This is a genomic window from Ferruginibacter sp., assembly GCF_028288465.1.
In the GTDB taxonomy this organism is placed as follows: Bacteria; Bacteroidota; Bacteroidia; order Chitinophagales; family Chitinophagaceae; genus Ferruginibacter.
Genome location: NZ_JAQBNR010000050.1, coordinates 1 through 57,671, shown reverse-complemented (window position 1 = coordinate 57,671; position 57,671 = coordinate 1). Strand labels below are relative to the sequence as shown.

57 protein-coding genes (1 of these 57 running past the window's edge) are annotated in these 57,671 nt (G+C 40.0%); 22 read left to right on the top strand and 35 right to left on the bottom strand.

All coding sequences use genetic code 11. The annotated features are described in order from the left end of the window. The 10 genes from JWR61_RS18880 to rpoN form a co-directional block, all read right to left on the bottom strand. On the bottom strand, nucleotides 1-654 hold the 5' portion of the coding sequence (locus JWR61_RS18880; RefSeq protein WP_301929283.1) for a hypothetical protein. Its footprint begins 48 nt before the window's first position; 654 of the gene's 702 nt are visible here — the first part of the coding sequence; it begins with the start codon at nucleotides 652-654; its stop codon lies off the left edge, out of view. Beyond that, on the bottom strand, nucleotides 644-1,450 hold the full coding sequence (locus tag JWR61_RS18875; protein ID WP_301929282.1) for an urease accessory protein UreD: 807 nt from the start codon (nucleotides 1,448-1,450) through the stop codon (nucleotides 644-646). The genes JWR61_RS18880 and JWR61_RS18875 overlap by 11 nt, the downstream gene beginning before the upstream one ends. Further along, entirely contained in the window at nucleotides 1,447-2,085 is a 639-nt protein-coding gene (ureG, locus tag JWR61_RS18870) for an urease accessory protein UreG (RefSeq protein ID WP_301929281.1), read from the bottom strand. The genes JWR61_RS18875 and ureG overlap by 4 nt, the downstream gene beginning before the upstream one ends. A 120-nt stretch (nucleotides 2,086-2,205) precedes the next feature. Further along, nucleotides 2,206-2,892 (bottom strand): urease accessory protein UreF, encoded by a 687-nt coding sequence (locus tag JWR61_RS18865; protein ID WP_301929280.1) that lies wholly within the window; start codon nucleotides 2,890-2,892, stop codon nucleotides 2,206-2,208. Beyond that, nucleotides 2,889-3,392 carry an urease accessory protein UreE gene (locus JWR61_RS18860; RefSeq protein ID WP_301929279.1) on the bottom strand — a complete coding sequence of 168 codons (504 nt, stop codon included), beginning with the start codon at nucleotides 3,390-3,392 and terminating at the stop codon, nucleotides 2,889-2,891. The genes JWR61_RS18865 and JWR61_RS18860 overlap by 4 nt, the downstream gene beginning before the upstream one ends. A 110-nt stretch (nucleotides 3,393-3,502) precedes the next feature. Further along, nucleotides 3,503-5,224: an urease subunit alpha gene (ureC, locus tag JWR61_RS18855; protein WP_301929278.1), complete on the bottom strand. Its 1,722-nt coding sequence runs from the start codon at nucleotides 5,222-5,224 to the stop codon at nucleotides 3,503-3,505. Next, nucleotides 5,221-5,595 carry an urease subunit beta gene (gene ureB / locus JWR61_RS18850; protein WP_301929277.1) on the bottom strand — a complete coding sequence of 125 codons (375 nt, stop codon included), beginning with the start codon at nucleotides 5,593-5,595 and terminating at the stop codon, nucleotides 5,221-5,223. Before ureB ends, ureC begins: the two co-directional genes overlap by 4 nt. A gap of 68 nt (nucleotides 5,596-5,663) precedes the next feature. Next, a complete protein-coding gene (gene ureA / locus JWR61_RS18845) occupies nucleotides 5,664-5,999 on the bottom strand; it encodes an urease subunit gamma (RefSeq protein WP_301929276.1) in 336 nt (111 codons plus the stop codon). Between the two features lie 522 nt (nucleotides 6,000-6,521). Next, nucleotides 6,522-7,205, bottom strand: a complete 684-nt coding sequence (locus tag JWR61_RS18840) for a hypothetical protein (protein ID WP_301929275.1) — start codon at nucleotides 7,203-7,205, stop codon at nucleotides 6,522-6,524. Between the two features lie 34 nt (nucleotides 7,206-7,239). Continuing rightward, complete coding sequence (rpoN, locus tag JWR61_RS18835; RefSeq protein WP_290339586.1) at nucleotides 7,240-8,727, bottom strand: RNA polymerase factor sigma-54; 1,488 nt, start codon at nucleotides 8,725-8,727, stop codon at nucleotides 7,240-7,242. A 236-nt stretch (nucleotides 8,728-8,963) separates the two neighbouring features. On the opposite strand from rpoN, the gene JWR61_RS18830 reads away from it, so the two are divergent. Then, nucleotides 8,964-9,257, top strand: a complete 294-nt coding sequence (locus JWR61_RS18830) for a hypothetical protein (RefSeq protein ID WP_301929274.1) — start codon at nucleotides 8,964-8,966, stop codon at nucleotides 9,255-9,257. 47 nt (nucleotides 9,258-9,304) lie between these two features. Here JWR61_RS18830 and JWR61_RS18825 read toward each other — a convergent pair whose 3' ends face one another. From JWR61_RS18825 to JWR61_RS18800, 6 genes are all read right to left on the bottom strand, one after another. Beyond that, nucleotides 9,305-10,525, bottom strand: coding sequence for a DegT/DnrJ/EryC1/StrS aminotransferase family protein (locus tag JWR61_RS18825; protein WP_301929273.1), 1,221 nt, complete (start codon nucleotides 10,523-10,525; stop codon nucleotides 9,305-9,307). Nucleotides 10,526-10,650: 125 nt separating this feature from the next. Continuing rightward, nucleotides 10,651-11,850: a glycoside hydrolase family 10 protein gene (locus JWR61_RS18820; protein ID WP_301929272.1), complete on the bottom strand. Its 1,200-nt coding sequence runs from the start codon at nucleotides 11,848-11,850 to the stop codon at nucleotides 10,651-10,653. An 8-nt stretch (nucleotides 11,851-11,858) separates the two neighbouring features. Further along, nucleotides 11,859-12,311, bottom strand: coding sequence for a MarR family winged helix-turn-helix transcriptional regulator (locus JWR61_RS18815; protein ID WP_290339590.1), 453 nt, complete (start codon nucleotides 12,309-12,311; stop codon nucleotides 11,859-11,861). Further along, nucleotides 12,308-13,345, bottom strand: coding sequence for an AI-2E family transporter (locus JWR61_RS18810; RefSeq protein ID WP_301929271.1), 1,038 nt, complete (start codon nucleotides 13,343-13,345; stop codon nucleotides 12,308-12,310). Before JWR61_RS18810 ends, JWR61_RS18815 begins: the two co-directional genes overlap by 4 nt. Nucleotides 13,346-13,439: 94 nt before the next feature. Beyond that, complete coding sequence (locus JWR61_RS18805; protein ID WP_301929270.1) at nucleotides 13,440-14,471, bottom strand: radical SAM/SPASM domain-containing protein; 1,032 nt, start codon at nucleotides 14,469-14,471, stop codon at nucleotides 13,440-13,442. A gap of 99 nt (nucleotides 14,472-14,570) precedes the next feature. Then, the gene (locus JWR61_RS18800; RefSeq protein WP_301929269.1) at nucleotides 14,571-15,443 is read right to left on the bottom strand and encodes a lytic transglycosylase domain-containing protein; all 873 of its coding nucleotides are present in this window, start codon (nucleotides 15,441-15,443) and stop codon (nucleotides 14,571-14,573) included. A 194-nt stretch (nucleotides 15,444-15,637) separates the two neighbouring features. Here JWR61_RS18800 and JWR61_RS18795 point away from each other — a divergent pair, with 194 nt between their 5' ends. Next, on the top strand, nucleotides 15,638-16,408 hold the full coding sequence (locus tag JWR61_RS18795; RefSeq protein ID WP_301929268.1) for a glycoside hydrolase family 25 protein: 771 nt from the start codon (nucleotides 15,638-15,640) through the stop codon (nucleotides 16,406-16,408). Between the two features lie 168 nt (nucleotides 16,409-16,576). Next, entirely contained in the window at nucleotides 16,577-16,810 is a 234-nt protein-coding gene (locus JWR61_RS18790) for a hypothetical protein (RefSeq protein ID WP_290339595.1), read from the top strand. Between the two features lie 68 nt (nucleotides 16,811-16,878). Here the strand turns inward: JWR61_RS18790 and JWR61_RS18785 are convergent, their stop codons facing one another. Next, nucleotides 16,879-17,304: a DUF4440 domain-containing protein gene (locus tag JWR61_RS18785; RefSeq protein ID WP_301929267.1), complete on the bottom strand. Its 426-nt coding sequence runs from the start codon at nucleotides 17,302-17,304 to the stop codon at nucleotides 16,879-16,881. Between the two features lie 96 nt (nucleotides 17,305-17,400). Further along, nucleotides 17,401-17,790 carry a MerC domain-containing protein gene (locus JWR61_RS18780; protein ID WP_301929266.1) on the bottom strand — a complete coding sequence of 130 codons (390 nt, stop codon included), beginning with the start codon at nucleotides 17,788-17,790 and terminating at the stop codon, nucleotides 17,401-17,403. Between the two features lie 121 nt (nucleotides 17,791-17,911). Here JWR61_RS18780 and JWR61_RS18775 point away from each other — a divergent pair, with 121 nt between their 5' ends. Together JWR61_RS18775 and JWR61_RS18770 are read left to right on the top strand one after the other, a co-directional pair. After that, nucleotides 17,912-18,625 (top strand): SCO family protein, encoded by a 714-nt coding sequence (locus tag JWR61_RS18775; protein WP_301929265.1) that lies wholly within the window; start codon nucleotides 17,912-17,914, stop codon nucleotides 18,623-18,625. A gap of 68 nt (nucleotides 18,626-18,693) precedes the next feature. Next, complete coding sequence (locus tag JWR61_RS18770; RefSeq protein WP_301929264.1) at nucleotides 18,694-19,110, top strand: Fur family transcriptional regulator; 417 nt, start codon at nucleotides 18,694-18,696, stop codon at nucleotides 19,108-19,110. A 12-nt stretch (nucleotides 19,111-19,122) separates the two neighbouring features. On the opposite strand, the gene JWR61_RS18765 is transcribed toward JWR61_RS18770, so the two are convergent. After that, on the bottom strand, nucleotides 19,123-20,841 hold the full coding sequence (locus JWR61_RS18765) for a M3 family oligoendopeptidase (protein ID WP_301929263.1): 1,719 nt from the start codon (nucleotides 20,839-20,841) through the stop codon (nucleotides 19,123-19,125). Between the two features lie 100 nt (nucleotides 20,842-20,941). Then, a complete protein-coding gene (locus JWR61_RS18760) occupies nucleotides 20,942-21,454 on the bottom strand; it encodes a DUF5606 domain-containing protein (protein ID WP_301929262.1) in 513 nt (170 codons plus the stop codon). Nucleotides 21,455-21,652: 198 nt separating this feature from the next. Here JWR61_RS18760 and JWR61_RS18755 point away from each other — a divergent pair, with 198 nt between their 5' ends. The 5 genes from JWR61_RS18755 to JWR61_RS18735 all read left to right on the top strand — a co-directional run bounded on the left by JWR61_RS18755 (nucleotide 21,653) and on the right by JWR61_RS18735 (nucleotide 26,404). Then, the gene (locus tag JWR61_RS18755; protein WP_301929261.1) at nucleotides 21,653-24,502 is read left to right on the top strand and encodes an outer membrane beta-barrel protein; all 2,850 of its coding nucleotides are present in this window, start codon (nucleotides 21,653-21,655) and stop codon (nucleotides 24,500-24,502) included. Nucleotides 24,503-24,532: 30 nt separating this feature from the next. After that, entirely contained in the window at nucleotides 24,533-25,138 is a 606-nt protein-coding gene (locus JWR61_RS18750; protein WP_301929260.1) for an RNA polymerase sigma factor, read from the top strand. Next, nucleotides 25,128-25,466, top strand: a complete 339-nt coding sequence (locus tag JWR61_RS18745) for a hypothetical protein (protein ID WP_301929259.1) — start codon at nucleotides 25,128-25,130, stop codon at nucleotides 25,464-25,466. The genes JWR61_RS18750 and JWR61_RS18745 overlap by 11 nt, the downstream gene beginning before the upstream one ends. A 4-nt stretch (nucleotides 25,467-25,470) precedes the next feature. Further along, nucleotides 25,471-25,947 (top strand): Spy/CpxP family protein refolding chaperone, encoded by a 477-nt coding sequence (locus JWR61_RS18740; RefSeq protein ID WP_301929258.1) that lies wholly within the window; start codon nucleotides 25,471-25,473, stop codon nucleotides 25,945-25,947. 67 nt (nucleotides 25,948-26,014) lie between these two features. Further along, entirely contained in the window at nucleotides 26,015-26,404 is a 390-nt protein-coding gene (locus JWR61_RS18735; RefSeq protein WP_301929257.1) for a hypothetical protein, read from the top strand. A 114-nt stretch (nucleotides 26,405-26,518) separates the two neighbouring features. On the opposite strand, the gene JWR61_RS18730 is transcribed toward JWR61_RS18735, so the two are convergent. From JWR61_RS18730 to JWR61_RS18710, 5 genes are all read right to left on the bottom strand, one after another. Then, nucleotides 26,519-27,187 (bottom strand): DsbA family protein, encoded by a 669-nt coding sequence (locus JWR61_RS18730; protein WP_301929256.1) that lies wholly within the window; start codon nucleotides 27,185-27,187, stop codon nucleotides 26,519-26,521. Between the two features lie 48 nt (nucleotides 27,188-27,235). Next, nucleotides 27,236-28,063, bottom strand: coding sequence for a formyltetrahydrofolate deformylase (gene purU / locus JWR61_RS18725; protein ID WP_301929255.1), 828 nt, complete (start codon nucleotides 28,061-28,063; stop codon nucleotides 27,236-27,238). A gap of 100 nt (nucleotides 28,064-28,163) precedes the next feature. Further along, nucleotides 28,164-31,016 (bottom strand): DNA polymerase I, encoded by a 2,853-nt coding sequence (polA, locus tag JWR61_RS18720; protein ID WP_301929254.1) that lies wholly within the window; start codon nucleotides 31,014-31,016, stop codon nucleotides 28,164-28,166. A gap of 393 nt (nucleotides 31,017-31,409) precedes the next feature. Then, nucleotides 31,410-32,141 carry an esterase family protein gene (locus tag JWR61_RS18715; protein WP_290339611.1) on the bottom strand — a complete coding sequence of 244 codons (732 nt, stop codon included), beginning with the start codon at nucleotides 32,139-32,141 and terminating at the stop codon, nucleotides 31,410-31,412. Nucleotides 32,142-32,215: 74 nt separating this feature from the next. After that, nucleotides 32,216-32,959 (bottom strand): ParA family protein, encoded by a 744-nt coding sequence (locus tag JWR61_RS18710; protein WP_301929253.1) that lies wholly within the window; start codon nucleotides 32,957-32,959, stop codon nucleotides 32,216-32,218. 426 nt (nucleotides 32,960-33,385) lie between these two features. On the opposite strand from JWR61_RS18710, the gene JWR61_RS18705 reads away from it, so the two are divergent. The 5 genes from JWR61_RS18705 to JWR61_RS18685 all read left to right on the top strand — a co-directional run bounded on the left by JWR61_RS18705 (nucleotide 33,386) and on the right by JWR61_RS18685 (nucleotide 37,146). Continuing rightward, the gene (locus tag JWR61_RS18705) at nucleotides 33,386-34,285 is read left to right on the top strand and encodes a T9SS type A sorting domain-containing protein (protein ID WP_301929252.1); all 900 of its coding nucleotides are present in this window, start codon (nucleotides 33,386-33,388) and stop codon (nucleotides 34,283-34,285) included. A 3-nt stretch (nucleotides 34,286-34,288) separates the two neighbouring features. After that, nucleotides 34,289-34,885, top strand: a complete 597-nt coding sequence (locus JWR61_RS18700) for a hypothetical protein (protein ID WP_301929251.1) — start codon at nucleotides 34,289-34,291, stop codon at nucleotides 34,883-34,885. Between the two features lie 11 nt (nucleotides 34,886-34,896). Further along, nucleotides 34,897-35,418: a phage tail protein gene (locus tag JWR61_RS18695; protein ID WP_301929250.1), complete on the top strand. Its 522-nt coding sequence runs from the start codon at nucleotides 34,897-34,899 to the stop codon at nucleotides 35,416-35,418. A 131-nt stretch (nucleotides 35,419-35,549) separates the two neighbouring features. Further along, on the top strand, nucleotides 35,550-36,131 hold the full coding sequence (locus JWR61_RS18690) for a leucine-rich repeat domain-containing protein (RefSeq protein WP_301929249.1): 582 nt from the start codon (nucleotides 35,550-35,552) through the stop codon (nucleotides 36,129-36,131). Nucleotides 36,132-36,168: 37 nt separating this feature from the next. Further along, nucleotides 36,169-37,146, top strand: coding sequence for a hypothetical protein (locus tag JWR61_RS18685; protein WP_301929248.1), 978 nt, complete (start codon nucleotides 36,169-36,171; stop codon nucleotides 37,144-37,146). Here JWR61_RS18685 and JWR61_RS28300 read toward each other — a convergent pair. From JWR61_RS28300 to JWR61_RS18660, 6 genes are all read right to left on the bottom strand, one after another. After that, nucleotides 37,139-37,294 (bottom strand): hypothetical protein, encoded by a 156-nt coding sequence (locus JWR61_RS28300; protein WP_367881815.1) that lies wholly within the window; start codon nucleotides 37,292-37,294, stop codon nucleotides 37,139-37,141. The two genes, JWR61_RS18685 and JWR61_RS28300, sit on opposite strands and share 8 nt — an antisense overlap. Then, nucleotides 37,287-37,598, bottom strand: coding sequence for an adenylyl-sulfate kinase (locus JWR61_RS18680; RefSeq protein WP_301929247.1), 312 nt, complete (start codon nucleotides 37,596-37,598; stop codon nucleotides 37,287-37,289). Before JWR61_RS18680 ends, JWR61_RS28300 begins: the two co-directional genes overlap by 8 nt. 121 nt (nucleotides 37,599-37,719) lie before the next feature. Then, nucleotides 37,720-38,214: a hypothetical protein gene (locus JWR61_RS18675; RefSeq protein WP_301929246.1), complete on the bottom strand. Its 495-nt coding sequence runs from the start codon at nucleotides 38,212-38,214 to the stop codon at nucleotides 37,720-37,722. A gap of 2 nt (nucleotides 38,215-38,216) precedes the next feature. Beyond that, on the bottom strand, nucleotides 38,217-38,930 hold the full coding sequence (locus tag JWR61_RS18670; protein WP_301929245.1) for an aspartyl/asparaginyl beta-hydroxylase domain-containing protein: 714 nt from the start codon (nucleotides 38,928-38,930) through the stop codon (nucleotides 38,217-38,219). Nucleotides 38,931-39,002: 72 nt separating this feature from the next. Continuing rightward, nucleotides 39,003-41,042, bottom strand: coding sequence for an excinuclease ABC subunit UvrB (gene uvrB / locus JWR61_RS18665; protein ID WP_301929244.1), 2,040 nt, complete (start codon nucleotides 41,040-41,042; stop codon nucleotides 39,003-39,005). A gap of 56 nt (nucleotides 41,043-41,098) precedes the next feature. Then, nucleotides 41,099-41,440, bottom strand: coding sequence for a hypothetical protein (locus JWR61_RS18660; RefSeq protein ID WP_290339624.1), 342 nt, complete (start codon nucleotides 41,438-41,440; stop codon nucleotides 41,099-41,101). 363 nt (nucleotides 41,441-41,803) lie between these two features. On the opposite strand from JWR61_RS18660, the gene typA reads away from it, so the two are divergent. Together typA and JWR61_RS18650 are read left to right on the top strand one after the other, a co-directional pair. Further along, nucleotides 41,804-43,615 (top strand): translational GTPase TypA, encoded by a 1,812-nt coding sequence (gene typA, locus JWR61_RS18655; protein WP_290339625.1) that lies wholly within the window; start codon nucleotides 41,804-41,806, stop codon nucleotides 43,613-43,615. Nucleotides 43,616-44,296: 681 nt separating this feature from the next. After that, nucleotides 44,297-44,770, top strand: coding sequence for an Lrp/AsnC ligand binding domain-containing protein (locus JWR61_RS18650; RefSeq protein WP_290339626.1), 474 nt, complete (start codon nucleotides 44,297-44,299; stop codon nucleotides 44,768-44,770). Nucleotides 44,771-44,798: 28 nt separating this feature from the next. Here the strand turns inward: JWR61_RS18650 and JWR61_RS18645 are convergent, their stop codons facing one another. Continuing rightward, nucleotides 44,799-45,905, bottom strand: a complete 1,107-nt coding sequence (locus JWR61_RS18645) for an ABC transporter permease (RefSeq protein WP_301929243.1) — start codon at nucleotides 45,903-45,905, stop codon at nucleotides 44,799-44,801. Nucleotides 45,906-45,924: 19 nt separating this feature from the next. Continuing rightward, nucleotides 45,925-47,136: a glycosyltransferase gene (locus tag JWR61_RS18640; protein WP_301929242.1), complete on the bottom strand. Its 1,212-nt coding sequence runs from the start codon at nucleotides 47,134-47,136 to the stop codon at nucleotides 45,925-45,927. A 96-nt stretch (nucleotides 47,137-47,232) separates the two neighbouring features. Between JWR61_RS18640 and JWR61_RS18635 the strand changes: the two genes are divergently transcribed. Continuing rightward, nucleotides 47,233-47,685, top strand: coding sequence for a MarR family winged helix-turn-helix transcriptional regulator (locus JWR61_RS18635; protein ID WP_290339630.1), 453 nt, complete (start codon nucleotides 47,233-47,235; stop codon nucleotides 47,683-47,685). 80 nt (nucleotides 47,686-47,765) lie between these two features. Beyond that, nucleotides 47,766-49,559, top strand: a complete 1,794-nt coding sequence (locus JWR61_RS18630; protein ID WP_301929241.1) for an acyl-CoA dehydrogenase family protein — start codon at nucleotides 47,766-47,768, stop codon at nucleotides 49,557-49,559. A 59-nt stretch (nucleotides 49,560-49,618) separates the two neighbouring features. Here the strand turns inward: JWR61_RS18630 and JWR61_RS18625 are convergent, their stop codons facing one another. Beyond that, a complete protein-coding gene (locus JWR61_RS18625; RefSeq protein ID WP_301929240.1) occupies nucleotides 49,619-50,134 on the bottom strand; it encodes a hypothetical protein in 516 nt (171 codons plus the stop codon). 184 nt (nucleotides 50,135-50,318) lie between these two features. Here JWR61_RS18625 and JWR61_RS18620 point away from each other — a divergent pair, with 184 nt between their 5' ends. Then, nucleotides 50,319-52,064 (top strand): N-acetylmuramoyl-L-alanine amidase, encoded by a 1,746-nt coding sequence (locus JWR61_RS18620; RefSeq protein WP_301929239.1) that lies wholly within the window; start codon nucleotides 50,319-50,321, stop codon nucleotides 52,062-52,064. Between the two features lie 96 nt (nucleotides 52,065-52,160). Then, entirely contained in the window at nucleotides 52,161-53,204 is a 1,044-nt protein-coding gene (locus JWR61_RS18615; RefSeq protein ID WP_301929238.1) for a 2-oxoacid:ferredoxin oxidoreductase subunit beta, read from the top strand. Nucleotides 53,205-53,280: 76 nt separating this feature from the next. Here the strand turns inward: JWR61_RS18615 and JWR61_RS18610 are convergent, their stop codons facing one another. Continuing rightward, nucleotides 53,281-54,270 (bottom strand): aspartate-semialdehyde dehydrogenase, encoded by a 990-nt coding sequence (locus tag JWR61_RS18610; RefSeq protein ID WP_301929237.1) that lies wholly within the window; start codon nucleotides 54,268-54,270, stop codon nucleotides 53,281-53,283. Between the two features lie 468 nt (nucleotides 54,271-54,738). Between JWR61_RS18610 and JWR61_RS18605 the strand changes: the two genes are divergently transcribed. Beyond that, a complete protein-coding gene (locus JWR61_RS18605; RefSeq protein ID WP_301929236.1) occupies nucleotides 54,739-57,366 on the top strand; it encodes a lamin tail domain-containing protein in 2,628 nt (875 codons plus the stop codon). Nucleotides 57,367-57,671 lie beyond the last annotated feature (305 nt).

Below are 57,671 nucleotides of genomic sequence, written 5' to 3'. Positions count from 1 at the left end.
ACCTCCGAGAGCATGCACATAACGCTCCAGCCTTTCTGTTTTTACAAAAGCTATGCCCATAAAACCCAGTATCACCATTGCTATCATGGTAATTAATGTCACTGCTGTATAAGTTGCTATCAACAAAATCATGCCACCCCAGCTGTTTTTTGCGGCAGGAAAATAGAGTAGCGGAATCATCGGTTCGCAGGGGCCTAACATAAAAATGATAAACATTACCCAAGGCGTTATTTTATGCCGGTCTTGCGGTGCAACGGCCTCACCGTGGTGGTGTTGATATACATAAATTTCACCGTCGTTCTGCAGGTCAAAATGTTTATGAGGTTTGTTTTTATATGCCCGGTATAAGCCCCAGGTTCCATAAATAAACCCAAACACCAACATCACCCAGCCTGCAATGCCGCCACGAATATTTTCCATCCAGCTTAGTTTTGATAAACTCCAGCCAATGGCGGCGCCGCCCAAACCCAGCAGCACAGAGCTCCAGACATGACCGCATCCGCAAACAACAGTCCAGCCAATGGTTTTCGCAAACGACCAGCCCCTTGATTTGGAGAGCGCAATAAAAGGCAAATAGTGGTCAGGTCCCGAAACGGTGTGCAGGCAGGCAACAGAAATAGCAGCAAATATAAGTACCTGCATTTCAGATTGCATACGGAATAATTGTATGGTGAGCGTTTAGCGGAAGAAGACTTGCAATCATTTTTAAGCAATCAAATAATTGCTCTGCCTTTTGACCAAGGATGCGTATAATGAGGCCGTTTACGGGTGCAGCCGTGATGCCAAAACTTGTATCTTTTTGCGCAGTTAATATTTCGGTTAGCTGTGCCATTATTTTTTTTATATCTGCCTCTTCATTTAAATATATCAAACTGGCCTGGTGTGTAAAACCCTGCAACTGGCCGATCGTAGTTACATCAATCCATGCTGGCTGCATTAATAGATTTTCCTTTATTACCAGGCGATCATTCATAAAAATTTCAGTAACGGTGTGGTATTTCGCAAACAGAAAAACTTCGCCATTTAGTTTGCGACCACAGGTTAATATCTCTCCAAAAACCAGGTTACAATGATTGGTTAAAAATATTTTATTGTGTGATGAAAAGCCGGACTGTTCATGCGGTACGCAAGGATGCGGAATAAAATAAAACGATGCACCTGCAGCAAGCCGGACTTCCATTTGCTGACAGGCCTGTTCTGCCATTGTAAACAAGCGCTGGTAAGATTGTGTATGCAATTGCAGCGAACATTTTTGCTCCAGTTCAATATTAACCTGGTATTCGTCTCCATCCAGTATGCCCGGCGATGAACTCATCAGCATTAAACTCAGCGTATTGCCATTTCTGTCTTCGGTAATATTGGCCACTTTAAATGGCGTAGTGCAATAGCAGTTTTTAAGACGGGTGCTGTTGTTGATATAACTGGTCTGTATCTTCAGTTCTGCCTTCATCTGTACAAAGCAGGTTCGTCAACAGTTTCCAGCAAAGCATACCTTTTTATCCAGCCAATTACACTGTTCAAGCCTTGCAGGCTCATGAGGTTGGTAAAAATAAAGGGATTGCCGTTGCGCATTTTGCGGGCATCTCTTTCCATTACCTGCAGGTCGGCATTTACATAAGGGGCAAGGTCAATTTTATTGATCACCAATAAATCACTCCTGGTAATACCGGGACCACCCTTGCGGGGTATTTTATCGCCTTCCGCCACATCAATTACAAAAATGGTAACGTCCGCAAGGTCGGGACTAAAGGTGGCAGATAAATTATCGCCGCCGCTCTCAATAAAAATAATTTGTACATCCGGAAAGCGTTGCGCCATTTCTTCTACGGCTTCCAGGTTCATGCTCGCATCTTCCCTTATCGCTGTGTGCGGGCATCCGCCCGTTTCAACACCAATAATTCTTTCGGCAGGCAGCAAACTGTTGTGTGTTAAAAACTCCGCATCCTCTTTTGTATAAATATCATTGGTGATAACAGCCAGGCTGTAGTCTTTGCTCATGGCCCTGCTCAGGCGTTCTATCAATGCTGTTTTGCCAGAACCCACCGGCCCGGCTACACCAATTTTTATGTAATTTCTTTCCGTCATTTTAAATTTTTTGAAGCCAGCAGTTGTCTTTCAAATGAGCATCGTTGTGTCACTCCCTTTTACTATTACAGCTTTTTTCACCGCTTTCTCACAATCAACACATCAATAAATGATCAGGCATTAAGACATGTATAACCTTGAATACAATTGCTCGTGCTGCATGCAGGCAATATCAAAGCCAGTACAGCACAAACCTATTAAATCTTTATCAGGTTCCATCGAATCCGTTGCCAATTGCCTTATCAAAGGCTGAAGTGAAAACAACAATTCCTGCCCGTCCTGTTGCCCTAAGGGGATTAGTTTAACACTGTTTGTTACAAATCCTGCTGCTGCATTGTAATAAAAACCGGTGAGCGCATCTTTTTTGTCAATACCCAATGCAGATGCATACATACCGAAAGCAATACAATAATGCCCGGCGGCCTGTTGTAATTGAATGGCCTTTTGATATTGTGCTGTAAAACTATTTTCACAAACCGGTTGAAATATCTTTATTAAACGAATGCCCAGCTTCTGGCTAGCCTGCCGCATTTCAGCTGGTAATTTTACCGCATTGCATTCGTTATCGAGTGCGATTATTCTTGTAAAATCATTTTGTTTTGCAGCATCAAAAGCAAGTGAAACAAATGTAGCATCCGTGTATTGTAAATTGCGGGCAAGCATTTCTGTGATAAATGTTTTTGCTGTAGCAGTATTCTTTACAATCCCCTGCTGTACATACGTTTCTAAGCCCGCAGAGTGGGCGTAGCCGCCAATGGGCAAAGTGGGATCTGATAATTGTAGCAGACTTAACAGCGCAGTATTCATTCAGGATCGGTAGTTAATTTCATGATCCTGTTAAACAAACAATTGCTGCTGCTTCCATGCGGGGCAACCGTAGTTTTCAGCGGAGATATTAATTTTCGTCTTGCTTTTTCAACAGCATATCCGCTGCTGGTCAACAGCTGAAAAAGGGGCTCTTCAAACGCCACCAAAATTTCGTCATCCTGATAAAACAAGGGCAAATGTTTGTTGCCAATTTCATAGCAAACCGCAGCTACTTCATGCATTGATCTTGGCCGGATAACAATGGCATCGCATTCATTGATATCAACGGCTATCAGTCCAAAATCATCTTCATAAACAATATCACCCACGCCAAGTTGGGGATTTTCATTTAAAAATTTCATGCTCAGTTCCCGCCCCAAAACAGTTTTTTTATGCAGTATGCGCTTATTGGTTTCGTACCAATCCAGCAATACATAATCAATGTTCCTGTTGTTGATGGCGAATAATTCCAGGTTCCCTATTTTTTCTTTTACCAGCATTTTAATATTTAAATTTACTAATTAGCTGATGGGCTAATGTTTTATTTGATAAACGAAATTTTTTCACGTGCAGTTGCGCAGAAAATAAATCGTGCAATTGAAATGCCGCTTTAAAATAAAAAATACCGTTGCGTCAAGGGCAGTTCAGTCAGCGGAGCGCAGGTTATTTTTTCTCCGTCCACTTTCACCTCATAGTTTTCAGGGTTCACTTCAATCAGCGGTGTTGCATCATTATTTATCAAATCTTTTTTAGAAATGGTACGGCAATTTTTTACAGGCAACACCATCTTTTGTAAACCATAACCCTGTACAACATTTTTTTCCAAAGAAAGTTTGGATACGAAGGTTGCACAAGTTGTGTACAAGGCTTTTCCATATGCTCCAAACATGTGCCGGTACATTACAGGCTGCGGTGTTGGAATGGATGCATTAGGATCGCCCATTTTTGCTGCAATGATCATTCCACCCTTTATAATCATTTCCGGTTTTGCGCCAAATAAAGCAGGTTTCCACAACACGATATCCGCCAGCTTACCTGCTTCTATCGAACCAATATAATCCGAAATGCCATGGGTTATGGCTGGGTTAATGGTATACTTGGCAACAAATCTTTTTACCCTGAAATTGTCGTTGTTGTTTTTTTCATCTTCCGCCAGCGGCCCCCGCTGCACTTTCATTTTATGTGCTGTTTGCCAGGTCCTGGTAATTACTTCAGCTACCCGGCCCATTGCCTGGCTGTCGCTGCTCATCATGCTAAATACGCCCATATCGTGCAAAATATCTTCGGCTGCAATAGTCTCTGGCCTTATACGGCTGTCAGCAAATGCCACATCTTCCGGCACATTTTTATCCAGGTGATGGCATACCATCAGCATGTCTAAATGTTCATCAATTGTATTGATGGTATAAGGCCGCGTTGGGTTGGTTGATGAAGGCAATACATTTGGGTACATCGCTGCTTTGATAATATCCGGCGCATGACCGCCACCTGCACCCTCGGTATGAAAAGTATGTATTACTCTGCCGTTGATAGCGTTTATGGTATCTTCCAAAAAACCGCCTTCATTCAGTGTGTCGGTATGTATGGCTACCTGCACATCATGCTTATCCGCAATTTGCAGCGAGGCATCAATTACAGCAGCAGTGCTGCCCCAGTCCTCATGAATTTTTAACCCCAACGCACCGGCTTCAATCTGTTCTTCCAGCGGCGCCAGAGAGGCGCAGTTTCCTTTGCCAAAAAAACCCAGGTTCATAGGAAATGCTTCGGCAGACTCCAGCATTTTTTGAATATTCCATGCACCGGGCGTAACCGTAGTGGCATTGGTACCATCGGCGGGTCCGGTACCACCACCAATCATTGTAGTGATACCACTAAACAAGGCATGGTCAATTTGCTGCGGACAAATAAAATGGATATGTGTATCAACACCGCCGGCTGTAGCAATTAACCCGGCACCGCCGTGTACTTCGGTGCTGGCACCAATAATCATATTGGGTGTAATGCCTTCCATTGTATCGGGGTTGCCTGCTTTGCCTATGCCCACTATTTTTCCATCTTTAATGCCAATGTCTGCTTTTACGATACCCCAATGGTCAATGATTATTACGCTTGTAATAACAAAATCCAGCACGCCTTCTTTTCGGGTAGCGGTGGCTGATTGTGCCATTCCATCGCGGATGGTTTTGCCGCCGCCAAACTTTGCTTCATCACCATATACGGTAAAATCTTTTTCAATCTCAATTAACAATGCAGTATCGCCCAGCCGGATTTTATCACCGGTTGTAGGACCGTACATGTTGGCATATTTTCTTCTGCTGATATGTAAACTCATGCCTTGTTATTTTTAAAGTGACGGGACTGTACCAATTCCATGGCGTGTTCTTTTGCTGAAGCAGAACTGGTTTCGCCATTTGCCAGGTTGTTAAAACCAACCAATTTTTTAGCGCCACCGAATGCTACCAGTTCCACTTCTTTTTCTTCTCCGGGTTCAAAGCGAACCGCAGTGCCGGCTGCAATATTTAAACGCATACCAAAAGCTTTTTCGCGGTTAAACTCCATTTGTTTATTGACTTCAAAAAAATGAAAATGGGAGCCGACCTGTACCGGCCTGTCTCCGCTGTTTACAACTGTTACCCGGGCTGTTGCTCTGCCGGTATTGCATTCGATATCACCTTCAGCCAAAATGTATTCTCCTGGTATCATAAAAGAAGTTTAAGTGAAATAGTATTTTTCGAAAAATAGATGTGGGTATTTTCTATTTCAATCCAAATTTAAAGACCTTCATTTGAAGGGATAGTAGTTGCCGCTTTGATTGGATCATGTACTGTTACCAGTTTGGTGCCATCCGGAAAAGTAGCTTCTATCTGTATCTCATGTATCATTTCCGGAATGCCTTCCATTACATCGGCTGATGTAAGAATAGTACAGCCGTACTGCATGAGTTCGGCTACCGTTTTGCCATCTCTCGCGGCTTCCTGCAAATGACTGCTGATAAGCGCAATGGCTTCGGGATAGTTTAGTTTAAGCCCTCTTGCTTTTCTCTTTTCTGCCAGTTCTCCGGCTAAAAAAAGCAACAGCTTTTCACACTCTCTCGGGGATAAATGCATGGCTAAAATAATTATTTGATTAGTTCAACCGGCATGCAATCGTAGTAATCGTTTTTGAAAGATGTTAAGATAAGAAAAAACAAAATACCACCGCTTTTGTTTTTTTATTGTGATGGCAATAAAGTTTTTGTTTAAACGATTTATATCTTGAAACCAAGCAATCAACAGATTGTTAACCTGAAAAACCACTGACTATTGAAACCTCTTTTCTGTAAGTCCTTTTTAAAAGGCAGTTTATCCGTTTGTACCATTTATTCAGCAAATTTATCCCGGCATTCATGTTCCATTAAATGGAAATTTTGATTGGTCAATTTTGTTTTAGCAGGCATAATCATTTATCAACAGCTTATTAATAAAGTATGCGTAAGCAAAGCATGAGCATTATCTTTTATAGCAGGCATTATATTGATATAACTTTTTAAAATTCTTAATACTAAGGCGTAAAATTCTACAGTTTACCTTTTTATTGTTAGGCACGACAGAAGAGCAAAGACCCCGAAATTGGACGGGGTCTTCTTCTTTTTACAGATGCATAGCGCCACCTACCAGCTGACAAATGAAGCCGACCAGCAAGCCTGTATAAATTTCTTTTGGAGTATGATCGCTGACAATTAACCTTGCGGTACAAACGAGCCCTGCGATTAAAAATGCAGCGCTTAAAGGCCAGGTCATTAACATGGTATTTTGCTGCATTATTACATAACAAATACCAATGAGCCCACCCATGCCAATGGCATGCATGCTTATTTTAAAATAAATATTGGCAATTAAGGCGGCAGCTGAAGAAATAAAAACACCAAACATAAACGCCACCAATATCCTCGGTATTTCTGGTTGTTCTCTTAAGGAGTACTGCGCCCAAAAGAAAAATATCATGGAGGTTATGTAAAGCAATATCCGGTCCTGCTGGGTATAGAAAAAAACAGTATCAATAAAACCCAGCGCTTTCAGCAACAAAACAGTGATTAACGGATAGGCCACCGCGTTAATAGTAACCATCAGCAATATTCTTGCTTTATAAGGAACACTAAATCCGGAAAAATACGAAGGGTGAACAAACGCTAAAAACCAGCCTACATAAATCGGAAGAAACAATGGATGAAAAACAACCGAGATAATATGTGCGAGCAATCTTATAATAAATGGCTGGTTGTTTTTTGCAGCCGGCTCAACATTGTCCCGAAAAGACAATTCAGTATTCAGCATTTGATATTTTTTGTTATCCTGGTTCGGGGATGATTTATAATTCTTTTCTCAGCCTTGCCACCGGCACATTTAATTGCTCACGGTATTTGGCTACTGTCCTTCTTGCGATATTGTAACCCTTTTCCTGCAACAGTTCAGTTAAACGTTCGTCGCTCAGCGGGCGCTTTTTGCTTTCACCTTCAATTAAATCGCTTAATATTTTTTTAACCTCTCTTGTACTTACTTCTTCGCCACTGTCGGTTTGTAAACTTTCACTAAAAAAGAATTTTAACCGGTAGGTACCAAATTCTGTTTGTACAAATTTACTGTTGGCAACGCGACTAATGGTACTGATATCAAGATTGGTTTTTTCTGCAATGTCCTTCAGGATCATTGGCCGCAGTTCTGTTTCATCGCCGGTTATAAAAAAGTCATACTGGTAATTCATGATAGCATCCATCGAACTCAGCAGCGTGTGCTGTCTTTGTTTTATGGCATCAATAAACCATTTGGCTGCATCAATTTTTTGTTTGATAAACAATACCGCCTCTTTTTGCCTTTTATCTTTTTTTGAACCCTTGTCGTAATCCTTCAGCATATCCCGGTATCCTTCGCTGATTCGGAGATCCGGCGCATTTCTGCTATTGAGCGTAAGCTCTAATTTGCCAGCATTGTTGATTATAAAAAAGTCGGGAATTACGTAACCTTCCCCCTTGCTGCTTTCACCGATATTGCCTCCCGGCTTGGGATTTAATTTTATTATCTGGTTGATGATCTCTCTCAGCTGATCATCCGTAATATTTAAACCTCGCTGAATTTTCTCGTAGTGTTTCTTTGTAAATTCTTCAAAGTATTTATCCAGTACTTTGATAGCCATTTCTACATGTTTACCCTGGTGCACATTTCTTTCCAGCTGTATCAGCAGGCACTCCTGCAGGTTGCGGGCGCAAACACCCGGCGGGTCAAATTGCTGAATCTGCAAAATAAGCTGGCTGATTTCTTCTTCATCTGTAATGATGTTTTGCCTGAACGCCAAATCATCTACAATAGCGCTTATATCCCTGCGCAGGTAACCATCATCATCCAGGTTACCAATAATTTGTTCGGCTACGGCTTGTTTATGTTCGTTCAAGCTTAGCTGGCCCAACTGTTCAAGCATGAGTTCATTGAAACCAGTTTCTACCTTATGTGGTATTACCTTGCTGTCATCCTGTTCCGGATAATTTTCGTCCCGCATTTTATAATCTGCGATATCATCATCTCCATCCTGCACATAATCACTTATATCTATGCTTTCGTATTCGTCCTGGCTGCCATCTGGTTCAAATTCATCCAGTGGCGATTCAAATTCTTCTGTTACATCATTCTCAAACTCTTCCGCTTCTTCTTCTTCCCCGGTTTCAAGGGCAGGATTTTCTTCCAGTTCTTCTTTTATGCGCTCCTCCAGTAATGCTGTGGGCACCTGCAACAATTTCATTAGCTGAATTTGCTGCGGCGATAATTTTTGTAGTTGCCGTTGATATAATCCCTGACTTAATGCCATATGTTTTATTCGGGTTCTTTAAAACGATTAATGAATATTCTTTTTTAATTACCGGTTTTTACTACCAATCCGGAACTATAATTGAAGCGAAGCATCATTGCAGTTTAATTACTGGTAGATGGTAAACATTGGAAATATTGTACAAAAAATTAAAACTTCTGCTCTTATTAAAACGTAAATTTACAAACATTGAAACTTGAAAAGTGTATAAAAAAGCTAAAATTTTATTTTTCTGCATGATTTTTGTTGCACCGGATATTTATTCGCAGGTTTTAGTACCAGTAAAGACGTCTTTGCCGGTAGTTAAAATAGCTTCAAATGCAGCTACAGCAACACTTTTAATGAATCCTACTTCAAGGCAGGTTGCTTCTCCCACACCTTTTTTATCGCCGGGTTATTATGCCTCACATTTAGGTTTTTTTTGCAAACAGGAAATAAAATTGGAAAAAACTGCTAAAATTCCGTTTAAATTTAGATTGGGCAGCGTAGCCGATTGCGACAGAATGGAAGGAAAATTTCGGAGGCATTAAAAAAGGCATATGGGTTACCACATGCCTTTTTTGAAATAATAAATTTATCAGGCTGTTACGTGGTATTCTTTTAAAATTTTATTGATAACTGATTTCATTTGTTCTCCTTTGGTTTTAATCTGTTCTTCTGTCCATGATAAACTAATGGCAGTAGATACGCAGCGTCCCATCACCGCGTTGCTTGCACTGAAATCTTTATTGGCATGATGCATTACAGCAGCTTTTAAATCGGGATGCAAATGATTTAGCGTAATGGAATTTTTGAGGTGATCCCATTTGCTGATATAATGCCAGTTATTTACAAACCAATAAAAATTACCGGCCAAAATTCCCTGGGCTTTCATTTCTGCAACTACTGCTTTGGTTATAGCTTCTGTGGGTAAAAACCAGCTTAAAAAACTACAGCTGTCTCCAGCTTCGTCTGGCACTCTTCTAAATGTAACTTCAGGAATGGATGATAGAATAGTTCTTAGTATTTTGTTATTGTTCCGCTGAATAGATAAAAAATTATCGAGCTTTTTTATTTGGGCCAGGCCTACTGCAGCATGCAGTTCACTGATTCTGAAATTGTAACCTATAAAAGGATGCAAATCTGCACCACGGTCCATACCGCCTTTATGATCATGTCCGTGATCGCTGTAACCGTCGCATGCGGTGTACACATCTTCCCGGTTGGTCATTATCACACCTCCTTCGCCACAGGTAATTGTTTTAACAAAGTCGAAACTAAAAGTGCCGGCATCGCCAATAGTACCCACTTTTTTACCTTTATAAGTAGCTCCAATGCTTTGGCAGGCATCTTCCAGCAATATCAGGTTGTGTTGTTTACAAATGGCTGCCAGTGCATCCATATCAGCCATACTGCCACACATATGCACAGGCATCACGCATTTGGTTTTTGGGGTGATGGCATTACGTACCGCTTCAGGACTAAGGGTTAATGTATCATCTACATCTACCAAAACGGGCACAGCACCTACAGAAAGCACCGCTTCAAAACTTGCAACAAAGGTGAAGGAAGGTAAGATGATTTCATCGCCATAACCAATACCCAAAGCACTCATCGCCGTGGTTAGCGCAGCCGTACCACTACTTACCAACTGTGCATAGTTACAGCCAAAAGTTGCGCACACGGCGGCTTCCATTTCCTTACTTTTCCAGATACCTTTTCTGGCGCCATCAAAACCATAGCGCATCAGGATACCTGTTTCCAGCACATCGTTTACTTCTTTGCGTTCTTCTGCTCCAAAAAATTCAAATCCTGGCATAGCATTAATTTTATTTATACAATTAAAAACAAAGGTAGATAAAAAGGGTTTGTATGAAAGAAAGCGGCTTAAATAATAGCGGTAAATTTAAAAGGTTGAAACAAGATGTTTGAGAGTTTATCCCATCATTTTATCCAGTCCATTGCAGGGATTACAGCCGGTTCTTTAAAATAATGCAGGCGCAAACTGTCGCTCCAGCCGTTGGGATTGTTTTCAAAAGACTTGCTACTGAAAAATATCATTCCCTGTATATTAGGTTTTGTGCGCAAGGCTTCTATTTGCCTGGGAAGCTGGCTTGTTTCACGCCAGGCCTTATTAACGTTTGCTTTGTAAATCCCGAGGCCGATGTAACACTGCCGGCCAAACGTATGGTTGTTCCACCAGTCTAGTAACAAATCGTAGGGCGCTGTACGGTGACCGAATTCCCAATACAACTGCGGGGCTACATAATCTATCCAGCCATTTTTTAACCATAATAAAATGTCGGCATACAGGTCATCATAATTGCTGGCGCCGCCCCTTGTTTTACTGCCGTTTACCGGATCCCTGTCAACACTGCGCCATATTCCAAAAGGGCTGATTCCAAACTGGCATTTTTTGTTGGTGGCTTTTATAACCCTGCTTAACAGGGCGATGATGGAGTCTGTATTGCTTCTTCTCCAGTCATCTTTTGTTAATCCATTGCCATATTGCTGATAACTGGCATTATCAGGAAACGTAACGCCTGCAATGCGATACGGATAAAAGTAATCATCAAAATGAATGGCATCAATCGGATACCTGTTCACCACATCTTTTACAACGCCGGCTACATATTGCTGCACTTCTTTATTACCGGGATCGAAATATCTTTTATCTCCATAAGTTAAAAACCACTCTGGATGCAATTTGGTGATATGAGTTGCTGAAATGGAAGAAGTACCAATTGTAAACTCAGCCCGGTAAGGATTCATCCAGGCATGAAACACCATGCCGCGTTTGTGCGTTTCTGTTATCATAAATTCCAGCGGATCGTAATAGGGAACCGGCGGCTGCCCCTGCACGCCTGTGAGCCATTCGCTCCAGGGCTCGTACTGGGAAGGATAAAGTGCATCAGCAGCTGGCCGGATTTGCACAATCAATGCATTGATGCCGTTGCGCTGGTGCATATCCAGCAGTTTTATAAATTCTGCTTTTTGAGCTTCGCTGTTGAAATTGCCTTTTGTTGGCCAGTCGATGTTATCTACAGTAGCAACCCATACACCCCGAAACTCAGGTTTTGCTTGTGATTGACTTTTACAGATGAATAAATTGGTAAGGAATAAAAAAAAGAAATATTTCTGCATTATAATAATTAATTGGATTGGCGGATTTTATCTAAAAGTGTGTTTAGTGTTTCTGCTTCTATCTTAGAGAGGGATTTAAAAATATTTTCCATTTTATCTTCTTGAGCATCCAACTTTTCCAGTAGTTTCAAACCTTTACTGGTGATGGTTACATCTACCAGCCTTTTATCAGTTTTACAGGTTATTTTTTTTACCAGGCCCTTTAAAACCAGGCGGTCTACGATGCGACTTGAGTCGCTCATTTTATCCAGCATGCGTTCCCTTATCTGCAAAGTGGATAAGGGTTTGGTGCTTCCTCTTAAGATGCGTAAAATATTAAATTGCTGCATAGTGAGGCCTTCCTCTTCAAATAATTGCTTTAATTGTTCCGTCGTCCAGTTATAGGTAAAAATTAAATTTACCATCGCTTTCTGATGTTCGCTTTTAAAGCTTGCCTGCTTAATATCTTTATCTATACTCATGCCCCTAAATCTTTAATTTCTTTTTCGGTTGTAAATTCATTAATGTAAATTTTAATGAGGATAATAAAATAACTGATGAGCAAAGGTCCAAATATCAATCCTATAAAACCAAATAACTTTAATCCTACTATTACGCCCAGCACGGTGATCATGGGGTGCACATTGCCCATTTTTTTTAACAATCCCAACCGCGTGATATAATCAACGTTGCCGGTAACAACAAAACTATAAATCATTAAGCCGGTAGCGGTATAATTATGACCCGTTGAATAAAGGTAGATTACAAGCGGCACCCAAATGATCATGGTACCCACCAGCGGAAAAAATGCAAACACGCCCGTTACAAAACCCCACATACCCCATTCCTGTACGCCAAATAGTAAATAACCAAGGGCAGCAAAAGCACCTTGCACTATGCAAATAATGGGTATACCCAGGGCATTTGCCTTTACCATTAAAATGGTTTCAGCAGCCAGTTTATCTACATTTTCCGATTTTAAAGGAATGATGTGGTTTAAATATCTTTCTATCTCTTTACCACTTACCAGCAGGTAATACAATAAAAAAAACAGCATGATAAGATTGGTTAAAATAGTTGCAGTACTATTGATCAGGCTGGGTATAAAGGCAGAAATTTTTTGTGAAATAGCCTGCGTATTCTTATCAGAAAATAATACGAAGCCGGTAGTACTTTGAATTTTATCAGAGAAAGTTTTTACACCCTGCATTACGGCTTCCTGGTTATTTATTAATGAATTGATTTTTGGTTCAATCATTATAACAGAAAAATAAACAGGAATGGAAATGATGAGAAGGGAACAAAAAATAAACAGGATAGCCGTTGCTGACTTGTTCCATTTTTTTTCCAGGGTTAATTGCTGAAATAATTTCCTTGTCAGGATGTACAAGGTTATCCCTCCAAGAATACCGGGTAAAAAAATATACAGTTGGTTAATAAAAACAATAACCAGGAAAAGGATAAGGCCTATCATCAGCACCTGGCGTAAGCGGTTGTTGAAACTTATTTCTTTCATATTATTAAATAAGCAAATTATAAACCATTGCGTCAAAAAGCAATGTCGGCAGATATTAAAAGTAATTAATTCAAAAATGAAATTTTGGTAATAGTCAATCCTTCCATACCGAAGCGCCTTCGCTGCAGTTAGCACAGATGTCAATATTTTTGCGGCTCTTCATTAAATCATTGCGGAATTGTTTGTAATTATCGTTCTTCCAGATGGATTTAAAAGACTGTGTTTTTAAATTCCCCAGCTGGTGCAAAGCATCTTTATCAAAACAACAGGGAACAACAAGTCCATCCCATGTAATAACGTTGGCGTGCTGCATCTTCCAGCAACGGTTGGCCAGTTTATTTTTGGGGGTGTAACTGCCATCTGCATTTTTTTTATACCTGCTAAACTTGTCTGTTGCCGGGATCAATTGGTTAGGGTCAGTTTCATAATCGTATACCTGTGCTGTTTTAAAACGAACTTCATCTACCCCCACTTCGGCAGCTAATTTTTTAATGTCGTTTACCTGGTGTTCATTCGGCTTCACAACTAAAAACTGAAAAAACACAAAAGGCGTTTTACTATTCAGTTCTTTCTTCCACCTGACAATATTTTTTGCGCCTTCTATTACCTTATCCAGATTTCCACCAACGCGGTACTGCTGGTAGACGTCCTGAGTTGTGCCATCAATTGAAATAATCAACCGGTCTAAACCACTTTCCACCGTTCTTTTTGCAGCGGCATCATTCAGGTAATGCGCATTAGTGGAAGTGGCAGTGTATATACCTTTTGAAGAAGCATATTTTACCATCTCCAAAAAGTCCGGATTCAGGTAAGGTTCACCCTGGAAGTAAAAAATAAGGTAGAGTAGTTCCTTGTGGATTTCATCAATGGTTCGGGTAAAAAAATCTTTTTGCAACATGCCCGTAGGCCTGGTAAAAGCCCTCAACCCGCTGGGGCATTCCGGGCAACGCAGGTTGCAACTGGTGGTGGGTTCAAAAGAAATGGATACGGGGTAACCCCATTGCACCGGCCTGTTCATCAGCTTGCTGATATAAAAGCTGCTGAGTACTTTGATACCGTTCCAGCACCTTTTAAAAGTGAGTTTGCTGGCCAGGTTGATGGTATCGTTCCAATTGATTTGGGGCATATCACGAAGTTAGTTCATCAACCTATTATTAAACTAAATAACCGGCTTAAGCCAGCCGGTTATTACAATATTTTGACTTCTTTATTTATTAATGTGCTGCTACTCCATTTCAGGAGGGCTGACAAATACGCAATTGTCGGGCACTTTAATTTTAACCGGGGTAAAGCTGAGGTTATTGTTGGTAAAATTATCGTAGTTATTGAAGATAACGTTCAACGTAATAAAGTTCATCACATAAGCTTGTGTTTCTGCCGGTAAAAACTTTTTTACATCCCAGAATGTTGGATTGGTTTTACCGCTTTTTTCCATTGCGTTCCAAACATTTCCAACGCCACAATTATAACTTGCTACTACCAGCAGCCAATCATTGTCCAGGTTCACGCTTCTGTCGTGCAGGTACCGTGCTGCAGCAAGCGTAGATTTATTAAAATTTTTACGGTCGTCTTTTTGCCTTGCCAACGCTTTAAAAAATGCTTTGGCTTTCCTTGGATTTTTTTTAAGCATCTTTTTCCTGTCTTCCGTACTCAAGCGTTTTACGCATTTTAAACCATATTCCTTTGCTACTTCATCCATAAATTGCCAGTAACCTACTGCACCTGCTTTTGATATTGCGTTGCCATCGCCGGCAGACTCCAATAGCATCAATACCGCCAGTTCTTCTGGTAAATTATATTTTTTAAGAACAGTGTTTACCTGTGGCAACATTTTTTTGCTTTTCATTCGCATGTTCTGCAGGTAACCTCTTCTGTTATCGCTGAATGAACTGATATACGCCACTGCTTTTTCTTCATTGCCCTTTAATATTTCCGGGAAAATAACATTTGCCTCCTTTATAATATATTCTTTTTCACTGCGGAGGTCTGCTGAAGCCAACAATACTCTTTTCGAGGAATCTAGCCTGTTTTGAGCTACTGCAGCACTAACAGAAGTTGCCAGTAAAGCACAGGTAATAAAATATTTACTTGCTACCATATCCAGGATTTTTTAATTGACTTTTCTGCTAAGGTTTATGTTACAGCAAAGAGCAAAACTAACGTCTGAGCCCTGTTTAAATTGCTTCCATCTTGTTAAAAAACCGCTTACATAGTTCTGTAACAGCTTACATGTTGGTGATTTTAGACGGCAATGTTGTTAGTTTTATGCACTTTTGCAGCTATTCTTAAAAGGTGGCAAAAAGAAAAAAGCAAACTCCGTCAAAAAAAATACTGATTATTTCCTTCGTGCTATTGGCTGTTACAGCAGCTGTGTATTATTATGGCATCAATTTTTTTTACAAGCCGCGTTTTATTCATTATGATGGTTTTGGTATTGATATTCCGGCCAATTACACTATTCATGGTATTGATGTAAGCCGCCACCAGAGCAAGATTGATTGGGATGACGTAAAGGCGATGCAGATAAAAGACATTCGCATTGGATTTGGATTTATAAAAGCTACAGAAGGTGTTAAAAATGTGGATGACCAGTTTGATAAAAACTGGGCGGAAGCTAAAAAGGCAGATATAGCAAGAGGAGCGTATCATTTTTATGTTCCATCCAAAAGCGGCAAACTGCAGGCTCAAAATTTTATAGAAACTGTAACATTAAAAGCAGGCGATCTTCCACCGGTACTGGATGTAGAATACATCAGCTTTACTACTGTTGAGAAATTGCAGCAGGGAGTACAGGACTGGCTGACGATGGTAGAGGCACATTACCATGTTAAGCCTATCATTTATACCAATGCCTTCTTTTATAAAAATTACCTGGGTAAAAAATTTGACCAATATCCTTTATGGGTGGCGCATTACCTGGTAAAAGATAAACCGAACATTGAAAGGGATTGGTTGTTCTGGCAACACAATGAAACGGGCCAGGTAAATGGAATTGATGCGTATGTTGATTTTAATGTTTTTAACGGCGATAGCGCAGCCTTTAAAAACTTGCTGATAAAATAGTTTGCAAGCGCTAACTTTAAAGAAGACAGAACGATGCCTGATTTTTTGATCTGTAAGCTTTAGCTGAAAATAAAAAACCTACCCTTCCAGGTAAAATCAGGCATCAAAACTCAGACATCAGACATACTTTGGCTGAGCTGAAATAAAAAACTGTTCAATTGTTGCTTTATGGAAGAACCGGACGTAAAATTATTTTTAATACGGATTGTTCAGACAATTTCGATGGCTATTGTTTGGATGCTGGTGAATATGTGTGCCGGAATTTATTTTGGATATGCTTTCTTTGAAGGCGCTCCTTCCCTGGGTAATTACATTTTTTATGTATGGTTTTTACTAAGTTTTGCATGGCTGATTAATTATTTAAGAAAAAAATGGAAGGGATGGAAAGAGATTGGAGAATAGTGAACTTTAATCTTACCAGACAGATAAATTGTGTATTTAAAAATATTTTTGGATTATAAGCAGGCAATTTAACTGCTATGGTCAGCAACAATCAGCCAGTGATTATTGATTTTACGAAACAGCAATGTAAATGTGCCACTTAAATCGCCAATGCTTCTCGCCAGGTGAAACTTACCTACTACGAAAAAATATTCTGCCGACAAACGTTTTACGCTTAACAAATTAAAGTCGAGCTTACCCATTGCCACTGTATCCGGATAATGCTTATTGTAATTATCAAGCGTTTGTTGCCAGCCGTACGTAACACCACCTTTGCCAACAAACATCAGGGAATCGCTTTTCCAGTAGCTGTTCATAAAGTTTTTTGTATCACCATTGTTCCAGTCTTTTGTTTGCTGGGCCAACACATTGCGAACCGCTTTTTGGTCTGCAGATTGAGCAAAGACAGTATTCAAAACAAACAGTAATACCGGTAGCAGTCCTATTTTTCGCATGTGAGGAGTTTTATTCTTTAAAAATAAAGGTTCGTTCACACAGTACAAAGAATGAAACTTTAAAGAGCGTCAGTATAATGCTGGGTAGCAAATAAATTAATGCTGGTGATGAAGTGAACTGCATTTGCTTTGATGACAAAGCCGGTAATTATAAAAATGGGCAGAAATGATGAGGAGTACGGCAATAGATAGAAATAGCAGTTCAAATTTTGGGGCAAATTGTTTTAACACAAGAAAAATAAAACCAATGGAAAATATCAAAACCGGCACTGCAGACCTATGGTGTTTGATATAACCATGAAACAAGGAATAACTGCCCACAATAAATGCCAGGCCAATCATGCCCCACTCAAAAACTAAATTATGGATGATATTGATTCCCAAAATTGGCAGGGAACTGATCAATACCGGCAGCAAAGCGCAATGTATGGCACAGGCTACAGATGTAGCAATTCCCAACGCATCCCAATTGATTTTTATATTCATTTTAAAGAAGGGCAAAGATAGTATATTTGCAATAACGTTGCAAGTTTTGACAAATCAAATGATTTTGAAGCGGCGGTTTTTAACAATGGGTTTGGATGTAGCTTTGTAAAAAAATAATTGTATGAATAAGAAGTGGTGGTATGTAGGGTTCTTTGTGTTGTTATTTGGAGTGTATTTTATCTATGTATTCAGCCAGACTGATATTTCACAATCCAACCTGCCGGTAATTAATAATAATGTACAGGCTTTCTCTTTTACCAATCAAAACGGCAAAACCATTTCTGAAAAAGAGGTTGATGGAAAAGTATATGTGGCTGAATTTTTCTTTACCACCTGTAAAGGAATTTGCCCTAAAATGAACGCCAACATGCGCCGGGTATATGATGCATTTAAGACTGACAGCAATTTTATTATTATCTCACATACCTGCATGCCGGAGACAGATTCTGTACCATTGCTGAAAAAGTATGAACAAAAAATGCTGAATGGCAAGCTGGAAACAAATACAGATGGTACTTATAAAATCGCCTATGACACCTTAACTGGTGATAAACAAACACCGGCCAATCCCGTGTGGAATTTTGTAACAGGCGATAAAACGTCTTTATACAACATGGCCCGTCACAGTTACCTGATTGATAACAATAAACCCGACACATCGCAAAATATAGCAGACCAGTTTATACATACCCAATTATTTGCGCTGGTGGATAAACAAACCAGGGTTAGGGGAATTTATGACGGATTAAAGGAAGCGGAAATGCAGAAACTATTGAAAGACATTGCCGGGCTGCTGAAAGAAAAACATCAGAACCGGGAACTGAAAGGTTATTGATTTAATTATATTCTTTACTGAACGTAGTATGAATTTTAAACAGGTTTTTATCTTAAAAAGAAATTACAATGGAAACCTTACTCAACATTTTTAAAAAGAACCAGCTCAGTATTACTGACGGGCGGAAAAAGATACTGGAATTATTTTTAAACAGCGATGGAGCCCTTGCTCACGCCGATATTGAAAAAAATACGGGCGCCAGTTTTGACAGGGTAACTGTTTACCGTACGCTGCAAACCTTTGTTGATAAGGGAATCATCCATATCATCCCAACTACAGACAACTCGATTTTATATGCTTTGTGTAAAGACAACTGCGAGGCAGGTCACCACCATGATGACCATGTACATTTTGTTTGTGATGCCTGCAGCAAAACCATATGCCTCGAGGAAGTAACGGTTCCGTTAGTAAAACTTCCGCAAGGTTTTAAGCCCAGCCATGCCGCCATGGTGGTAAATGGTATTTGCAGCGATTGCCAGCAATAGTGCTTGCGGGTATTAATTCAGCTGGTCCATTTCTTTTTTCACAAATTCCATCAGCACTTTAATTTGTGCAGGCGAAAAATCAAATTTTAATCCTGCCGCAGAATATAAATCCGGTAATGTTTTGGTAGCACCCAGGCTTAGCGCATTGCAATAATTATCCAGTGCTTTTTCAGGGTTATTTTTAAACTGCATCCACATACCGATTGCACCTAACTGCGCAATACCATATTCAATGTAATAAAAAGGCACTTCAAACAAATGCAACTGGCGCTGCCATGCATTGCTACGGTATTCATCCAGGCCGGAATAATCGATCACATCATCTTTAAATTCATTAAGGATAGCATTCCACTGTTGCGTTCTTTCTGTTACTGTATGGATTGGATTTTCGTATACCCAATGCTGAAATTTATCAATAATAGCAATCCATGGAAAAATAGTAATTACTCTTTCCAGCTGATGTTCTTTGGCCCTTAACAATTCTTCATTATTATTGAAAAAGACTTCCCAATGTTCCATACTAAACAACTCCATTGCCATGCTGGCAACTTCGGCAATTTCCATTGGATATTCTTTAAACCCCGATAAAGCAAGTGGATGTGCCAAGAAAGAATGTACTGCGTGGCCACCTTCATGGACCATGGTGGTTACATCATTCATCTGGCCGGAAGCGTTCATAAATATAAAGGGAGCTCCACTTTCTGCCAAAGGGCAGTTGTATCCACCGGGAGCCTTGCCAATCCTGCTTTCCAGGTCAAGGTGTTTTAGCTCCTGCATTTTTTGAAGGCATTCACCAAAAAAAGGGCGCAGCTTTGTAAAGCAGTCAACTGTTTTATTGATTAGTTCTGCACTTTCTTTAAAAGGTCTTAAAGGCTCGGTGCCTGCGGGCTCCGCATCGGTATCCCATGGGCGTAAGGTATCCAGCCCTAATTTCTTTTTTTTCTTTTCATAAATGATGTTCACCAATGGCAGCACATGCAATTTTACAGCCTCGTGAAAAGCAAAACAATCCTCTTTAGTATAATCAAACCGGCCCAGCTCTTTAAAACGATAATCACGGTAGTTGCTGAATCCGGCATTAACAGCTTCCTGCGCACGTTTTTCAATTAGCTGATTGTATAAGTCATTCAACGCGTCTTTATCCTGCAGTCTTCTATCCTGTATTTTCCTGTACACTTCTTCCCTTACGCTTCTGTCGGGGCTTTGCAAAAATTTGGAAGCCTGCTGCAAGGTATAATCCTGGCCGTTCATCGTCACCGTCATCTTGCCTGAAATAACACCATACTGCTGTTTCAGTACAGATAATTCTGCCTGTAAAGGAATGTTTTCTTCCCTGAACAACTCCATGCCTTTGCGGATGTTGCGGAGGTAGGTAAAATATTTTTCTGTATCCAGCCTGGCCGCCAGCGGATGACCGGTTAATTTTTTATTTAACGCATCCGTATAAGGCTCAATGTTGGGTTGTATTTGTAAACAGTAAAAATTAAATGCTGCTTCCAGTTCTTTATTTTCTGTATCACAGGTCATTTTTATTTGCCGCCAGCAGGCATCTTCACTTACCACCGCTTCCAGTTCGCTCTGGTCTTTCATCCATTGTTCAAGCGCCTCCGGCGTATCAATATTTCTATCCAGTAACTCTTTAAAAAAGGGCTCAAGGCTTTGCCAGTCGGTTAAAACAAAATTGGCGGGAACAAAATGACGCGGTGTTTTTTCAATTGCTGCTGTGTACATAAAATTTCGTTGATTTATTTAACAACACTACCGTAGTTTAGGCAACTACGGTAGTGTAACATACTGTTCCTTTTCAGGAACAATCAATGAGGTTTAGCGGTTAAGCCATCTTCCTTGGTGAGTTTATTTTTTTGGGTGGCGCTGCTTTTACATTTACCTGTTTGGTTTCTGGCGCCTTCGCCTTTGGTGTAGCTACTTCGTGTGCTACAGCATCCGCTTCTGTATTTTCTGATAATTTAATTTCGATATTGTTTGTTTTTAAAAGATCATACCAGCGGATCATTTTTTTCATATCGCTGTTGTACACTCTTTCAAAATCCATATCAGGATATACTTTTTCAAAATAGGCTTTGATTGCTTTGTTATCCGCTTTGGCATCCGGTAATTTTTCTGTGCTGGTCTGCATGGCAGTAAATACCTCTACAAGATTCACATTATCCTTTACAGTAAAAACTTCTATACTTTCCAGGTGCGAAAAATTATGCAAACGGGTACTTACAAATTTGGTGCTTTTATCTTCCAATGACTTTACTACACCACCATCTGCTTTTGAAGACAATAATTCGTACAAACCGCCTAAGCCGGTTACTGAAACGAGTCTGTTATAATCCATAAACTGTAATTTTTTGAGCATCAAAGATAAACTTCTGTACTGATTGACGGATTGTTAAATTTTAAAAAGTGAATAAAGTTTTAAACGGATTTCCGGTGCTGTGATTTGGATGTTACTTCGGCGGCAAAAATAAATGTTAACAAAATCGCCTGTTTTATTCACTATTGTCGTCTTATGTAATAAGATAAACTGCAATACATGACAAAATTTACGAGCGCTTTTCTTTTTTTAATTTTTAGCGCAACAGGTGTTTATGCTCAAAATGGTAGCCTGAAAGGCACAATACAGGAAGCCACAACGAATGCTCCTGTAAGAGGCGCATCAGTCGTTATTTTTTTAGAAAAAGATTCAGCAAAAAACGAAGTTAAAAGCACCGTTACGGATGTCGCCGGAAATTTTGAATTAAACGATTTGCCAAAGGATAGTTTTTTGATTGCAGTTAGTTCAGTCGGATACCAGCAATTGATCAGGCGGGTTATTATCGGTGACAGCATAAAAAACCTGGGTGTGTTGCATTTTACCAGGCAGGGGAAAGATCTTGCTGATGTAACCATTATTTCGAAAGCGCCGCCAGTTGCGCAAAAAGGCGATACCACCCAATACAGTGCCAGTCAATATAAAGTAAATCCCGATGCAACTACCGAAGATCTTATAAAAAAGATGCCGGGAATTACCGTAGATAAGGATGGTACAGTAACGGCGCATGGTGAACAGGTAAAGAAAGTTACAATTGATGGAAAGGATTTTTTTGGGGATGATGCTTCTGCGGCATTGAAAAATTTACCGTCTGAAGTGGTGGATAAAATACAGGTTTTCGACCGGCTGAGCGACCAGGCGCAATTGACGGGTTTTGATGATGGCAACAGTGTAAAGGCCATCAACGTGGTTACTAAATCGGGTATTAAAAACGGGCAGTTTGGCCGCATTTATGGCGGGTACGGAACAGACGATCATTATGCCGCCGGAGGTAATATCAGTTTCTTTAATGGCAACCGGCGTATTTCGCTGGTAGGCAATTTCAATAATATCAATCAGCAAAATTTTGGTTCGCAGGATTTGCTGGGTGTTACCAGTAGTGGCGGCGGGCGAGGCGGTGGTGGACGGGGTGGAGGCAACACCGATAATTTTTCCGTCGGCCAATCACCCGGCATCAGTAAAACCAACGCCATCGGTATAAACTACAGCAATGTGATTGATAAAAAAGTGACCATTACTGGTAGTTATTTTTTCAACAACAGCAATAACAGCAACGAGTCTGTGGTAAACACAGAAACATTTTCATCTCCCAAAAATCTTTTCAGCACACAACAATCCAATTCCATCGCCAACAACAATAACCACCGCATCAATATGCGGATAGAGTATAAAATAGATTCTTCCAACTCGCTTTTTATAATACCGAGCCTGAATTACCAGAACTATAATTCCAGTGGCCTGACTTCTTTACAAAATTTTTACGGAGCAGGCGATTCGTTGAATACATCTATCAACAGGAATACAGCAGAACGGGAAGGTTTTAATATCCGCAACAATATTATGTTCCGTCACTCTTTTGCAAAAAAAGGGCGTACCCTCTCTTTTGGCTTCAATACCAATTATACAAAGAATGACGGTAACAGCGTAACCAATGCCCAATACCGCTTTTTTAATGATGCCGCGATTGTTGATTCGCTGCAGCAACAGTTATATGATAACAATACAAACGGTCACACCATTGGCGGCAACATCGCCTACACAGAACCAATTGGTAAAATTGGTATGTTGCAAGTTGATTATACTCCATCTGTCCAAAAAAACAAGGCCGATCAGCAGACTTTTTCTTTTGACGGGCAGAAATATTCCATGTTTGATTCTGCACTGTCAAACAAATTTGATAACACCATTACAACCAATAATGCGGGCTTGAATTATCGCAGATCAAAAAACAGGGATGAGCAATTGTCTTTCGGCGTAAACTTCCAAAATGCCAGGTTAGAGAGTCAGCGGATATTTCCGATAGTGTCATCTGTTAATCAAACTTTTTCAGATATTTTACCCAATGCCATGTGGCGTAAAAAGTTTTCGGCCAGCAGCAATATCCGGGTATTTTACAGAGCCTCCACCAATTTTCCATCTGTAAATCAATTGCAGGATGTGGTTAATCTTTCCAACCCATTACGGGTTAGTGCGGGTAACCCGGCTTTGAAAGAATCATATACCAACCTGCTTTCCGGCCGGTACACCTATACCAATTCCAAAACCAGCCGCAGCTTTATTGCAAATGTGTTTTTACAAACAGCCAGTAATTATATTTCCAATGCGATATACATCGCCCAGCAGGATACGGTTATACAACAACGGATACAATTGAAAAAAGGATCACAGCTTACCAAGCCGGTTAACCTGGATGGCTATAAAAGCCTGCGTACCTTTTTAACCTACAGCATGCCAATTAATCCCATAAAAACAAACATTAATTTAAATGCAGGATTTTCTTATTCCCGGTTGCCGGGGTTGAATAATTATACAGCTTCTATTACCAATAATTATGCATATAACACAGGGGTAGTACTGGCAAGTAATATCAGTGAATATGTAGATTTTAACCTGTCGTATAATGCCAGTTTTAATAATGCGCAAACCACATCGACTTTTGCTTCTACTAACAATTATGTAAATCAAACAGCCGGATTTCAATTAAACTTATTGGATAAAAAAGGCTGGTTTATAAGAAACGATATTACCGGGCAATCTTACAGTGGTTTAAGCGCCGGACTCAATCAACATTTCTGGTTATGGAATGCAGCCATTGGCAAGAAGTTCCTGAAAAAGCAAGCCGGCGAATTAAAATTATCAGTATTTGATTTATTAAAACAAAATCAGAGCATTGTGCGTACAGTAACAGGTGCCTACATTGAGGATGCACAAAGCCAGGTATTGCAACAATATTTTATGCTCACTTTTACCTATAGTCTGCGCAATTTTGGTATAGCAGCCAAAAGCTTCAATGGCGAATTCAGGGGAAGAGAAGGTATGAACCGGCCAGTTGGAAGAAATCCATCCTTTTAACTATTTTTAGATTGGATTTAAAAACTGTTAGTGTTGAACCAATCTGAAGCGGAGTTAATAAAAAAATTACAGCAGGGCGAGCAGCAGTCATTTGCAGACATTGTGGGGCTGTACCAGGATATGGTGTACAATACAGTTGTAAGCATTGTACAGAATGAACTTGACGCGGAGGATATAACACAGGAAGTATTTGTGCAGGTGTATCAGTCAATAGGATCTTTTAAAGGAGAGGCCAAATTATCAACCTGGTTATACCGCATAGCCATAGCGAAGGCCCTGGACAGTGAGAAAAAAAAGAAACGTAAAAAGCGTTTTGCATTTATACAAAATTTGTTTGGCGAGCATGGTGAAGAACAATATAATCCGGTAGAATTTAATCACCCGGGAGTACAATTAGAGAATAAGGAAAATGCCGCGGTTTTGTTTAAAGCACTTAAACAAATACCCGATAATCAACGCATCGCTTTTACGTTGAATAAAATAGAAGGATTGAATAACCAGGAAATTGCAGCTATTATGAACACCAGTTTTTATGCGGTGGAATCTTTACTAGCCAGGGCAAAATCAAGCCTTAAAAAAAGTTTAAAAAATTATTATCTGCAGGAGTCCAATAAAAAAAACGAACATGAAAAATAATAACAATATGGAGCAGGAAATTGAGGCCGCTTTAAATAGTTTAAATAACGTTGAGCGGGCTTCACCTGCGCCTTACCTGTTAACACGTATCCAGGCACGACTTAACAATCCGGTAAAAAATACATGGGAAAACATAGCTGGTTTTATAAGCAGGCCGGCTGTGATGGTGGCGGGAATATGTCTCCTGGTCATCATTAATATTTCTGTACTGTTTTATAAAAATTATAACACGTCTAAAATAACTACTGAACGTTCATTTACAACGGCTGCGGACGAAGAGGATGAATACAATAACCTTGCAGTGATTGATAATATCGAAAACCAATAATGTAATGAATACGACACCAAATAATAAATTGCTTTTGCTTATTATCGGTTTTTTGCTGGTGACGAATATAGTTATGCTGGCATTTTTATTGAACGGCCGGCCGGCTGAAAGAAGGAATATGCGGGCTGAAAGAAAAGCAATGATGACATCTTTTTTACAGAAAGAAATTGGCTTTAGCCAGGAACAATTAACTCAATATGATTCCCTGACTGAACAACATAAAAGAAAAGTAAGATCGATGTTTGAAGCTGCAAGAAAAGATAAGGAAGGACAGGTTAAACAATTATCGGCTGATAATTTCAGCGACTCATCCATCAATACAATCGCCGGTATAGCAAGTATGAAACAAAAAGAAATGGAAGTAGAAATGTTTACCCATTTTAAAGCTGTAAGAAGCATATGCACACCTGCACAGCTGCCCAAATTTGATTCGTTGTTTTATACCATGCTGAATAAAAAACCGGAAGAGCGCAAAAAATAATTATTTTAAACGACTGTTTTTTTAAAAAAGGTCGTCTAATCATTCAGAAAACAAGAAATACATCATTATGAAAAAGCAAATTGCATTATCTATACTGGCCCTTTTTTTGACAATTGGTTTTGTATCAGCACAAGATCAGCGTGGTCCCCGGTTAACAGTGGAAGAAAGAGTAAAAGCAGTAGATGAAAAGCTGGCTGATTTTAAACTGGACAAAGACAAGCAGGCTAAAACCGACAGTGTGTTTAGGGCTTACTATACTACCATGCAAAAGGAGCGGGAAGCTATGATGAGTGGCGGTGGAACCCCGGACCGTGAGGCGATGAGGAGTAAAATGTTAAAACTTAACATTGACCGTGATGAACAATTAAAACAAATTTTTACCGACGAGCAATTTAAAAAATGGAAAGATGATATTGAACCTGCCTTACGGCCGCAAAGGCCCAACAGGCAGCAATAATAAAGATGGTTATTTTGGTTTTTTGATTGAGTGATTAAGACCCTGTTTCGTAAAGAAGCAGGGTTTTAGCATTCCGCTATTTTGTAAATTTTTGGGACTGTTATGAGCTTCGATTTACTCCTCTTCAGGCGACGAGCGCAATTCCTTCAGCACATTCTGAATTCTCTCATTCACTGTTTCATAATCGCTGAAGCCTTTAGCAATCAAATAAAATTTGCTGTCATTTTGCTGAATTAATACCTGCGGAAAGCTGGTCACCTGCAGGTGTTTACACAGGGCAAATTCATAATGCGCCTGCTCTTTAAATGCTTCACTTTTTAGTTTTGCGTAAAATTCCTCCTCAGGTATTTTATATTTTTGCAACAGGTGACGGTAGGCTTCATCATCATCCAAATCGCGGCCTTCGTAATTCAATGCATACTGCAAATCACTTGCAAAAAGAATCGCATCATCCGGGTAGTATTCTTTAAAAACGCACAATGCAATGGCCGGTTTTAAAGAGTTCATTACCCAATCACTTTTATCCGGATTGTTAATATGCCATAAAAAATCTTCACCGAATTGGATGCCCGTTAGCTCTTCTACCCGGCGATAGGCTTTCTGAATGTAGGGGCCAATTTGTTCAATTGGCATTACATGCTCTCCTGCCATCATGCCGCCACTCAACACTTCAATATAGAACTCCTCTTTATACTGCGCTACAATTTTTTTAATAACCGGACTGAAGCCGTAACACCAGCCACAGTAGGCATCGTAACAGTAAATCAGGGTGAGTTTATCCATGGTAATTCAGTGTTTGTTTTGTATGAATATTTATTTCGGGAATGGTCATTATTCAAAAACGATTGTTTTGTTTTTATGTATCAAAACCCGGTCTTCAAATACAAGGTGTAAAGCCCTGGCTAATACTGCTGTCTCAATTTCTTTTCCGGAACGCACCATATCAGCAGTAGTAAAAGAATGGGTAACTGGAATAATTTGCTGGGCGATGATAGGGCCTTCGTCTAATTGGTTGGTTACAAAATGAGCGGTGGCACCTATCAGCTTTACGCCTCTTTCGTACGCCTGCTTATACGGACTGGCGCCAATAAAGGCAGGTAAAAAAGAATGGTGAATGTTGATGATTTGAAAAGCAAATTGTTCAACAAAATCAGCAGAAAGAATACGCATAAACTTTGCCAGTACAAGATAATCCGCTCCCCATTTTTTAATAATGGAAAGCAGGGAAGATTCAAAAACGGGCTTGTCTGTATTATCGGTTGATACAGGATAAAAAGGTACATCAAAGCGTTTACAAATTTCTTCCAGTGCAGCATGATTGCCAATGACGCACTGTACACTGGCACCCAAAGTTTTAAAATGATTTCTTACAAGTATATCACTCAGGCAATGATATTCTTTTGTTACCAGTACAACTATTTTTTTTTCTGCCTGGTGGCTGATTTTCACTTCGGCGTCAGCAGGTAAAACGGCTTTGAGCTGGCGCTCGGCTACAATTGTATCTATACTTCCGTCAACGACTATACGAAGAAAAAAACGGTTGTCAATAGTATCAACATGTTCCCGCATTGCCACAATATTAATATTCATTGCCGCGAAGATATTGGCCACAGCTCCCACCAGGCCCACCTGGTCTTTGCATTGAATTAATATTACCATTTTTTATGTTTATTGGCTGAGGGGTTGGCCGTGATTCTTGTGAACATTCTAACATAGGTGAGCCACCCTTTTTGGGGTGACCCACCTGTGACGACCCACTCTAATGTGCTTCCAGCCAGTTGTCGCCTGCTCCAATTTCGGCATCGGTTGGCACTTCATTGGGTAGCTTCAATGCGGATTGCATGCATTCTAAAATGACAGGCTTGATTAGTTCTATTTCACTTTTGTGTGCATCAAAAACCAATTCATCATGTACCTGCAACAACATTTTTGATTTAAAACCACGGTTGATAAATTCCCGGTGAATTTTGATCATGGCCAGTTTTATCATATCCGCAGCGGTGCCCTGGATGGGTGAATTGATGGCGTTGCGTTCTGCGAAACCACGCACTGTAAAGTTCACGCTGTTGATATCTTTCAGCCACCTTTTACGGCCCATCAGCGTTTCCACATATCCATTTTCCTTGGCGAAGTTGATGGTATCATCCATGTATTTTTGAATATTGGGAAATTGCTTTTTGTAGTTGTCAATGATCTCCTTTGCCTCCGTGCGGGAGATGCTTAAATTCTCCGCCAGGCCAAATGCACCCTGGCCATAAATAATACCGAAGTTGACGCTTTTGGCTTTGTAGCGCATTTCTTTGGTTACGTCTTTTTCCTCCACATTGAATACTTTCGCGGCCGTCGCAGTATGAATATCTTTACCCGTTTTAAAAGCATCACACATATTGACATCGCCACTGATGGCAGCAACAATACGCAATTCTATCTGCGAATAATCGGCCGAAACAAGTACATGATTTTCATCTCTTGGAATAAATGCTTTCCTGATTTCTTTTCCCCTTTCGGTTCTTACAGGAATGTTTTGCAGGTTGGGATTTGTACTGCTAAGCCTTCCCGTTACAGCAACTGCCTGCGCATAGGAAGTATGCACCCGACCGGTTTTTTTATTGATCAAAGCAGGTAAAGCATCGATATAGGTATTTTTTAATTTGGTGAGTTCACGGAAAATTAAAATATCGTCACATATTTTATGCTGACTGGCCAATTTTGCCAATACATCTTCACCCGTTGCATACTGACCTGTTTTTGTTTTTTTTGCTTTTGGGTCCAGCTTCATTTTATCAAACAACACTTCACCCAATTGCTTGGGCGATGCCAGGTTAAACCTTAAGCCTGCTTGTTCATACACACTTTCTTCACTTATTTTGGCTTCTGTTTCCAGGGTTTTGCTGTATTCATTTAAAAAGGCTTCGTCTATACGAATGCCTTCAAATTCCATGTCTGTCAACACTTTTATCAGTGGATTTTCCACTTCGTAAAAAACCTTTTCTACTTCCTTGTTTTTTAACTCTTCAAGAAATACTTTTTTTAATTGGAGGGTGATGTCGGCATCTTCTGCAGCGTACTCTTTTATTTTTTCAGGTTCTACATCCCGCATATTGCCCTGACCCTTTCCTTTTTTGCCAATCAGTTCTTCAATATGTACCGGCTCGTAACCCAGGTATTTAGCGCTTAATGCATCCATGCTGCTTTTGCCATCGGGTTCTGTTACATAGTGCGCCAGCATGGTATCAAAAATATTCCCTTTTAACTCGATGCCGTACCATTTCATTACCAGCAGGTCATACTTAATATTCTGACCCACCCATGTTTTTGTTGCATCACTAAACAACACTAAAAAAGGTGCTAATAAGTGCAGACATTCTTCCCTCGAAGCGGGACAAGGAATATAAAAGGCCTCTCCCGGCTGGTAAGAAAAACTAAGACCAACAAGATCGGCATCGTTGGCATTAATTGAGGTTGTTTCTGTGTCAAAACAAATTTCCGGCTGGTGAATCAGTTTATTAATCAGCTGATCTATTCCTTGAGTGGTGTTCACCAAAAAATATTCATGTGGTGTATTGTGGATGTTTTTATCAACGGATAAAATACTTCCTGCTTCTTCCGTTATATCTGAAGTTTGCGAAGTGGCCACATTTACAGTTTGAGTTACTTCTCCAAAAAGATCCATTTGTCCGCCGGGTGCTTGTTTACGGCCACCCGTTTCCTGTATTTGCACGCCTGGCTGCAACTGGATTTCTTCACCCAAAACCCTTTTAATAAATCCCCTGAACTCCAGCTCTGTAAATACTTCCTTCAGGCTTTCGCGGTTCATTTCCTTGATCCTAAAGTTTTCTTCATGAAATTCTGCAGGCACATCCACGATAATCGTAGCCAGTTTTTTACTCATAATGGCATTATCTTTTCCCGCACGTATTTTTTCTCCAAGAGCGCCTTTTATATTATCGGCATTGGCCAGTATGTTTTCCAGACTGTGGTATTCTTTCAATAGCTTGGCAGCTGTTTTTTCGCCAATGCCAGCTATGCCGGGAATGTTATCTACCGCGTCGCCCATTAAGCCCAAAATGTCAATCACTTGCCCAACATTTGCAATGTCCCATTTTTTACAAACCTCCTGCGGACCCATTATTTCAATGGTTCCTCCCTGGTAAGGGGGCTTATAAATCTTGATATTTTCACTTACCAGCTGGCCATAATCTTTGTCGGGGGTAACCATAAATACCTCATAACCTACTTTTTCAGCTTGCTTTGCCAATGCCCCAATTACATCATCTGCTTCATACCCATCAATTGCAATCACGGGTATGTTAAAGGCTTCTATAATTCTTTTAATGTCAGGAATAGAGGAACTGATATCTTCTGGCGTTTCCTGCCGGTTAGCTTTGTAATCGGCAAAATCTGTATGCCTTTCCGTTAACGCATGGGTATCAAAACATACCGCCATATGTGTAGGCTTCTGGTTATTGATGAGATCAATTAAAGTGTTGGTAAACCCAAACTGGGCATTGGTATTTCTGCCTTTGCTGGTAACGCGTGGGCTGCGGATAAGAGCGTAATAAGCCCTGAAAACAAGGGCATAGGCATCGAGTAAAAATAATTTTTTTGACATGCCGTAAAAGTAAAACAATTGTGCACGCCAATCAAACAGATGGGTAAAAGTTTGATACTGTTAGCTGGTAAAATGTAATTGGGTTTTGATAAAGTGATTGTTTGCGAATCTGGAAGGGAAGTGAATGGATTAGCAACTTTTAATATTCAAGTAATTTGTCAGATTTTGACCAGTCAATAATGTAAAGTATTACCGAGAAAAAAAGAGCAAATGTAAGGACTATAAAATTTTTCATATCAGGGTTGTTGGTACCCTTTAAGTAACTGAAAAAGCCTGCTATTATTGTGATACAGCCCGATTTTTAATGCACATAAACTATATTTTACTTTCAGTAATTCCGAAAATTAATGTCAATTAATTACAAATCAGGAAGATATCTTTATTATGAAACAATTAAAATCTTGTATCAATAAATAAAGGTAACATGGCCCTCCAGGTTGGCCAGTCATGTTTCCATTCATTGCCCCAAACACTCAGCTCATAATTAATTCCTTTGTTATATAAAATTCCGGCAAAGTTTTTAGCCGCTTCAGGATCTTCATAATCGCCGCAACCGGTTAAAATGTGAATATGATGGCTGCCGCGTATTTGCTCCAGGATGCGGTGGTCTGTAAGATTCGGCATATACATGGCCGGGGAATTAAAATAAACCTGTTCATCGTAAAAACCTTTGGTATATTCTCTCAGGTCGTACACACCGCTCATAGCAATTACGCCGTCAATCAAATCTGGCCTTTTTAAGAATAAATTCATGCCATGCAATGCACCAAACGATGCTCCGGAGACAATCACCGGTGTTTCCTGCGAAGTAGCATTTTTTATAAAAGGAATCACTTCATTGAAAATGTATTCATTAAACCTGTTATGATTGATGGCTTTATGTTCGCCCTGCATGCCCGGATGCATCCAGCTTTCCGTATTCATGCTGTTAACGGAAAATACTTTTACTTTTCCCCCATTGATGTGCGGGGCCAGGGAATTGATTAACTGAAAGCGTTCATATTCCAGGTAGTCCGCCGCTGCAGTAGGAATCAATAATAAAGCAAAACCATAATCTCCATATTGAGCAATGGGCATTTCTCTTTGTAATGCAGGGCTGTACCAGCTGCTAAGTTCTCTCTTCATAATATTTTTTGTGGGATGCAGCCAAATGCGCTGCTATAATCCTTATTGGATAGTTGGACGTTGTTATCAGATAATTATTCTACTACTCCTTCCTTAATTTCGGTCCACAAATCCCGGTAAGATTTGGCGGCATAACTGCTGGGCGCAAACTCTTCAATCGGCTGTCGATGGATGCCCATTTTTTCGACATCAGACAAATAAGGAATATAATTTTGGAAAAACTTTTTGTCTTTGTATAAGTGTTCCATTATTTCGTTGTGCATATTTTTACGTAAATCAGCCATCGTAAAAAAACACATTAGTTTGGTACTGTCAAGGTCTTTTTCCTTGAAATAATCTTTTACCATATTGTAGGTGCGGATAGAAAGTGTGGTGGGTATAATAGGCATCAACACAACATCGGCTGCATGAAAAATGTTTTCACTCAATGCGCTGAATCCGGGCGGGCAATCAATAAATACAAAATCATATTCTTTTTCCAGTTGCTTCAGGATCCCCTTCAACCTGCTTTTTTGCCCCTTCATTTCCTCTACCATTATGTCAAAACTTTTCACCGCATTATCGCTGCCAATAATTTCCAGGTTTTCGTATTCAGTTGCCAGTATAGCGTTTCCAAGATCAGCATCTTTACTGATAAGGCTTTTTATGGCGTGCGCATCTTTGGGTTTAACCTTATAATAAAAAGTGGTAGATCCCTGGGGATCAATATCCCATAATAATGTTTTAAAACCATCTTTTGCAGCCAGGTAAGCGAGATTTACACAGGATGCAGTTTTGCCAACGCCGCCCTTTAAATTGTAGAGTGCTACTGTAATCATAAATAGATTTATTTTATTAAGGGATAGATATGAAAGATAGTAAATTATTTAAAACGGAAAAGCTGTTATTTATTGTTTTGAATATTATTTGTTTTCATATACTGTTGTCTGGAGAACTTGATTCAAGCGCTTACAACGGGTATGTTTATCTGAATCCATGGCCAGATAGATAGTAGTCAAAGACAAAAATGAAAATGTAAAGGGCCGATCTTCAGGCTTTAGGGCCTGGCTATAAAAAATGGCGTCAGTTTATTATTTTATAATGATAAAGCGCCATAGTTATATCATTTGGGTAAGCTTGGATATAGATTTTACCTGATAGGTAATCAGTAGGTTATTCACTGGATAGCAGATTAAAAATGTTCAATTAAAAAAATCATTTTTTTACTTTTTATTTGATAATTTTATTATGTCTAAACTAACCCCATGCGTAAATTATACCTCCTCATTTTTCTCACAACATATTTCAGTACAGTCCGCTCGCAAAATGTTACTGTGACGGGTGAGTGTATAAATAGCCCTGCTTTATTAAACAAGATCGCCGATGTTGATGGCAAAGTAGCTTATGAGGGAACCGGAACAGTGGATGGTAATGTTGGTGTTGTGATAGATGTATATTGGATAGGGGCACCTGATAATGTATGGGTGGTTGCTTTTGACGGCCAGCCTTACTTTCAGAACTCATGCAATACCATCGCACCTCCCGGTACAGGAAATGCGGCTTGTTTATGGTCAGCAGTCAGCGGGCAAACGTGCACCGGAGGAACCGCATTAGCCGTTACCGGATCAGGTGTTTTGCCAATTACCATCAGCAACTTTACAGCAGGTATTAACAATAACCAGGTTACTTTAAAATGGAAAACTGCAAGCGAGAATAATAACAAAGGTTTTGAAATTCAAAGAAGCCAGGATGGATTAAACTGGGCTGTGATTGGATTTGTTAGCGGCAACATTAATTCTTCTGTTGAAGAAAGTTATGCATTCGGTGATATAAATCCGCTTTCCGGTACTGCCTTCTACAGACTTCGCCAGGTAGACCAGGATGAAAAATTCAGTTATTCCGCAGTGGCTTCAGTTAAATATTTAAAAGCTAATTTTTATTCCATTATTCGCAATAACGGCAACAACCGTTACCAGCTAAATATTGAGCCAGCAACGCAACCGGTAAATCTTTCACTTATTGATGCCGGAGGAAAGAAACTGATGACTAGATCAGGGGTCGCCGGTATTCAATATATTGATATCAGTCATTTCCCTTCCGGTATTTATTTGCTGCAGATAGCAAAGGGTACTACAACATTTACAGAGAAGCTGATTAAATTTTAAAGCATGACTAAGAACCAATATAACCGCCGGAATTTTTTAAGTTGTATCGCTATCCTGTCTGCAGGCACAGCAGTGGGATCAACTGTCAACCCATTTATTATTGCAAACAAAAAAGGAGAAGCCCTTGACAAAAACTGGGAGCGTTTTTGGAAAGAAACAGGGGGGCAAATTTTTAACGGCAAGATCGATTTGAAAAAACAGCAATTTGTTAACAATACCAGTGGTCACCATTATCAAAACGGAGGCGTAATCTTCTTTGAAAAAGAAAATCTTTTAGCACAGCCAACCTGGATTTATTGGGGCGTTGACCGTACAAATCCAAAAGATGTTGTAATTACCTTATTTGAAAACAGTGAAACGCAAAAAAAGATTACCCGGTTAAACCGTTTTGAAATAGATGCTGTTTACAGACTCTCGAAAGAACATGCTGCTGATCAGCTTTTACTGACTCATCACAATTCAACAAAGCCTTTAGCTGGTAACATCAGCACCTTTATACAAAACAAAACACTTATTAACAGGCATTCCAATACCCAGTACCTGAGCTACTTTAAGGAGCAGTCTTTAGTCTTTCACAAAAAAATTATTTATAACGTTTAAACTTTTATTTTATGGATCCTCTTCTTGCTTCTATTGTGCTTTTTGCTGGCAACTTTGCCCCAAGAGGCTGGCTTTTTTGTGAAGGGCAAATACTATCAATTAGTCAAAATACAGCATTATTTTCACTTTTAGGAACCACCTATGGCGGCAATGGCCAAACCACTTTTGCGTTGCCGGATTTAAGGGGCAGGGTTCCGATTCATCCCGGAACGGGCCCTGGTTTGTCAAATTATGTACTTGGAGAAATGGCAGGAACCGAGAACACTACGCTTTTGATCAACAATATGCCTGCGCATAACCATACGTTAAATGCGGTTTCAGACGCTGGTGATACAGCGGCGCCTGCAGGAGCTTTGCCGGCCAATACCGGCGCTTTGGATAAAGAATACAAAGCAGCTGCCGGAACAGGTGTAACTATGAAAGCCACCGCTATAGGAATAACCGGGGGATCTCAACCATTTAGTATTATGCAGCCTTTCCTGGCATTGAACTATATCATAGCCATAAACGGAGTTTTCCCAAGCCGCAACTAGCGGCTTTATATAACTTGTGAGCGTCCGTTAAGAGAACATATCATAGCAGATATGCTCTCTTAACCGGCGACTATCTATTAACGTGAAATTGTTTAATTAACGCAATTTCCTGTACAATAAATTTTTTAAACTTGAAAGATTTATTGACACCAGCCGAATGGTGGAAACAGTTGGAACCTCAGTGGAAGGAAACTTTCAAGTGTTCTGTTTTATTGCATTCCAATGAACCGGATGCAGATGAAATGAACAGGCTGTTTAATATGCAGACACTTCGGTTAGCCGGCCCTAAAGCGCCATTCCCAAACAGCCAGATTGAGCTAACCAACCTTAACGGGGTTGAAAATTTAGTAAATCTTTCGCTGCTAATTGTAACACACCATAAGATTGTAACGGTAGAACCATTGTCAGGTCTGAACCACCTCAAATCATTGTTCCTGTTTAATAATTGTATCACCAGTTTAACTGGCGTTGAAGGACTCATTAACCTGGAACAATTGTATGTTCAGCACAATCAAATTACCTCCATCAAACCCGTTGAACGCCTGGTAAACCTGAAGGAGTTTTATATACACGACAACTGCATATCATCCCTGGAAGGATTAACCGAAAATCACGCCGATAAGTTGACAAGACTTGTCTGCCGCCCGAATGAATGGCTGAAGCAAAAAGAAATAATTTGGGCCGAACGAGAGCTGGGTATTATTTGCCGTTGATTTTAGTCGATAAATAATCTGAAGATTATATTTGCCCATGAGTGTTTCCGCAATTGACGAAATAAACGACTGGCTTCCCTGGAAACTATTAAATGATACAACCGAACCAGCCTGCAACTGGCTTTATACCGGCGACAAAAGTTTTACTGAACCATTTTTTGATGACACCATTTCCATTTGCAGAAGAATGGAAAATAATTGCAAATCTTTTAAGCCGGTTAGCAGTTTGTCGTTAATGTCAGAATGGGCAAATGCTGCAGATGCCCTGTCTCCTACCGCCATTATCTTTCATGTCTCCCGCTGCGGTTCTACACTCTTATCTCAATTACTCAGTTTGGATGAAAATAATTTAGCACTTTCTGAAGTGCCATTTTTTGATGATATACTTCGGCTTCCCTTTAAAAATAAAACATACAACAATCTGATGGCTGCCAGATTTTTGAAGGCCGCTGTAACCTTATATGGTCGTAAAAAAACGGGTAATGAAAAACACCTTTTTATTAAAACGGACAGCTGGCATATTCATTTTTACGAGTCATTGAGGTCGTTATATCCTGTAGTACCGTTTATTTTTTTGTATCGAAATCCATGGGAAGTTGTTCTTTCCCAGCGAAGGCAACGCGGTATGCATGCTGTACCCGGTGTTATTGAACCTGCTATTTTTGGTTTTTCAAACCAGCAGATAAATCTACATGACCTGGATTATTACATGACAAAAGTTTTGGAAGGCTATTTCAATAAATTGATTGAAATAGTACAGGCCGATAAGCAGGTTTTGCTAGTTAACTATAATGAAGGTTTAGACAACATTTTTTCAAAAATGTATGCTTTGCTAGGACTAGAGATAGATGTAAAAATGCGGTCGCAACTAACTCAACGGACCCTCTTTCACGCAAAGCATCCACATCGATTATTTAAAGAAGAAAACAGGGAAGAAAAGGCGCCAACTTACCTGTCGCCTGTGCTGGATTTATACAATCAATTGGATGTAATCCGCCTGACTACGTTTAGATGAAATTCGAAACATAATTAATTAATTGTTCGCTGCATTCTTCAATGGAATTTTCACTTGTATCTACTATCAAGTCGGCTTGTACAGGTATTTCATAGGGATCATTTACGCCAGTAAGATTCCACAGCTTATCCGGGTGATCGTCAGGCAAAAACGCTTTCCGGTAAAGTCCTTTGGTATCTCTTTCTAAGAGGATTGAAAAGGTTACATCTTACCCAGATAATTTTAGCGCCATATTGTTTGCTAAGCTCAACCCGCAGATCTTCAAATAGATTGATAGCAGCAACAATTGCAATGATGCCTTGCCCGTTTTTATCATAGGCTATCCGGCAAAGACGTTGTATATTTTCCCTTCTGTCGTCAGGAGAAAAAGAAAGGTCAGTGTTGATTGTTTTGCGATAAACATCTCCGTCAATCACTTCGGCCGCGATATTCATGGCTGATAGTTTCGACAATAATCTTCAGCCAGTGTAGATTTTCCTGCACCCGACAAACCCGTCAACAGGAGCATTAGCATGATCGATGATTGATATAAAACTTCGGGAACATTTTAAATAATTTTGAATTAGTCTATTGTTAATCCCGCAGCCATTTTATCATGAAAGGATAGGTATTGGTATCAACCGGATTTTTTGAAGTTGTGGTCATTCCCAGCCATTGTAACACGGGTACTCCAAAATAATTTCCTTTTGCAAAATTGTCTATGATTGATTCGCCACCACCTTTATATCCCTGTTCATGAAAAACAAAATGCGGATCGATTTTTAAATGAATACAGGCCGCGTAGCTCCAGGCTATCGACATCATTTCTTCTGAAACTGCGTCTTTTCTCTGGCCTATATTTTTGCCTTGCAATAAACCCCGCTCCGCTGAAGAAACAACTGCAATATGGGCGGCTTCATGTAACAAATCACCGGAATATTTTACCTTGGTTTTATCAATAATTATTTTTCCATCCGCAATTAAAAACCCGGGAAGAAAGCAGGCTTCCTCTTTTAAATCTTTATACAATGTTTCGATGCCTATTTCATTTAGAAAGCGCACGGCTTTCTCAAAAAGTATATTCTCCATTTTTAGTTACTGTCGGTTTCCATTTTATTCGCAAGGTCAATTGATACAGGCGTTGCCATCAGCCTGAGCTGCTGTATTATTTTGGCTTTATCAGCGCCGTTGAAGGATTCTTTAGTTGGCATCTCAATGCTTTCCTGTTTCAAATCTGCCTGGTTATGAATTAAACCCTTTACCCAACCATTTACTTTGCAATCAATAACAAGGTGAATGCGGTTGGTGGCGCCGGAATTATTCACCCTGTGCCTTAGCGATAGATTCAGGTACCAGCATTCGCCTTCCTGCATGGGAATCTGTTCTTCTTCAATAAAAAATGCCACGCCGTTATTGGTAAAAACAGGGATGTGAAATCTTGCTTCTCCTTCCTCCAAACTCATATCATAATCGCTGTGTTCTTTAATGCTGGCACCTGCATTTAAATTCATCAGGCGTACCGACATTTTTTCACACCTAAAATAATTGAGCACCGATGATAAATACGGGCAATCGTTTAGAAGAGTCGTATCCTTATACTGCATGTTTGTTTGTAAAGAACCACTGTGGATAGCTATGTTATTTTCTATACTGCCATTCAATGACCGGAGCGGTAAAATTGTCCAATTACCTTCGTAATGTTTTTCATTATAATGCGGTTTCCAAAAATTTGCTTCAAGCCCATTCACTTCTTGTTGCATCTGCTGTACATCAAACCGCTGTTTTATTCTGCTGTATTTTATCATTTCCGTGCTAACAATTTGGGAAGTTAGTTTTTGATGTTACCAGATTGCTTTTTTTAGATAACTGAACAGAGACTATTTCTTCATTCCTTCCAGTTCTTTTTGCAACCGGAACATTTCATCCCTTAAGCGGGCAGCTTCCATAAAATCAAGATCCCGGGCGGCTTTTTCCATCTCTTTTTTAATTTTAGCAATGCCTTTTTCCATTTGCGGAATCGTTTTATATACTTCCTGGTCTTCTGCTGCTACGGTAACCAAATCATCCGAATCTCCGATTGAATAAGGGTTTGAAGGATCATAGCCCTTTACATCCAGAACGGAACCCTGAGCAAAAATCTGTTCTTTACTTTTAATAATGGTAGTGGGCGTTATGCCATGCTCAATATTGTAAGCAATTTGTTTCTCTCTTCTGCGACTGGTTTCATCAATGGTTTTTTGCATGCTTTCTGTCATCTTATCAGCATAAAAAATAACCAGCCCGTCCACATTACGTGCTGCCCTTCCGGCGGTCTGTGTAAGACTTCTTTCATTGCGTAAAAAGCCTTCTTTGTCGGCATCTAAAATGGCAACCAGCGAAACTTCCGGTAAATCTAGTCCTTCCCTTAATAAGTTCACACCAACCAGTACATCAATTATTCCAAGACGCAATTCTCTTAATATTTCTATTCTTTCCAGCGTATGTACTTCACTATGTATGTACTTACTTTTTATGTTAATGCGATGCAGGTATTTGTCCATCTCCTCCGCCATTCTTTTGGTCAGCGTGGTTACCAGAACACGATCGCCTTTGGTAATTCTTTTATCAATTTCATCCAGTAAGTCATCAATCTGGTTAATGGAGGGGCGAACCTCAATTGGCGGATCCAGCAGACCAGTTGGTCTTACAACCTGTTCCACCACAACACCACCGGTTTTTTCCAATTCAAAATCTCCGGGTGTGGCAGATACAAAAATGGTTTGATTCACCATGTTTTCAAACTCATGAAAATTAAGCGGCCTGTTATCCAAAGCGGAAGGCAGGCGAAAGCCATAATCAACCAAAATTAGTTTACGGCTTCTGTCACCACCATACATGCCACTTACCTGCGGGATGGTTTGATGACTTTCATCGACAATACAGATGAAATCTTTAGGAAAATAATCCAGCAAACAGAATGGCCTTGTGCCAGGTTTACGCCGGTCAAAAAACCGGGAATAGTTTTCTATGCCATTACAATACCCCAGCTCCCTGATCATTTCCAAATCGTAATTTACCCGTTCACTCAGTCGCTGTGCCTCTATAAACTTACCACTGTTTTTAAAATATTCCACCTGCGCTGCGGTTTCATCCTGTATCTCATAAATTACCTGCTGCATAATATCTTTTGGAGCAAGATAAAGATTGGCGGGAAAGATAGCGGCATTGTCAACGACGCCAATGCGCTTACTGCTAGAAAGTTCCAGCGTTTCAATGCTTTCTATTTCATCGCCAAAAAAACTGATACGGTAACCAAAATCAACATAAGGCAAATTGATATCTACTGTATCGCCTTTTACCCTAAAAGTACCACGTGTAAAATCGCCCTGCGACCGGGAATACAAACTATTTACCAGTGAATGCAAAAAGCCCTGCCTTGAAATCACCTGTCCCTTTTGAATGCGTACAATCCCATTTTCAAATTCAGTCGGGTTGCCCATACCATAAATACAACTCACACTGGCCACTACAATAATGTCCCTTCGTCCACTCAATAATTGTGCAGTAGCCTGTAGCCGCAGTTTGTCCAGCTCTTCATTTATGCTGAGGTCTTTTTCTATGTAAGTGTTGCTCACCGGCATATATGCTTCCGGTTGGTAGTAATCATAATAGCTTACAAAATAACCAACCGCATTATCTGGAAAGAATTGTTTAAACTCACCGTACAACTGGGCAACAAGCGTTTTATTATGTGTAAGTACCAGCACGGGCCTTTGCACATTTTGAATAACGTTGGCAATTGTATAGGTTTTACCGCTACCGGTTACTCCCAGTAAGGTTTGATATTGCTCGCCCTCGTTAATGCCTTCCGTTAACTTGCGGATGGCATCCGGCTGGTCGCCGGAAGGAGCGTATGATGATTGCAGATTAAAAGGCATATTGATTTGCTAAACAATAAATGTAGTAAGAAAGTTCCGGGAAATATCCGGGAGATTTAAATTTTCACAGTGCTTTTTGCAACCGATTCTCTTCGCAAAGACTTTTCATTTTTGAGTGTCATTTTGCTGATGGCATCTCTGCGGATAAGCCAGGCGATGGTAAAAGAAGGAATAATATCCGTAAAAGGAATAATCTCTTCCAAAAAATCAAGTACGCCACCAATTAAACCCAGCCGGCCGCCAAACAATTTAAAAAAAATGTAGCCGGAAATGGGCGCCCATATAACATCCGTAAATTCACCCATTCCAGGGAAAATAAAGCTAGCCATACCAATCAAATCCATTGCTACGCAAATACCGATGTGTGGCAAAAACATTTTTTTGTCATTTTCTTTCATTCCTGATATAAGTTTTTATTAATCTATCAATTCTCCTGCCATTTAAATAACTGTTGATATTTAATATTGGGATACCCAGCTATTGAATTTACTTTTTTTAAGAGGGGGTAAACGTTAAAATAATTTATACACAAGTCCCACTACAGTAAATTAAGTGGTTTTCATTGTAAAATTGTCTCAAATCATTGCCCACACGGTCTGATTTAACGTCTTTTTACGATCATAAGTTTACATTTAACCTTGTGGTACGGCTGAATTTGCTTACTTTCGCACATTCAAAAAACAGCTGAAGTTTTTTGGGTAACCGGATTAACCTTACAGATTAACCGGGGGCTGAAAAAACAGCTAAAAGCAAAGTAAAAAATGAATATAAGAAACATCGCCATCATTGCGCACGTAGATCATGGCAAAACAACCCTGGTTGACAAAATTCTGCATACCACGAATATTTTTCGTGATAACCAGGAAACAGGCGAATTGATAATGGATAGTAATGACCTCGAAAAGGAACGTGGTATCACTATTTTTAGTAAAAACGTATCTGTAAACTACAAAGGCGTTAAAATTAACGTGATAGATACTCCTGGTCACGCCGATTTTGGTGGTGAAGTAGAAAGGGTATTGAAGATGGCAGATGGCGTGGTGTTACTGGTAGATGCTTTTGAAGGACCAATGCCCCAAACACGTTTTGTATTGCAAAAGGCGTTGCAACTGGGTTTGCGCCCGATTGTAGTGATCAATAAAGTAGACAAGCCAAACTGTCGTCCTGATGAAGTGCATGACGCGGTTTTTGAATTATTCTTTAACCTGGATGCAACTGAAGAACAGCTTGATTTTGCTACTGTTTACGGCAGCAGTAAACAAGGCTGGATGAATACAACGTTAGAACCAACTGATAATATTTTTCCATTGTTGGATACTATCCTGGAAAAAGTTCCTGAGCCACATGTTACCGAAGGAAATTTGCAATTGCAAATCACTTCACTTGACTATTCTTCATTTTTGGGAAGAATAGCAGTGGGCAGAATTGCAAGGGGTACCATCAAAGAAAACCAGCCTGTTTGCCTGATGAAAACAGACGGCTCGGTAGTAAAAAGCAGGGTAAAAGAATTGTATATTTTTGAAGGCCTTGGTAAAAAGAAAGTAGCTGAAGTAAGCGCCGGAGATATTTGTGCAGTTGTAGGTATTGAAGGATTCAACATTGGCGAAACCATCGCTGATTTTGAAAATCCGGAAGCATTGCCCATTACGAGCATTGATGAACCAACAATGAACATGCAGTTCAGTATCAATAACTCTCCTTTCTTTGGACGTGATGGTAAATTTGTTACCAGCCGCCATTTAAGAGACAGGCTGGAAAAAGAACTGGAAAAAAATCTTGCGTTGCGTGTGCAACCAACCGACAGTGCGGACAGCTTTATGGTATACGGTCGTGGTATTTTGCATTTAAGTGTATTGATTGAAACCATGCGTCGCGAAGGATATGAATTAACTGTAGGACAACCACAGGTACTTACAAAAGAAGTAGATGGTAAAAAACACGAGCCATATGAAGTTTTGGTGGTAGATGTACCGGCTGAATTCAGTGGTAAAGTAATTGACCTTGTGACTCAACGTAAAGGCGAAATGCTGGTGATGGAAAGTAAAGGTGAAATGCAGCATCTGGAATTTGATATTCCATCAAGAGGTTTGCTGGGATTGCGTTCTCAAATGTTGACCAATACGGCTGGTGAAGCAGTAATGGCGCATCGGTTTAACGAATACAAACCATGGAAAGGCCCGATTCCCGGAAGAAACAATGGGGTGATGCTGGCTAAAAATGCCGGTTTCCCAACTGGTTATTCCATTGATAAATTGCAGGACAGGGGTTCTTTCTTTATTGATACCACCGATGAAATTTATGTAGGCCAGGTAATTGGCGAAAGTACCAAACCGGGCGACCTGGTGGTAAATGTGGTAGAAAAGAAACAGCTGACCAATATGCGTGCAAGCGGTACAGATGATTCAGTTCGTGTGATTCCCAAAAGGCAGTTTACTTTGGAAGAATGTATGGAGTATATTCAGCAGGATGAGTGCATAGAAGTAACACCAAAAAACATACGCATGCGTAAAGTAATTCTGGATGAAGATGAAAGAAAGAAAGTGTCAAAAATGATGAAAGCAGAAGTAGCGTAAGCAAACTTTAATAGTATTTCGAAATCCCTCAATGTAAATTGGGGGATTTTTTTGTAAACGCCAGGCATCATTTATTTAGGATATTTGATGTAAATAACAAAGAGAATGCTGATATTTTCGTGAAATTATCTGAGATAAAAAAGTGGGTTGATAAATAGTCTGCACAGCGAAATGCTTACCGGTCTGCGTAGAAGTTTATATCAAATTGTGGCAAGCTGTTAAACAAGCAAAATGCCATATAACAGGATACGCCTTTTTACCGGAAGAAACTTAAGATAATGGCGTGCGTATTAAAACTTGATATGAATATTGCTGGTTTAAGAGCGTTCATAAAACAAAAAAGCCTTTGCAAAAATTGCAAAGGCTTTTAGCTGTAGGGGGAGGGATCGAACCTCCACGGAGCAGTTAGTTGTAGCACAAAGTTGAGTGGTCGACCCTGGTCGAGTCTGCATTGCTGCAGGCACGGCTCTATGCTATATTTATCCTGTTATCTCCACCCCCGAGACAAGAGGGCATGTCTGCCAAAGATTTCATCACCCCACAATTTTAAAGAACATTTATTGTGCAAATCTACGTAAAATGCCATTATATTGAATATATTTTACTAAATATTTTAAAAATATAGATAATATTCAATCAATTGTGCATATATTTGAATAGTTATTAAAATCAAAATAAAAAATGGCGACCAAATTAAATCTTGACAAACTTGATTTGCAAATTATTCATGAAATGATGGAAACCGCTGAAATTTCTTATGCTGAACTAGGTAAGAAATTATTTGTAAGTGGCGGTACCATTCACGTACGTATCAAAAAACTACAAGAGTTCGGAATTGTCAAAGGTACTAAACTAAATGTAGATATCCGGCAGTTAGGGTATGATATTACCGCTTTCGTTGGAATTTATTTAGAAAAAAGCTCATTATACGATGCTGTGGCTAAAGAATTAATGAATATTCCTGAAATTGTAAGGCTTAACTACATCACGGGTAATTACAGTATGTTTATTGAGATTGTTTGTAAGGATATAACACAACTGCGTTTTGTACTGCACGATGCATTACAAAAAATTAAAGGAATTGATCGCACCGAAACTTTCATTTCGCTGGAAGAAGGATTTAACAGAAACGTCCAGGTAGCCCCGGTTGATTAAATGGTTGGTTAGGCAATCATAAGCACTTTTAAGTAATGCTCTTCACATCCGCTGCATCCCGCAAACCATTGCCCAATAAGTTAAAAGCAAGTACCAGCAGCATAATAGCGAAGCCTGGTATGAGGGCCAGTATGGCATTGTGGGTAATGATAAAATTATAATTTTCCCGGATCATTAATCCCCAGCTTGGTTGTGGCGGTTGTACCCCGATACCTAAAAAACTTAAGCCGGCTTCAATAATAATAGCTGTTGCAAAATTGCTTGCTGCAATTACCAGTACCGGTCCAAGTATGTTTGGTAAAATGTGACGTACGATGATTCTGCTATTGCTTAACCCCATTACTTTCGCTGCCTGTATGTATTCCATTTCTTTCACAGCCATCACCTGCCCACGGATCAAACGGGCAACGCTTACCCACATGGTAAGGCCGACTGCAATAAATATTTGCCAAAAGCCTTTGCCCAAAGCCATGGTAATGGCAAACACCAGTAGCAAAGTTGGAATGCTCCAGGTAACATTTACCAGCCACATAACAACTTCGTCTATCCATCCCCGGTAGTAGCCGGCAACAGCTCCCAGTGCAACACCCAGCACCAGTGAAATAAGCACAGCTATCAGGCCGACGGCGAGGCTTACTTTTGTACCAATGATTAATCTGCTCAAAATGTCGCGACCAAATTTATCAGTGCCCAGGTAGTATATTTTGGTAACAATATTTTGCTGAAATAATTTGGCTGGCCGGTGATTGGTTAACTGGCTGATGGAATAAATTTGTACCACGCTTGTATCATCATCAACATATTTATTCACCACAAGCGAATTGTCCTTTACTTCATATTTAGTGATTGGCAGATACCGGTAATCCTCTGCCTTTCCACTGATCAGTTTTGTAAACCAGCTAACTGAATTATTTTTTTTGTAGGGGATTTTTAAAAAGAGTTGTTTGTAGCCTGGATTTTTTGCCTGTATCTCTACTGTTTGCAAATTCGCATTTGGCGTGGCGTCTGGCGCCACCAGGTAGCCAAACAGGGATAGAAAGATGGCTATAGCAATCACTGCCAGGCCAAATAATGCAGCCTTGTTTTTTTTGAGCCGATGCCAGGTTTGTGCTGTAAAAGAAAATGATTGCTCCATTGTTAACATTGCTGCGAAATTATTTTACTGAACGGTCTTTCCAATGATAGCTGCCAAATTTTCCCAGCCAACCAGCAATAACCGTATACAAAATATGAAATGGCTGAGCTGCAGGAAACCACCACAACACGTTTTTTTTATTAAAAAAAGCCGCCACCGGAAATAAAAAAAATAGTTCGGTGACTGTTTTTAAAACCAGCAGAAAAAACCAGTATTGTATTATGGTCAGGTTAACTTGGCCGATTGAAAAACTGGCATTGCTGAAGATAGCTGTTATGGGCAACAGCAGCAACATCAGATTAAAAAAATAAACTAATACCAGCACTGCCATAATTCGTTTATCGTCATAGGTATCTGCCTTGCTTGCCCAGCGAATGCGCTGGTTAAAAAAGTCTGTCCAGCTGCTCATGGCTTCAGTTGTAACGATTGCCTCAGACGACTTTAAAAACAGTACCCTGTCGGGATAGCGTGTATAAATTTTGTGCATCAGCAGCATGTCATCACCGCTGGCAATATGGTCTATGCCGGCAAAACCATTCACTTCATAAAATGCTTTTTTTTCATAGGCAAGATTGGCACCGTTGCACATACTGTGTATTTTTTTAAATACAGCAGCACCGGTTATTCCCTGCAACGTCATAAAATCCAACGATTGAAAAATGCCTAAAAAACTGCTGCCATCAATCGCGACTGGCGCCGCAATAAAGACGGGCTGAAAGTTTTCATAAAAAGCAGCTATAGTTGACAACCAATTTTTTTCCATTGTGCAATCCGCATCCGTAGTAACAATCAGGTCGCCCCGGGATTGGGATATGGCTATTTCGATCGCCTTTTTTTTGTATGCATTTAGTTTTTCATTCACGTGATCTTTTAAAGCAATGCATTGGATGTTACCTTGATTAAAGGATTGAACAATCGCCGCAGTCCGGTCTGTTGAATGATCATCTACTACAATAATTTCAACCAGATCTATTGGATAGGTTTGGCTGAGAATGGATTGCAGGCACTTGCCAATGTGCTGTTCTTCGTCTCTGGCGGGAATGATGATAGTAATTTTTGTTGACAGGTGAATGCCCGAACTAAGTTTGCCGGATGCACCTAAAAAAGTTGGAATCTGAAGCCAACAATAGCGATAATATAGAATAAGTACTGCGTAACCTGCAAAAAAAACGCCAGCGGTAATGAGTAGAATGGGCTCCATATTGGTATGCCGTACAAGAGTGCGACGCAAGGACGTTAAATTTTTGCACAAAAGCCGGGAGCACAAAAATAATTTTTAAAATTTCAAACGAATCATATATCTTTATATAGTTGTCTAAACAACTATATGCCAAACAACCAATTTAAAAAGGGGGAATTATACAGCTTTATTACCGGTAAAGCGAGCACGGCCATTGCACGCAGGTTACAGAAAAATTTTAAAGATGCCGGTGTAGAAATAACGATTGAACAATGGAGCGTCTTATATCATTTATGGAAGGAAGACGGGCTGAGTCAGCAGCAATTGTGCGACGCGACTTTCAGGGATAAGCCCAGCATTACACGGTTGGTAGATAACCTGGAAAAACTGCAACTGGTAAAACGGGTATCCAGCAAAAACGACCGGCGGATGAACATGATCTATTTAACAGCAGAAGCAAAAGATTTACAGGAAAAGACGATGGAACTCGCCAACCAGACATTGAACGAAGCGCTGGAAGGCGTTACCATTGAGGAGGTGGAAGTCGCCAAGCTGGTACTGCAGAAGGTATACGATAACCTGGCCAGCATATCTGCATAAATTTATATTAACGATTGTTAAACAAGTTTTCAAATAATCACACCCCGGCTAACTTGTAGCTGGCGACAAACTTTACAACTATGAGCGCATCAACTTCAACTACTGCATCACTAAAAGGTGGTGAATGGTTAATTAAAGAAAGCAATGCATTTGACTCTTTTACGCCCGAAGATTTTAATGAGGAGCAATTGATGGTAAAGGAAATGTGTTTGCAGTTTTTGCAGACCGAAGTACTGCCGGTTGCAGACCGCATTGATAAACTGGAACAGGGTCTGATGCCATCCCTGATGGTAAAAGCTGGTGAACAGGGATTATTGGGCGCCTCCGTTCCGGAAGAATTTGGCGGCCTGGGAAAAGATTTTGTTACGTCAACCCTGGTTAATGAAGGCCTTGGCGGCGGTTATTCTTTTAGCGTGGCCATTGCTGCACATACGGGCATTGGTACATTGCCTATTTTATACTTTGGTACTGCGGAACAAAAGCAAAAATACATTCCTAAACTGGCCACAGGTGAATGGAAAGGAGCTTACGGATTAACCGAACCCAATAGTGGCAGTGATGCATTGGGGGCTAAAACATCTGCTATACTTTCTGCCGACGGTAAGAACTATATTTTAAACGGGCAAAAATGCTGGATCACCAATGGTGGCTTTGCCGATGTGTACACCGTATTTGCTAAAATTGACGGCGACAAATTTTCTGCGTTTATTGTAGAGCGTGGCTTTGAAGGTTTTACCCAGGGACCGGAAGAACATAAAATGGGAATTAAGGGTTCTTCTACCGTGCAACTGTACTTTCAGGATTGTAAAGTGCCGGCAGAAAATTTACTGGGCGAGGTTGGCAAGGGGCATATCATCGCTTTTAATATTTTAAATATAGGGAGGTTGAAGTTGTGTGCTGCGGCATTGGGCGGATCCAAGATGGCATTGAACAGCACCATTGATTATGCAAAAACAAGAGAGCAGTTTAAAACAGCCATTGCTAATTTTGGCGCTATAAAACATAAACTGGCTGAAGCAGCCATCCGGATTTTTTCGTGCGAAAGCGCCTTATACCGAACCAGTAAATGGATTGATGATAAAGAAATTGAACTGGCCAATGCAGGCAAGCCGTTTAACGAAGCCTTACTGGGCGCCGCGGAAGAATTTGCCGTAGAATGCGCCATATTAAAAGTGCATGGCAGCGAAGTGTTGGATTTTGTGGTGGATGAAGGTGTACAGGTTTTTGGCGGCAACGGTTTTAGTGATGAATATCCAATCAGCCGTGCTTACAGGGACAGCCGTATTAACCGAATTTATGAAGGCACCAATGAGATTAACCGGTTGCTTACGGTGGATATGATTTTAAAAAGAGCCATGAAAGGCAAGCTTGACCTGATGGGTCCTGCCATGGCGGTTTCCAAAGAATTGATGAGCATACCCGAGTTTGGTAACGATGATGAGACACCTTTTGCTGCCGAAAAAAAATCCATTGTAAATATGAAGAAAAGTATTTTGATGGTAGCAGGCGCCGCAGTACAAAAACTGATGATGAAGATTTCGGATGAACAGGAAATATTGATGAACATTGCAGATATGGCGATCGAAACGTTTGTAGCAGAAAGTACTTTATTAAGAATAATAAAAATGACAGATAAACAAGGCGAAGCTGCAGCCACAATCCACATTGATATGATGCGCTGCTGTTTAAATGATGCGATTGATAATGTAAACAAGGCTGGCAAGGAAGCCATTAATGCTTTTGCTGATGGTGACGAACAGCGCATGATGCTGCTTGGGCTAAAACGTTTTACAAAAGCCGCACCGTTCAACAGTAAAGATGCCAGAAGAAGAATTGCAGATACACTGATTACTGCGGCTAAGTACCCCTGGTAAAAAGGTAAAAGGCTGATTCTATTAGAATCAGCCTTTTACCTTTTTGTACGATTGAAAGATTATTTATAAGAATAAGCAACTCCTTTTTTTATAGCCTGCTTAACTCCAAAGCCATCACTTTTATCTGATGTCATCAGTATAAATGGCGCTCCGGCTTCAGCAGCAGCTTCTTTAATTCTTTTTGTAGCTTTCTTGTCAGCAGAGCCGGCCGTATTGTAACTAAGCAATCCAGAAGTCTTGCCTTTTATTTCTTCGCCTTTTGCAAGTCCCAATACCTGGCTTTTGTCAGTTAATATTTCAACTTTTTCCCAGTCATCTTTTCCGGTAATAACAATTTTTTCTGAAATGGCTTCTTTACGGCCGCTTCCGCCATAGGTAATGCTGGCCACGGCAAATTTGCCGATAGTTTGTTCAGCTTCTTCACCAGGGTATTTGTAAGAGATGGTCGTTTCTCCTACTTTAATCACTTTTACTTCCAGCGTTTCACCGGAATGCTTCAACATTTTATCGTTGGTTTGGCAAACCGAAAACAACATTAACATAGAAGACAATACGGACAACATAATTTTTTTCATATTTTTATTTTAGGGGATGAATATATACTTTATTTGAATTATAAAAAATTTGATACAGTATTTTTTTTATTGCGTAAATCCCTGTAAAAATTTCAAGAAACTTTTTTCTGTTCGTTAACCATGGCCCGTTAATCGCAGTTACATTTTCTAAACGTGTATTTTTACCTTTCTATAAACTATAAAAGTGGTTAAACTAATTATATCAGTATTTCTTTGTGCAGGATGTATCAACTCTTTTTCCCAAACACCTGATAAGCCTTTTATCCGCCTGGTACAACCTTCAAGGGAATCCAATTTGGTCTCCTGGTCAATAAATTTTATTATTGGCAGTACCTGTAAAACCTGCATGGTTACAGTAAACGGATCTTCTGTAAAAGTATATCCAACAGGCGCTTTTGCAGTTGAATTAAATTTACATCCGGGAGATACTACTTTTAACCTGGCGGCTGTTATCAATGGTAAAACAGCCACTAAAAAAGTTACTTACACCTATTCATTGCCAAAGCCTGCCGAACCAGTAAAGGAACTGGGCATTGAAAGTATTCAAACTTATCCCGAAGGAAATTTAATACTGTCTCCCGGTGATAAAATCCAATTCAGGGTAAAGGCATTTACTCATTGCACGGTGAAAACTATTGGAGATACCCGCTTGTACGAATTGCCTGTTACGCAAACCAAAGGAATGCCCGGTATTTACCAGGGTGAATACACAGTTAAAGAAACAGACAGTTTTTCCGTAATGAAAATGCCGGTTACCATTACAGATTCTTTGCAGATAAGCACGACCAGAGAAACGAAACAGGTTTTTTCTGTAATGTCGCCACTGGCATCTGATATGGCACTTACCAAAGGCCGGTTGGCACATCTGGAATATGGGCTTGGAGATGATCGGCTGGGCGGTGCCAAGATTGGTTACATCGACAGCAATATTGTACTGAAAATTATCGGAAAAGTGGGTACTCATTTTAAAGTGCAGTTGTCAAAAAGCAGAACCGCTTATATTCCCGATGAATTGGTAACACTAATGCCCAAAGGAACTTTTACTCCTGAATCGTTGACTGATAAATGGAATGTATATGGAGACGACCGGTACGATTACGTAAAGGTGGGCTTGTTTGCAAGATTGCCTTACCAGTCATACCAATTTACAGATCCTTCTACCTTAGTGGTGGATATTTATGGCGCTACTAATAATACCAACTGGATTACCCAATTGCAAACAGCAAAAGAAATCAGGAAGATTGACTACCAACAGGTGGAGGATGGACTTTTCAGAATAACCATTTCTTTAAAACATGCGCAGCATTGGGGCCACCTGATTTATTACAGCGGCAATACCCTGATAATAAAGATCAAGCACCAGCCGGAAAATCTTTCTTTAAAAAACCTGGTAATTGCGGTTGATGCCGGCCATGGTGGTAAAAATACCGGGGCCGTCGGTGCAACAGGTGTTTACGAAAAAGAAATCACGCTAGCGGTGGCGTTAAAGTTGCAGAAAGCGTTGGAAAAGGAAGGTGCAAAAGTGATCATGACCCGTACAGAAGAGGAATTTTTTGATAATAAAGAGCGGATACTTTTTTACAGGGACAGTCTGCCGGATTTATTGTTAAGCGTTCATCTTAATTCATCCGAAGACCCATTTCGTACCGGCGGTACCAGTACTTATTACCGGTATATCGGGTTTAAAAATTTAAGCCTGGATATTTATAAACGCATGCTGGAACTGGGTTTAAAGGAATATGGCAATACCGGTTCATTTAATTTCATGCTGAATAGTCCTACCGAATATCCGAATGCCTTGATTGAAACGCTTTTTCTGAGCAACCTGGACGAGGAAACAAAAATACTGGATGAAGGTTTTCAGCAACAAATGGTGGAAAAGATTGTAGCGGGTGTAAAAGACTTTTTAAAAGAGAGTAAAGAACAATAAAGTGCAGAACTTAATTGTTAATGTATATCGGATAAGTGTTTTCATTTTCTAATGTTAGCATCTATTTGTAACTTTACACACTAATAAAAAGTCCATATGAGTGAAACAGTAATTTCTGAACCCGTACAAACCCTAACTGCAAAAGACTTCGCTACCGACCAGGAAGTGCGCTGGTGCCCGGGTTGCGGGGATTATTCCATTTTGGCCCAGGTACAAAAAGTAATGCCTACGCTGGGTATTCCAAAAGAAAACATTGTAATTATCAGTGGTATTGGCTGCAGCAGCCGCTTTCCCTATTATATGAACACCTATGGCATGCATAGTATTCATGGAAGGGCAACCGCAGTGGCCAGTGGCCTGAAAGCCGCCCGCCCTGAACTAAGTGTTTGGATAGTTACAGGTGATGGTGACGGTCTAAGCATTGGAGGTAACCATACCATTCATTTGCTGCGCAGAAATTTTGATGTAAATGTATTGCTGTTTAATAACCAGATTTATGGTTTAACCAAGGGACAATATTCTCCTACCTCCGAAGAACATAAAATCACCAAGTCGTCTCCTTTTGGCAGTATAGATCATCCTTTTAATCCTTTGGCACTGGCGATGGGAGCCGATGCAAGTTTTATTGCAAGATCAATGGACAGAGATCCAAAACATCTTCAGTCTATGTTGTTACGTGCACAGGGCCACAGGGGCTCTTCTTTCTTAGAAATTTACCAGAACTGCAATATTTTCAATGACGGTGCTTTTGAAATATTTACTGAAAAAGGCACAAAGCAAGAAGAAGGATTGTACCTGGAACAGGGAAAACCATTGTTATTCGGCGCCTCTAAAAATAAAGGCATTAAACTGGATGGATTTAAACCGGTGATTGTAGAAGTTGGAGAAGGTAAAGCAAGTGCAGATGACCTTTGGATACACGATGAAAAAGATTTTTACAAGGCGCAGATATTGATCCGCATGTTTGATGATCCAAGATTGACAAGCCATTTACCAAGACCATTTGGAGTATTTTTTGAAACTGACCGGCCTTGCTATGAAGATGGAATGGCGATGCAGATAGAAGAAATTATTTCTAAAAAAGGCAAGGGTGACCTGGATAAATTATTGCGTGGCAATGAAACCTGGACTATTAGCTAATCATCCTGCAAATAATTAAAATAATATTAAACGGCCACCTTTTGAGGATGGCCGTTTTTTAGTTTTATAAGACGGTTTACACCAATCCTTTTTGAAGCAGGTATTCTGCAATCTGCACCGCATTGGTAGCTGCACCTTTGCGTAAATTATCGCTTACAATCCAGCAGTTCAGCGTATTAGGCTGTGTTTCATCCCGGCGGATTCTTCCAACAAAAGTTTCATCTTTTTCATGAGCGGTTAACGGCATTGGGTAAATAAAATTCGCAATATCATCCTGCACCACCACACCCGGCGCTTTACTTAAAAGGTCCCGTACTTCTGCAAGATCAAAATCATTTTCAAATTCAATATTCACGCTTTCACTATGGCCGCCCATCACCGGAATACGCACTGTGGTAGCAGTTACTTTAATATTGGTATCGCCGATAATTTTCACCGTTTCGTGGGTCATTTTCATTTCCTCTTTGGTGTAACCATTTTCAAGGAACACATCAATTTGTGGGATAGCGTTCAGGTCGATGGGATATTTATAAGCCATTTCTCCCTCTATTCCTTTTCTTTCATTCATCAATTGCTCAACCGCCTTAACGCCTGTGCCAGTAACGCTTTGGTAGGTAGACACTACGACTCTTTTGATTTTATATTTATCGTGCAATGGTTTTAAAACCACTACCATTTGAATGGTAGAACAATTTGGATTAGCGATGATTTTATCAGCTGCTGTCAGCACATCAGCATTTACTTCAGGAACAACCAGTTTTTTTGTCGGATCCATACGCCATGCGCTGGAGTTATCAATAACGGTAATACCGGCTTCTGCGAATTTCGGAGCAATGGCCAATGATGTGCCGCCACCGGCTGAAAAAATAGCAATGGCTGGTTTTGCTGCAATGGCGTCTTCGTAACCAACTACCTTATATTTCTTGCCCTTAAATTCTACTTCTTTACCAATAGATTTTTCAGAAGCGACAGGAATTAATTCGGTTACCGGGAAATTTCTTTCGGCTAATACCTGTAACATTTTTGTGCCTACCAATCCGGTAGCGCCAACTACAGCAACTTTCATTTGTTTAATTTTTATTTTGATTAAAGGTTTTGATTTATCCGCAACCTTGCCGTTTAAAAAAGAGCGGACAAAATAAAGCCTCCCGTTTTGGCGGAAGGCTGTGCATATTGTGTAACAAACAAAACACTATTACCTCCCGCTACCGGAATGTTTCTTAGTTGTTTTTGTATGTTTTATTGTCATCATTGCGGGTGCGAAAATAAATACTATTTCGCAACCAGCCAAACATTCCTGTAAGTAAAATTATAATGCATTTAACAAAAGCACTCTTTAATTGAATTGCAATTACCATCTTATACCCTTTATTAAAAGTTGTATAAGTAAGCTTACACAAATTGCTATAATAAAATAAATATAATAAAAATAGTATCTTTAAAATGTCCGGTAGCTATATTCTTCTTTTAAGCTGTCCTTTTGCTTTCCTCTTTTATCCGCTTGATGATCCCTGAAATATTTAAACCCGTTCTCATGCATAAGACACTAATGATTTTCATGCCCATGATTTTGTGTACTCATTTAATAACGCATGCACAGATCTCAGAAAATTTTTCCGACGGCGACTATACTTCAAACCCTGTATGGACAGGCAATGGAGGCGACTGGATAGTAAACCCATCCGGCCAGTTGCAAAGTAATAACACAGTGATCAACAGGAGTTTTTTTATCACTACGCCCAACACACTGGCGGTAAATGCGCAGTGGGATTTCTATATTAATTTGACCTTCGCTACTTCAGGTGCCAACTACACAGATGTCTACCTGGTATCCACTTCAGGCAATTTGGAAGCGCTTGACAATGCGGGTTATGTAGTACGAATCGGAAATACTGCCGATGAAATAAGCTTATACCGTAAAGACGCAGGTAATGCAACAGCAGTTAAAATCATTGACGGTGTTGATGGCGCTGTCAGCAGCTCATCCAACAACAAAATAAAAATAAAAGTTACAAGAGATGCGGCAAACAACTGGATCTTAAATCGTGACATGACGGGCGCCGGCACAAATTATTTTACAGAAGGGACCGTTTCAGATGCCAACATTACAACTTCTTCATTCTTTGGAATACTTGTAAAACAAAGCACAGCCAGCTTTATACAAAGACATTTTTTTGATGACATAGAAGTAAAAACGATAGCCCCCGATATTACTCCACCGGTTGTACAAAACGCAAAAGCAATCAGCGCAAACGAACTGGATGTATTTTTTAATGAACCGTTGGATAATATCAGCAGCCAGGTAGCGGCTAACTATTCTGTAAATAATGGAATAGGAGTATCGGTCAAAGCTTTGCTGGATGCATTCGATAATACAGTTGTTCATCTAACATTCAACAACAATTTGCCGGGCTTGCCAAACAATCAGCTAACAATAAATGGGGTACAGGATATAGCAGGCAATGCAATCATAAATGCAGTTGCGCCTATTGTATTTGTAACGCTTAACAACAGCCATTTGTATGATATAGTAATCGATGAAATAATGGCGCATCCTGTAACACAGGGTAATTTGCCAAACAATGAATGGATAGAATTGAAGAACACTTCGATAACACCCGTCAATTTAAAAGGATGGAAATTGAGTGGTCATTCAGGCACAAGCGGTGCCATGCCTGATTTTATTTTACCATCAGATAGCCTCGTAATAATCTGCTCCAGCAACGCACTTGGAACATTTACAAGCTTAGGAAAGGCGATCGCAGTCACCAGTTTCCCTTCGCTGGGAAATGAGGGTGATGTGTTATCACTTATCTCATCACATGAAAAAGTAATTCATGCCGTTAACTACTCAGACAACTGGTATCAGAATGAATTAAAAAAGCAGGGAGGATGGAGCCTCGAAATGATGGATACCAAAAATCCTTGTTCAGGCGTTAGCAACTGGAGGGCAAGCACTGATGCAAGAGGAGGTTCGCCGGGTATAGAGAATACAGTTGATGCAATTAATCCCGATACAAATGCACCGAAGTTATTGCGAGCCTATACAACAGATAGCGTAACTATTGTCCTGGTTTTTGATGAACCACTGGATGCCCTGAAAGCCGCTTCAGTAAATAATTACAGCATTAGTGATGGCGTCGGCTTACCTGTTGCTGCAACCGCTATATTTCCAGTACCAGATAAAGTAAACCTTCTTTTAAATGCTCCACTTGCAGCTTCAAAAATTTATTCCGTTACCGTAACAGGCATTACAGATTGTACTGGTAATGCTATCGGTAATAAAAATATTGCAAAGGTTGGGCGAAGCACTGTAGCCGACAGCCTCGATCTCATCATCAACGAAATTTTATTTGATCCGCCCACGGCAGGAAGTGATTATGTAGAACTGTACAACCGCAGCAATAAAATAATTGATCTTAAACAAACCTACATCGCTAACCGCGGAACCAACGGCGCCATCAGCAATATCACAGCAATCAGCGCAGAAAATTACCTCCTCTTTCCGCAGGAATTTATTTTGCTAAGCAAAGATGTTGACTGGGTAAAATCATCGTACGTCACGCAGAACGCCGATGCTTTCGCAACAGTAAATTTGCCTTCTTATAACAATGATAAAAGCAGCGTGGTTGTTTTAAATGCACAGGGAAATACCACTGACGAAGTAACGTACAGTGACAAATGGCATTTTAAATTATTGGATAAAACAGAAGGTGTATCGCTGGAAAGAATTGATTACAACGGGTCTTCCCAATCATCCGCCAACTGGCATTCAGCAGCTACCAGCGTGGGTTATGGAACACCCGGCTACAAAAACTCGCAATACCATATTGCTGAAACAGTACAGGGCGAATTGAAACTGGCACCGGAAATTGTTTCGCCTGATAATGACGGACAGGATGATTTTGCAACACTCGGTTATAATTTTCCAGAGCCGGGGTATGTGGCTAACATCACTATCTTTGATGCTGCGGGCAGAAGGGTGCGATACCTGCAACACAATGCTTTATGTGGAACAAAAGGAAATTTTATTTGGGATGGATTGGGAGAAAAAAGTCAGCAGCTGCCGGTAGGGATTTATATTGTGTTTGCAGAGGTTTTTAATTTGAAAGGCAAGACAAAGCAATTTAAATTACCGCTTGTATTGGCAAGAAGATATTAGCTGGCATGTAATTTTAGTTCGCTGTTACATTAACATTCAATGCTTTACCAAATACCATAAACATATGCACCTGCAAACAAAAAATTGGCTGCCATTGACAATTATAACAATAGCGGTTTTATCATGTAATAACAAATCAACTTTGAAACAAACTTCTTACAACTGGCCAGCCAATATTGCACCACCAGTATGCGAAATAAAGCCTAAAGAATTAATTGCCCATGGCGATACAAGAACAGACAATTATTACTGGCTGAATGACTTTTTTAAGAAAGGCCCGGATAGTACCAAAGTAGTTGACTACC

Excerpts from the sequence above, each read along its gene's own strand:
- ureB (WP_301929277.1), bottom strand. The coding sequence starts at position 5,595 with ATGATACCAGGAGAATACATTTTGGCTGAAGGTGATATCGAATGCAAT.
- JWR61_RS18755 (WP_301929261.1), top strand. The coding sequence starts at position 21,653 with ATGACAAAATTTACGAGCGCTTTTCTTTTTTTAATTTTTAGCGCAACA.
- JWR61_RS18635 (WP_290339630.1), top strand. The coding sequence starts at position 47,233 with ATGCCAAACAACCAATTTAAAAAGGGGGAATTATACAGCTTTATTACC.
- JWR61_RS18645 (WP_301929243.1), bottom strand. The coding sequence starts at position 45,905 with ATGGAGCAATCATTTTCTTTTACAGCACAAACCTGGCATCGGCTCAAA.
- JWR61_RS18610 (WP_301929237.1), bottom strand. The coding sequence starts at position 54,270 with ATGAAAGTTGCTGTAGTTGGCGCTACCGGATTGGTAGGCACAAAAATG.
- JWR61_RS18790 (WP_290339595.1), top strand. The coding sequence starts at position 16,577 with ATGGAAGAACCGGACGTAAAATTATTTTTAATACGGATTGTTCAGACA.
- JWR61_RS18670 (WP_301929245.1), bottom strand. The coding sequence starts at position 38,930 with ATGATAAAATACAGCAGAATAAAACAGCGGTTTGATGTACAGCAGATG.
- JWR61_RS18820 (WP_301929272.1), bottom strand. The coding sequence starts at position 11,850 with ATGCAGAAATATTTCTTTTTTTTATTCCTTACCAATTTATTCATCTGT.
- rpoN (WP_290339586.1), bottom strand. The coding sequence starts at position 8,727 with ATGGCATTAAGTCAGGGATTATATCAACGGCAACTACAAAAATTATCG.
- JWR61_RS18630 (WP_301929241.1), top strand. The coding sequence starts at position 47,766 with ATGAGCGCATCAACTTCAACTACTGCATCACTAAAAGGTGGTGAATGG.
- JWR61_RS18705 (WP_301929252.1), top strand. The coding sequence starts at position 33,386 with ATGCGTAAATTATACCTCCTCATTTTTCTCACAACATATTTCAGTACA.
- JWR61_RS18780 (WP_301929266.1), bottom strand. The coding sequence starts at position 17,790 with ATGAATATAAAAATCAATTGGGATGCGTTGGGAATTGCTACATCTGTA.
- JWR61_RS18765 (WP_301929263.1), bottom strand. The coding sequence starts at position 20,841 with ATGTACACAGCAGCAATTGAAAAAACACCGCGTCATTTTGTTCCCGCC.
- JWR61_RS18785 (WP_301929267.1), bottom strand. The coding sequence starts at position 17,304 with ATGCGAAAAATAGGACTGCTACCGGTATTACTGTTTGTTTTGAATACT.
- JWR61_RS18650 (WP_290339626.1), top strand. The coding sequence starts at position 44,297 with ATGGCGACCAAATTAAATCTTGACAAACTTGATTTGCAAATTATTCAT.
- JWR61_RS18860 (WP_301929279.1), bottom strand. The coding sequence starts at position 3,392 with ATGCTGGTAAAAGAAAAAATAGGGAACCTGGAATTATTCGCCATCAAC.
- JWR61_RS18875 (WP_301929282.1), bottom strand. The coding sequence starts at position 1,450 with ATGAAGGCAGAACTGAAGATACAGACCAGTTATATCAACAACAGCACC.
- ureC (WP_301929278.1), bottom strand. The coding sequence starts at position 5,224 with ATGAGTTTACATATCAGCAGAAGAAAATATGCCAACATGTACGGTCCT.
- uvrB (WP_301929244.1), bottom strand. The coding sequence starts at position 41,042 with ATGCCTTTTAATCTGCAATCATCATACGCTCCTTCCGGCGACCAGCCG.
- JWR61_RS18675 (WP_301929246.1), bottom strand. The coding sequence starts at position 38,214 with ATGGAGAATATACTTTTTGAGAAAGCCGTGCGCTTTCTAAATGAAATA.
- JWR61_RS18865 (WP_301929280.1), bottom strand. The coding sequence starts at position 2,892 with ATGAATACTGCGCTGTTAAGTCTGCTACAATTATCAGATCCCACTTTG.
- JWR61_RS18770 (WP_301929264.1), top strand. The coding sequence starts at position 18,694 with ATGGAAACCTTACTCAACATTTTTAAAAAGAACCAGCTCAGTATTACT.
- JWR61_RS18840 (WP_301929275.1), bottom strand. The coding sequence starts at position 7,205 with ATGCTGAATACTGAATTGTCTTTTCGGGACAATGTTGAGCCGGCTGCA.
- JWR61_RS18710 (WP_301929253.1), bottom strand. The coding sequence starts at position 32,959 with ATGATTACAGTAGCACTCTACAATTTAAAGGGCGGCGTTGGCAAAACT.
- JWR61_RS18805 (WP_301929270.1), bottom strand. The coding sequence starts at position 14,471 with ATGCCCCAAATCAATTGGAACGATACCATCAACCTGGCCAGCAAACTC.
- JWR61_RS18815 (WP_290339590.1), bottom strand. The coding sequence starts at position 12,311 with ATGAGTATAGATAAAGATATTAAGCAGGCAAGCTTTAAAAGCGAACAT.
- polA (WP_301929254.1), bottom strand. The coding sequence starts at position 31,016 with ATGTCAAAAAAATTATTTTTACTCGATGCCTATGCCCTTGTTTTCAGG.
- JWR61_RS18660 (WP_290339624.1), bottom strand. The coding sequence starts at position 41,440 with ATGAAAGAAAATGACAAAAAAATGTTTTTGCCACACATCGGTATTTGC.
- JWR61_RS18830 (WP_301929274.1), top strand. The coding sequence starts at position 8,964 with ATGATTTTTGTTGCACCGGATATTTATTCGCAGGTTTTAGTACCAGTA.
- JWR61_RS18700 (WP_301929251.1), top strand. The coding sequence starts at position 34,289 with ATGACTAAGAACCAATATAACCGCCGGAATTTTTTAAGTTGTATCGCT.
- JWR61_RS18775 (WP_301929265.1), top strand. The coding sequence starts at position 17,912 with ATGAATAAGAAGTGGTGGTATGTAGGGTTCTTTGTGTTGTTATTTGGA.
- JWR61_RS18615 (WP_301929238.1), top strand. The coding sequence starts at position 52,161 with ATGAGTGAAACAGTAATTTCTGAACCCGTACAAACCCTAACTGCAAAA.
- ureA (WP_301929276.1), bottom strand. The coding sequence starts at position 5,999 with ATGCATTTATCCCCGAGAGAGTGTGAAAAGCTGTTGCTTTTTTTAGCC.
- JWR61_RS18800 (WP_301929269.1), bottom strand. The coding sequence starts at position 15,443 with ATGGTAGCAAGTAAATATTTTATTACCTGTGCTTTACTGGCAACTTCT.
- JWR61_RS18735 (WP_301929257.1), top strand. The coding sequence starts at position 26,015 with ATGAAAAAGCAAATTGCATTATCTATACTGGCCCTTTTTTTGACAATT.
- JWR61_RS18810 (WP_301929271.1), bottom strand. The coding sequence starts at position 13,345 with ATGAAAGAAATAAGTTTCAACAACCGCTTACGCCAGGTGCTGATGATA.
- JWR61_RS18745 (WP_301929259.1), top strand. The coding sequence starts at position 25,128 with ATGAAAAATAATAACAATATGGAGCAGGAAATTGAGGCCGCTTTAAAT.
- JWR61_RS18740 (WP_301929258.1), top strand. The coding sequence starts at position 25,471 with ATGAATACGACACCAAATAATAAATTGCTTTTGCTTATTATCGGTTTT.
- JWR61_RS18625 (WP_301929240.1), bottom strand. The coding sequence starts at position 50,134 with ATGAAAAAAATTATGTTGTCCGTATTGTCTTCTATGTTAATGTTGTTT.
- JWR61_RS18695 (WP_301929250.1), top strand. The coding sequence starts at position 34,897 with ATGGATCCTCTTCTTGCTTCTATTGTGCTTTTTGCTGGCAACTTTGCC.
- purU (WP_301929255.1), bottom strand. The coding sequence starts at position 28,063 with ATGGTAATATTAATTCAATGCAAAGACCAGGTGGGCCTGGTGGGAGCT.
- JWR61_RS18825 (WP_301929273.1), bottom strand. The coding sequence starts at position 10,525 with ATGCCAGGATTTGAATTTTTTGGAGCAGAAGAACGCAAAGAAGTAAAC.
- JWR61_RS18685 (WP_301929248.1), top strand. The coding sequence starts at position 36,169 with ATGAGTGTTTCCGCAATTGACGAAATAAACGACTGGCTTCCCTGGAAA.
- typA (WP_290339625.1), top strand. The coding sequence starts at position 41,804 with ATGAATATAAGAAACATCGCCATCATTGCGCACGTAGATCATGGCAAA.
- ureG (WP_301929281.1), bottom strand. The coding sequence starts at position 2,085 with ATGACGGAAAGAAATTACATAAAAATTGGTGTAGCCGGGCCGGTGGGT.
- JWR61_RS18760 (WP_301929262.1), bottom strand. The coding sequence starts at position 21,454 with ATGGATTATAACAGACTCGTTTCAGTAACCGGCTTAGGCGGTTTGTAC.
- JWR61_RS18605 (WP_301929236.1), top strand. The coding sequence starts at position 54,739 with ATGCATAAGACACTAATGATTTTCATGCCCATGATTTTGTGTACTCAT.
- JWR61_RS18715 (WP_290339611.1), bottom strand. The coding sequence starts at position 32,141 with ATGAAGAGAGAACTTAGCAGCTGGTACAGCCCTGCATTACAAAGAGAA.
- JWR61_RS18730 (WP_301929256.1), bottom strand. The coding sequence starts at position 27,187 with ATGGATAAACTCACCCTGATTTACTGTTACGATGCCTACTGTGGCTGG.